This is a genomic window from Streptomyces sp. NPDC051677 (genome assembly GCF_044453465.1).
Taxonomy (GTDB): Bacteria; Actinomycetota; Actinomycetes; order Streptomycetales; family Streptomycetaceae; genus Streptomyces.
This window is the reverse complement of record NZ_JBITCT010000007.1, coordinates 224,592-279,393: the sequence shown is the minus strand read 5'-3', so window position 1 is coordinate 279,393 and position 54,802 is coordinate 224,592. Positions and strand designations below refer to the sequence as shown.

At 70.3% G+C, this 54,802-nt stretch carries 55 protein-coding genes and 1 pseudogene (2 of these 56 only partly in view); 31 read left to right on the top strand and 25 right to left on the bottom strand.

Annotated elements, in window-relative coordinates:
* Positions 1–863, top strand: partial view of an aminomethyl-transferring glycine dehydrogenase gene (gene gcvP, locus ACIBAF_RS11235; RefSeq protein WP_399462905.1) — the 3' portion only. It extends 2,023 nt beyond the left edge of the window; 863 of the gene's 2,886 nt are visible here — the last part of the coding sequence; the start codon falls outside the window, past its left edge; the stop codon is at positions 861–863.
* A gap of 376 nt (positions 864–1,239) precedes the next feature.
* On the opposite strand, the gene ACIBAF_RS11230 is transcribed toward gcvP, so the two are convergent.
* The 7 genes from ACIBAF_RS11230 to ACIBAF_RS11200 all read right to left on the bottom strand — a co-directional run bounded on the left by ACIBAF_RS11230 (position 1,240) and on the right by ACIBAF_RS11200 (position 7,735).
* Positions 1,240–1,659 (bottom strand): molybdopterin-binding protein, encoded by a 420-nt coding sequence (locus ACIBAF_RS11230; protein ID WP_399462904.1) that lies wholly within the window; start codon positions 1,657–1,659, stop codon positions 1,240–1,242.
* Between the two features lie 28 nt (positions 1,660–1,687).
* Entirely contained in the window at positions 1,688–2,788 is a 1,101-nt protein-coding gene (locus ACIBAF_RS11225) for an ABC transporter ATP-binding protein (RefSeq protein WP_399462932.1), read from the bottom strand.
* An 8-nt stretch (positions 2,789–2,796) separates the two neighbouring features.
* A complete protein-coding gene (gene modB, locus ACIBAF_RS11220) occupies positions 2,797–3,645 on the bottom strand; it encodes a molybdate ABC transporter permease subunit (RefSeq protein ID WP_399462903.1) in 849 nt (282 codons plus the stop codon).
* Positions 3,642–4,469, bottom strand: coding sequence for a molybdate ABC transporter substrate-binding protein (gene modA / locus ACIBAF_RS11215; protein WP_399462902.1), 828 nt, complete (start codon positions 4,467–4,469; stop codon positions 3,642–3,644). Before modA ends, modB begins: the two co-directional genes overlap by 4 nt.
* A 182-nt stretch (positions 4,470–4,651) precedes the next feature.
* Positions 4,652–5,047 carry a molybdopterin-binding protein gene (locus tag ACIBAF_RS11210; RefSeq protein WP_399462901.1) on the bottom strand — a complete coding sequence of 132 codons (396 nt, stop codon included), beginning with the start codon at positions 5,045–5,047 and terminating at the stop codon, positions 4,652–4,654.
* Positions 5,048–5,120: 73 nt separating this feature from the next.
* The gene (locus ACIBAF_RS11205) at positions 5,121–5,669 is read right to left on the bottom strand and encodes a hypothetical protein (protein ID WP_399462900.1); all 549 of its coding nucleotides are present in this window, start codon (positions 5,667–5,669) and stop codon (positions 5,121–5,123) included.
* Between the two features lie 107 nt (positions 5,670–5,776).
* Positions 5,777–7,735: an amino acid transporter gene (locus tag ACIBAF_RS11200; protein ID WP_399462899.1), complete on the bottom strand. Its 1,959-nt coding sequence runs from the start codon at positions 7,733–7,735 to the stop codon at positions 5,777–5,779.
* 397 nt (positions 7,736–8,132) lie between these two features.
* On the opposite strand from ACIBAF_RS11200, the gene ACIBAF_RS11195 reads away from it, so the two are divergent.
* The 4 genes from ACIBAF_RS11195 to ACIBAF_RS11180 all read left to right on the top strand — a co-directional run bounded on the left by ACIBAF_RS11195 (position 8,133) and on the right by ACIBAF_RS11180 (position 12,428).
* On the top strand, positions 8,133–9,425 hold the full coding sequence (locus ACIBAF_RS11195; RefSeq protein WP_399462931.1) for an extracellular solute-binding protein: 1,293 nt from the start codon (positions 8,133–8,135) through the stop codon (positions 9,423–9,425).
* A gap of 6 nt (positions 9,426–9,431) precedes the next feature.
* Entirely contained in the window at positions 9,432–10,430 is a 999-nt protein-coding gene (locus ACIBAF_RS11190; RefSeq protein ID WP_399462898.1) for a carbohydrate ABC transporter permease, read from the top strand.
* Between the two features lie 104 nt (positions 10,431–10,534).
* Positions 10,535–11,299: a carbohydrate ABC transporter permease gene (locus ACIBAF_RS11185; protein WP_399462930.1), complete on the top strand. Its 765-nt coding sequence runs from the start codon at positions 10,535–10,537 to the stop codon at positions 11,297–11,299.
* Positions 11,300–11,354: 55 nt separating this feature from the next.
* Positions 11,355–12,428: an endo-1,4-beta-xylanase gene (locus tag ACIBAF_RS11180; protein WP_399462897.1), complete on the top strand. Its 1,074-nt coding sequence runs from the start codon at positions 11,355–11,357 to the stop codon at positions 12,426–12,428.
* Here the strand turns inward: ACIBAF_RS11180 and ACIBAF_RS11175 are convergent.
* The 3 genes from ACIBAF_RS11175 to ACIBAF_RS11165 form a co-directional block, all read right to left on the bottom strand.
* A complete protein-coding gene (locus ACIBAF_RS11175; protein ID WP_399462896.1) occupies positions 12,421–13,473 on the bottom strand; it encodes a LacI family DNA-binding transcriptional regulator in 1,053 nt (350 codons plus the stop codon). The two genes, ACIBAF_RS11180 and ACIBAF_RS11175, sit on opposite strands and share 8 nt — an antisense overlap.
* A gap of 265 nt (positions 13,474–13,738) precedes the next feature.
* The gene (locus tag ACIBAF_RS11170; protein WP_055632223.1) at positions 13,739–13,927 is read right to left on the bottom strand and encodes a DUF5999 family protein; all 189 of its coding nucleotides are present in this window, start codon (positions 13,925–13,927) and stop codon (positions 13,739–13,741) included.
* 376 nt (positions 13,928–14,303) lie between these two features.
* Positions 14,304–14,894, bottom strand: coding sequence for a hypothetical protein (locus ACIBAF_RS11165; protein ID WP_399462895.1), 591 nt, complete (start codon positions 14,892–14,894; stop codon positions 14,304–14,306).
* A gap of 568 nt (positions 14,895–15,462) precedes the next feature.
* Between ACIBAF_RS11165 and ACIBAF_RS11160 the strand changes: the two genes are divergently transcribed.
* Positions 15,463–16,980: a glutamate--cysteine ligase gene (locus ACIBAF_RS11160; protein WP_399462894.1), complete on the top strand. Its 1,518-nt coding sequence runs from the start codon at positions 15,463–15,465 to the stop codon at positions 16,978–16,980.
* A gap of 436 nt (positions 16,981–17,416) precedes the next feature.
* The gene (locus ACIBAF_RS11155) at positions 17,417–18,157 is read left to right on the top strand and encodes a CPBP family intramembrane glutamic endopeptidase (protein WP_399462929.1); all 741 of its coding nucleotides are present in this window, start codon (positions 17,417–17,419) and stop codon (positions 18,155–18,157) included.
* A gap of 267 nt (positions 18,158–18,424) precedes the next feature.
* Here ACIBAF_RS11155 and ACIBAF_RS11150 read toward each other — a convergent pair whose 3' ends face one another.
* On the bottom strand, positions 18,425–19,234 hold the full coding sequence (locus tag ACIBAF_RS11150; RefSeq protein ID WP_399462893.1) for a PhzF family phenazine biosynthesis protein: 810 nt from the start codon (positions 19,232–19,234) through the stop codon (positions 18,425–18,427).
* 191 nt (positions 19,235–19,425) lie between these two features.
* Here ACIBAF_RS11150 and ACIBAF_RS11145 point away from each other — a divergent pair, with 191 nt between their 5' ends.
* The 6 genes from ACIBAF_RS11145 to ACIBAF_RS11120 all read left to right on the top strand — a co-directional run bounded on the left by ACIBAF_RS11145 (position 19,426) and on the right by ACIBAF_RS11120 (position 25,169).
* Entirely contained in the window at positions 19,426–22,227 is a 2,802-nt protein-coding gene (locus ACIBAF_RS11145; RefSeq protein ID WP_399462928.1) for a LuxR C-terminal-related transcriptional regulator, read from the top strand.
* A 158-nt stretch (positions 22,228–22,385) separates the two neighbouring features.
* Entirely contained in the window at positions 22,386–22,601 is a 216-nt protein-coding gene (locus ACIBAF_RS11140) for a hypothetical protein (protein WP_399462892.1), read from the top strand.
* Positions 22,598–23,230 (top strand): HdeD family acid-resistance protein, encoded by a 633-nt coding sequence (locus ACIBAF_RS11135; RefSeq protein ID WP_399462891.1) that lies wholly within the window; start codon positions 22,598–22,600, stop codon positions 23,228–23,230. The genes ACIBAF_RS11140 and ACIBAF_RS11135 overlap by 4 nt, the downstream gene beginning before the upstream one ends.
* A gap of 172 nt (positions 23,231–23,402) precedes the next feature.
* Positions 23,403–23,837 (top strand): SHOCT domain-containing protein, encoded by a 435-nt coding sequence (locus ACIBAF_RS11130; RefSeq protein ID WP_399462890.1) that lies wholly within the window; start codon positions 23,403–23,405, stop codon positions 23,835–23,837.
* 42 nt (positions 23,838–23,879) lie between these two features.
* Positions 23,880–24,314: a hypothetical protein gene (locus tag ACIBAF_RS11125; protein WP_399462889.1), complete on the top strand. Its 435-nt coding sequence runs from the start codon at positions 23,880–23,882 to the stop codon at positions 24,312–24,314.
* Between the two features lie 15 nt (positions 24,315–24,329).
* A complete protein-coding gene (locus tag ACIBAF_RS11120) occupies positions 24,330–25,169 on the top strand; it encodes a class II glutamine amidotransferase (RefSeq protein WP_399462888.1) in 840 nt (279 codons plus the stop codon).
* Positions 25,170–25,215: 46 nt separating this feature from the next.
* Here the strand turns inward: ACIBAF_RS11120 and ACIBAF_RS11115 are convergent, their stop codons facing one another.
* Positions 25,216–26,019, bottom strand: a complete 804-nt coding sequence (locus tag ACIBAF_RS11115) for an SDR family NAD(P)-dependent oxidoreductase (RefSeq protein ID WP_399462887.1) — start codon at positions 26,017–26,019, stop codon at positions 25,216–25,218.
* A gap of 114 nt (positions 26,020–26,133) precedes the next feature.
* Between ACIBAF_RS11115 and ACIBAF_RS11110 the strand changes: the two genes are divergently transcribed.
* A complete protein-coding gene (locus ACIBAF_RS11110; protein ID WP_399462886.1) occupies positions 26,134–26,751 on the top strand; it encodes a PadR family transcriptional regulator in 618 nt (205 codons plus the stop codon).
* Positions 26,752–26,809: 58 nt separating this feature from the next.
* Here ACIBAF_RS11110 and ACIBAF_RS11105 read toward each other — a convergent pair whose 3' ends face one another.
* Positions 26,810–27,238, bottom strand: a complete 429-nt coding sequence (locus ACIBAF_RS11105; protein WP_399462885.1) for an SRPBCC family protein — start codon at positions 27,236–27,238, stop codon at positions 26,810–26,812.
* A 296-nt stretch (positions 27,239–27,534) separates the two neighbouring features.
* Between ACIBAF_RS11105 and ACIBAF_RS11100 the strand changes: the two genes are divergently transcribed.
* The 3 genes and pseudogenes from ACIBAF_RS11100 to ACIBAF_RS11090 form a co-directional block, all read left to right on the top strand.
* Positions 27,535–28,119 carry a Clp protease N-terminal domain-containing protein gene (locus tag ACIBAF_RS11100; protein ID WP_399462884.1) on the top strand — a complete coding sequence of 195 codons (585 nt, stop codon included), beginning with the start codon at positions 27,535–27,537 and terminating at the stop codon, positions 28,117–28,119.
* A gap of 106 nt (positions 28,120–28,225) precedes the next feature.
* On the top strand, positions 28,226–29,230 hold the full coding sequence (locus tag ACIBAF_RS11095; RefSeq protein ID WP_399462883.1) for an EamA family transporter: 1,005 nt from the start codon (positions 28,226–28,228) through the stop codon (positions 29,228–29,230).
* Positions 29,231–29,514: 284 nt separating this feature from the next.
* Positions 29,515–29,807 (top strand): annotated as a pseudogene (locus ACIBAF_RS11090) (EamA family transporter); the annotation flags it as partial.
* An 84-nt stretch (positions 29,808–29,891) separates the two neighbouring features.
* Here the strand turns inward: ACIBAF_RS11090 and ACIBAF_RS11085 are convergent.
* Positions 29,892–30,524 (bottom strand): FMN-binding negative transcriptional regulator, encoded by a 633-nt coding sequence (locus ACIBAF_RS11085; RefSeq protein WP_399462882.1) that lies wholly within the window; start codon positions 30,522–30,524, stop codon positions 29,892–29,894.
* Positions 30,524–31,207, bottom strand: coding sequence for a pyridoxamine 5'-phosphate oxidase family protein (locus tag ACIBAF_RS11080; protein WP_399462881.1), 684 nt, complete (start codon positions 31,205–31,207; stop codon positions 30,524–30,526). The genes ACIBAF_RS11085 and ACIBAF_RS11080 overlap by 1 nt, the downstream gene beginning before the upstream one ends.
* Positions 31,208–31,242: 35 nt before the next feature.
* Here ACIBAF_RS11080 and ACIBAF_RS11075 point away from each other — a divergent pair, with 35 nt between their 5' ends.
* Entirely contained in the window at positions 31,243–32,574 is a 1,332-nt protein-coding gene (locus tag ACIBAF_RS11075) for an aminotransferase class I/II-fold pyridoxal phosphate-dependent enzyme (RefSeq protein ID WP_399462880.1), read from the top strand.
* A 100-nt stretch (positions 32,575–32,674) separates the two neighbouring features.
* On the opposite strand, the gene ACIBAF_RS11070 is transcribed toward ACIBAF_RS11075, so the two are convergent.
* A complete protein-coding gene (locus ACIBAF_RS11070) occupies positions 32,675–33,643 on the bottom strand; it encodes a DMT family transporter (RefSeq protein ID WP_399462879.1) in 969 nt (322 codons plus the stop codon).
* A gap of 73 nt (positions 33,644–33,716) precedes the next feature.
* Between ACIBAF_RS11070 and ACIBAF_RS11065 the strand changes: the two genes are divergently transcribed.
* Positions 33,717–34,619, top strand: a complete 903-nt coding sequence (locus ACIBAF_RS11065) for a LysR family transcriptional regulator (RefSeq protein ID WP_399462878.1) — start codon at positions 33,717–33,719, stop codon at positions 34,617–34,619.
* Between the two features lie 31 nt (positions 34,620–34,650).
* Here ACIBAF_RS11065 and ACIBAF_RS11060 read toward each other — a convergent pair whose 3' ends face one another.
* The gene (locus ACIBAF_RS11060) at positions 34,651–35,118 is read right to left on the bottom strand and encodes a pyridoxamine 5'-phosphate oxidase family protein (RefSeq protein ID WP_319672631.1); all 468 of its coding nucleotides are present in this window, start codon (positions 35,116–35,118) and stop codon (positions 34,651–34,653) included.
* Between the two features lie 121 nt (positions 35,119–35,239).
* On the opposite strand from ACIBAF_RS11060, the gene ACIBAF_RS11055 reads away from it, so the two are divergent.
* Positions 35,240–35,902: an isochorismatase family cysteine hydrolase gene (locus ACIBAF_RS11055; protein WP_399462877.1), complete on the top strand. Its 663-nt coding sequence runs from the start codon at positions 35,240–35,242 to the stop codon at positions 35,900–35,902.
* Here the strand turns inward: ACIBAF_RS11055 and ACIBAF_RS11050 are convergent.
* Positions 35,889–36,401: a Rieske (2Fe-2S) protein gene (locus ACIBAF_RS11050; protein ID WP_399462875.1), complete on the bottom strand. Its 513-nt coding sequence runs from the start codon at positions 36,399–36,401 to the stop codon at positions 35,889–35,891. The genes ACIBAF_RS11055 and ACIBAF_RS11050 overlap by 14 nt on opposite strands.
* A 192-nt stretch (positions 36,402–36,593) precedes the next feature.
* On the opposite strand from ACIBAF_RS11050, the gene ACIBAF_RS11045 reads away from it, so the two are divergent.
* The 7 genes from ACIBAF_RS11045 to ACIBAF_RS11015 all read left to right on the top strand — a co-directional run bounded on the left by ACIBAF_RS11045 (position 36,594) and on the right by ACIBAF_RS11015 (position 42,595).
* Complete coding sequence (locus ACIBAF_RS11045) at positions 36,594–37,349, top strand: HipA family kinase (RefSeq protein ID WP_399462874.1); 756 nt, start codon at positions 36,594–36,596, stop codon at positions 37,347–37,349.
* The gene (locus tag ACIBAF_RS11040; protein ID WP_399462873.1) at positions 37,346–37,762 is read left to right on the top strand and encodes a DUF3037 domain-containing protein; all 417 of its coding nucleotides are present in this window, start codon (positions 37,346–37,348) and stop codon (positions 37,760–37,762) included. Before ACIBAF_RS11045 ends, ACIBAF_RS11040 begins: the two co-directional genes overlap by 4 nt.
* Positions 37,763–37,915: 153 nt before the next feature.
* Positions 37,916–38,677 carry a 3-oxoacyl-ACP reductase FabG gene (gene fabG, locus ACIBAF_RS11035; RefSeq protein ID WP_399462872.1) on the top strand — a complete coding sequence of 254 codons (762 nt, stop codon included), beginning with the start codon at positions 37,916–37,918 and terminating at the stop codon, positions 38,675–38,677.
* 13 nt (positions 38,678–38,690) lie between these two features.
* On the top strand, positions 38,691–39,446 hold the full coding sequence (locus ACIBAF_RS11030) for an SDR family oxidoreductase (protein ID WP_399462871.1): 756 nt from the start codon (positions 38,691–38,693) through the stop codon (positions 39,444–39,446).
* A gap of 207 nt (positions 39,447–39,653) precedes the next feature.
* Entirely contained in the window at positions 39,654–41,243 is a 1,590-nt protein-coding gene (locus ACIBAF_RS11025; protein WP_399462870.1) for an ABC transporter substrate-binding protein, read from the top strand.
* 79 nt (positions 41,244–41,322) lie between these two features.
* Positions 41,323–42,006 carry a uracil-DNA glycosylase gene (ung, locus tag ACIBAF_RS11020; protein ID WP_399462869.1) on the top strand — a complete coding sequence of 228 codons (684 nt, stop codon included), beginning with the start codon at positions 41,323–41,325 and terminating at the stop codon, positions 42,004–42,006.
* A gap of 124 nt (positions 42,007–42,130) precedes the next feature.
* Entirely contained in the window at positions 42,131–42,595 is a 465-nt protein-coding gene (locus ACIBAF_RS11015) for a hypothetical protein (protein ID WP_399462868.1), read from the top strand.
* Here the strand turns inward: ACIBAF_RS11015 and ACIBAF_RS11010 are convergent.
* Complete coding sequence (locus tag ACIBAF_RS11010; protein ID WP_399462867.1) at positions 42,583–43,104, bottom strand: hypothetical protein; 522 nt, start codon at positions 43,102–43,104, stop codon at positions 42,583–42,585. The two genes, ACIBAF_RS11015 and ACIBAF_RS11010, sit on opposite strands and share 13 nt — an antisense overlap.
* A 119-nt stretch (positions 43,105–43,223) precedes the next feature.
* Positions 43,224–43,736, bottom strand: coding sequence for a DinB family protein (locus tag ACIBAF_RS11005; protein ID WP_399462866.1), 513 nt, complete (start codon positions 43,734–43,736; stop codon positions 43,224–43,226).
* Positions 43,737–43,966: 230 nt separating this feature from the next.
* Between ACIBAF_RS11005 and ACIBAF_RS11000 the strand changes: the two genes are divergently transcribed.
* A complete protein-coding gene (locus ACIBAF_RS11000; RefSeq protein ID WP_399462865.1) occupies positions 43,967–44,878 on the top strand; it encodes a Gfo/Idh/MocA family protein in 912 nt (303 codons plus the stop codon).
* Here ACIBAF_RS11000 and lnt read toward each other — a convergent pair.
* Together lnt and ACIBAF_RS10990 are read right to left on the bottom strand one after the other, a co-directional pair.
* Positions 44,796–46,409, bottom strand: a complete 1,614-nt coding sequence (gene lnt, locus ACIBAF_RS10995) for an apolipoprotein N-acyltransferase (protein ID WP_399462864.1) — start codon at positions 46,407–46,409, stop codon at positions 44,796–44,798. The genes ACIBAF_RS11000 and lnt overlap by 83 nt on opposite strands.
* A gap of 73 nt (positions 46,410–46,482) precedes the next feature.
* The gene (locus ACIBAF_RS10990; RefSeq protein ID WP_399462863.1) at positions 46,483–46,956 is read right to left on the bottom strand and encodes a nuclear transport factor 2 family protein; all 474 of its coding nucleotides are present in this window, start codon (positions 46,954–46,956) and stop codon (positions 46,483–46,485) included.
* A 164-nt stretch (positions 46,957–47,120) separates the two neighbouring features.
* Here ACIBAF_RS10990 and ACIBAF_RS10985 point away from each other — a divergent pair, with 164 nt between their 5' ends.
* A complete protein-coding gene (locus tag ACIBAF_RS10985) occupies positions 47,121–47,738 on the top strand; it encodes a DUF4291 domain-containing protein (RefSeq protein WP_399462927.1) in 618 nt (205 codons plus the stop codon).
* Between the two features lie 878 nt (positions 47,739–48,616).
* Here ACIBAF_RS10985 and ACIBAF_RS10980 read toward each other — a convergent pair.
* From ACIBAF_RS10980 to ACIBAF_RS10970, 3 genes are all read right to left on the bottom strand, one after another.
* A complete protein-coding gene (locus tag ACIBAF_RS10980) occupies positions 48,617–49,714 on the bottom strand; it encodes a DegT/DnrJ/EryC1/StrS family aminotransferase (RefSeq protein WP_399462862.1) in 1,098 nt (365 codons plus the stop codon).
* Positions 49,715–49,753: 39 nt separating this feature from the next.
* Entirely contained in the window at positions 49,754–50,929 is a 1,176-nt protein-coding gene (locus tag ACIBAF_RS10975; protein WP_399462861.1) for an NAD(P)/FAD-dependent oxidoreductase, read from the bottom strand.
* 450 nt (positions 50,930–51,379) lie between these two features.
* A complete protein-coding gene (locus tag ACIBAF_RS10970; protein WP_399462860.1) occupies positions 51,380–53,440 on the bottom strand; it encodes a restriction endonuclease in 2,061 nt (686 codons plus the stop codon).
* Between the two features lie 226 nt (positions 53,441–53,666).
* Between ACIBAF_RS10970 and ACIBAF_RS10965 the strand changes: the two genes are divergently transcribed.
* Both ACIBAF_RS10965 and ACIBAF_RS10960 read left to right on the top strand, forming a co-directional pair.
* Positions 53,667–54,161: a DUF4291 domain-containing protein gene (locus tag ACIBAF_RS10965; RefSeq protein WP_399462859.1), complete on the top strand. Its 495-nt coding sequence runs from the start codon at positions 53,667–53,669 to the stop codon at positions 54,159–54,161.
* Positions 54,162–54,276: 115 nt separating this feature from the next.
* Positions 54,277–54,802 carry the 5' end (the start) of an MFS transporter gene (locus ACIBAF_RS10960; RefSeq protein ID WP_399462858.1) on the top strand. 809 nt of this gene lie beyond the right edge of the window, so only the first 526 of its 1,335 coding nucleotides appear in the window; it begins with the start codon at positions 54,277–54,279; its stop codon lies beyond the right edge, outside the window.

Below are 54,802 nucleotides of genomic sequence, written 5' to 3'. Positions count from 1 at the left end.
CGGGCGGGCAGGTGTACGTCGACGGCGCCAACCTCAACGCGCTCGTCGGGCTCGCCAAGCCGGGGCACTTCGGCGGGGACGTCTCGCACCTGAACCTGCACAAGACGTTCTGCATCCCGCACGGCGGTGGCGGTCCGGGGGTCGGGCCGGTCGCCGTACGGTCGCATCTGGCGCCGTATCTGCCGAACCACCCGCTGCAGCCCGCCGCCGGGCCGGAGACCGGTGTGGGGCCGATCTCGGCGGCTCCCTGGGGCTCTGCCGGGATCCTGCCGATCTCCTGGGCCTATGTGCGGCTCATGGGCGGCGAGGGGCTCAAGCGGGCCACGCAGGTCGCGGTGCTCAGCGCCAACTACATCGCCAAGCGGCTGGAGCCGCACTACCCGGTGCTCTACACCGGCCCGGGCGGGCTGGTAGCGCACGAGTGCATCATCGACCTGCGGCCGCTGACCAAGGCGACCGGGGTGAGCGTCGACGACGTCGCCAAGCGGCTCATCGACTACGGGTTCCACGCGCCGACGATGTCGTTCCCGGTGGCCGGGACGCTGATGATCGAGCCGACCGAGTCCGAGGACCTCATCGAGCTGGACCGTTTCTGCGAGGCGATGATCGCCATCCGCGCGGAGATCGAGAAGGTCGGGGCCGGCGAGTGGCCGGCCGAGGACAACCCGCTCCGGGGCGCTCCGCACACCGCGGCCGCGCTCGGCGGGGACTGGGAGCACGCGTACACGCGTGAGGAGGCCGTCTTCCCGGCCGGGGTGTCCGCCGCCGACAAGTACTGGCCGCCGGTGCGCCGGATCGACCAGGCCTTCGGCGACCGGAACCTGGTCTGCTCGTGCCCCCCGCTGGACGCGTACGAGGACTGAGCGGGGCGCTCCGCTGAGCCTTCCCAGTCGAGTCGCCGTCCTTGCCGATGAGCGGGACGCCCTCCCAGTGATCGGACAGGGCGTCCCGGTCCGGGGCCGCTGCGGCGCGCTTGCTGGTCGTCATCGGCGTGGTGGTGAGCTGTGGGGTGCGTTGCCGGCTCCGCCGTTATGGCACGGACGGACGTCTTCTCGCGCAGCCGGTGGGCGGTGTGGATGCGGTCGGGACCCCGCAGACACCGGCACGGATCTTCGGGCGGGATGACGGCGAGGACGGGCGGCATGCCTTGTCCCTGGCGGGCGGGGGCCGGCCGTTGGGATCGAAGAGGGGGCGCCCCACCCTCGGAGGGGGACCCCATCTCGGTCGGCCGGGCAGGTTCTAGTCGGTGGTCAGGGACACCTCGGTCGCCTTGATCAGTGCGATGACGTCGGAGCCCACGAAGAGGCCGAGGTCGGTGGCCGCGTCCGTCGTGATCGCCGCGGTGAGTTCGCCGCCCGGCACGGTGATCTTCACGGCGGCCATGGCGCCGCCGATCGTGAGACCGGTGATCGTGCCGGGGAGCCGGTTGCGGATCGAGAGGCCGTCGACCGAGCCGGTGGCCAGGGAGACCTCCGTCGACTTCACCAGTGCGCGGACCGCGGTACCGGTGGTGAGGCCGAGGTGGGTCACGGCCTCCAGCGTGATGGCCGCCGTGAGGTCCTGGCCGCCGGTCAGACGGATGCCGACGGTGGCCATGACCTCGCCGGGGTGGACGGCGGTGACGGTGCCGGGGAGCTGATTGCGGATGCTCAGGGTCATGGGCACCAACGGTAGGGCCCCGAGCGTTTTATGCCGGGTATGCGTGGGTCTGCGTCGCCTTGACGGTGGCCCAGACCTCGGCGCCCGGGTGCAGGTCGAGCTCGGCGGCGGCGACCGTGGTGAGGTCGGCGGCCAGGGGGAGTTCGCCGGTGAGGTCGGCGCGGATCTGGTCGCCGTGGGTCTCCAGACCGGCGACCTCGCAGCGCCAGAGGTTGCGGGCGCTTGCGCCGGTGGGGCGGTCGCGGTGAAGGGTGACCGCGCTCGGCGGGAACGCGACGAAGGCGGGGCCGGACAGGACCTCCGTGGTGGTGATGGTCGGGCCGGTGTCCAGGTGGACGGTGTGGCCGTCGGCGCGGCCCTGGTAGAGGTTCAGGCCGACGAGACGCGCGATGTACTCCGTGCGCGGGTGGCGGGCGATGTCGGCCGGGGAGCCCTCCTGGACGACCCGTCCGTCCTCGACGACGACCAGCCGGTCTGCCAGCACCATGGCGTCCAGCGGGTCGTGCGTGACCAGGACGGCGACGGCCTCGAACTCGGCGAGATGGCGGCGGAGCTGGGCGCGCACCTCCAAGCGGGTGCGGGCGTCGAGTGCGGCGAGGGGCTCGTCGAGGAGCAGCAGCCGGGGCCGGGTGGCGAGCGCGCGGGCCAGGGCGACGCGCTGGGCCTGGCCGCCGGAGAGGCGGCGCGGCTTGGCGCCGGCATGGGCGGTCAGGCTCATGCGCTCCAGCCAGGCGGAGGCCTCGGCCCGTGCCTCCGCCTTGGTCGCGCCTTGGCAGCGCGGGCCGAACGCCACATTGTCGAGGGCGGTCAGGTGCGGGAAGAGCAGGTAGTCCTGGAAGACCACGCCGACCGGGCGGGACTCCGGCGGCGTCCGCTCCAACGCCGCGCCGTCCAGCCGGAGACGGCCGCCGGAGAGCGGGGTGAGACCGGCGAGGGCGCGCAGGGCGGTGGTCTTGCCGGCGCCGTTCGGGCCGAGCAGGGCGAGGACGTCGCCGGGCGCGGCCGTCAGGGTCACGTCGAGGCGGAAGGAGCCGTGGTCGACGACGAGGCGGGCGTCGAGGCCCTGGTCGGCCGTGCCCTCGGGGCGGGCGGCGTCGGCGATGTCGGTCACGTGGGCATCGTCGCGCATGGCGCTGCTCATGACGCGGTCATCCAGCGGTCCCGCAGCCCTGCCAGCACCGCGATGGACACGGCCAGCAGGACGAGGCTGAGGGCGATCGCTGCCTCCGGGTCGCTCTGCAGGGCCAGGTACACGGCCAGCGGCATGGTCTGGGTGCGGCCCGGGAAGTTGCCCGCGAAGGTGATCGTCGCGCCGAACTCGCCGAGAGCCCGGGCCCAGGCCAGGACCGCGCCCGCCGCGATGCCCGGTGCGATGAGCGGGAGGGTGACGCGGCGGAACGCGGTGAAGCGGGAGGCGCCGAGGGTGGCGGCGGCCTCCTCGTAGCGCGGGTCGGCGGCCCGGAGCGTGCCCTCGACGCTGATGACGAGGAAGGGCATCGCCACGAACGTCTCCGCGAGGACGACGCCGGTCGTGGTGAACGGCAGCGTGATCCCGAACCAGGAGTCCAGCCACTGCCCGACCACGCCGTTGCGCCCCAGGGCGAGCAGCAGGGCGACTCCGCCCACCACCGGCGGCAGGACCAGCGGGAGCGTCACCAGGGCGCGGACCAGACCGCGGCCGGGGAAGTCCGTACGGGCGAGGAGCCAGGCCAGCGGGACCCCGATCACCAGGCTCACCGCAGTCGCCGCCGTCGCGCAGACGAGGGAGAGGCGGAGCGCCTGCCACACTTCGGCGCTGGTCAGCTGCTCGGGCAGGCTGTGCCACGGGGCGCGGACGAGGAGGGCGACGAGCGGCAGGAGGAGGAAGGCCAGGCCGAGCAGGGCGGGGAGGAGCAGAGGGAGCGGGACGCCCGTGCGGACGCGGCCGGGCCGCGGGCCGCCCTCCAGGGCGTCCGCGGCGCGGGCGGTCTTCGTCGGAGCGGTCACGGCTGGAGGAACCCGGCCTCGGTCAGCACCTTCTGGCCCTCTGCGGACTGGACCAGGGCGATGAAAGCCTTGGCGGTCTCGGTGTTCTTCGAGTCCTTGAGCAGGGCGATCGGGTAGTCGTTGACGGCGTCGGCGGACTCGGGGAACTCCACGCCCTCCACCTTGTCACCGGCCGCGTGCACGTCGGTCTTGTACACGACCGCCGCGTCGGCCTCCTTGAGCTCGACCTTCGTCAGGGCGGCCTTGACGTCCTGTTCGTAGGAGACCGGGGTGAGCTTCAGCTTGCTCGCGTCCAGCGCCTTCTGGGCCGCGGCGCCGCACGGCACCGTCTTGTCGCACAGGACGACCTTCAGGCCGGACTTGGTGAGGTCCTTGAGGGAGGCGATCTTGTCGGGGTTGCCCGGAAGGGTGGCGATCTCCAGCTGGTTGCGGACGAAGGTGGCCGGCTCGGTGGCGTTGCCCTTCGCGTCGGTCACGATCTTCATCGTCTTGGGGCTGGCTGAGGCGAACACGTCGGCCGGGGCGCCGCCCGTGATGCTCGCGGCGAGGGAGTCGCTGCCGGCGAAGTTGAAGGTGACCTTCGTGCCGGGGTGCGCCTGCTCGAACTCCTTGCCGAGCGTGGTGAAGCTCTCCTTGAGGGAGGCGGCGGCGAAGACGGTCACCGTACCGGAGAGCTTCGGGGCGGACGAGGAGGACGAGGAGGCTGACGGGTCCGACGGGGTGGAGGCGTCTGCGGAGTCGTCCGAGGAGCAGGCGCTCAGGGCCAGCAGCGCGGCGACTCCCATGCCGGTCACCTGGAGGGTGCGGCGGGTGGAACGGGTCATCACGGTGTACTCCTCGGTTTCTGCGATCCCTCGAACGGTCCAGCGTGATGATGATGCCGCATATGCGAGGTGTAAGTCTCCTGTGGCTTCGCATAATCCGCAGTGATCGCCCTTGGAGGCCCGCATGTGCGTTGCGTGGAGAGGGTGCGTGGGGGAGAGAGAGGAGCGCCGTCCGCCGCCGTTCAGGTGCGGTCGATGTGTACGTTTGTCGACTTCACGCGGGCCGTGGCCTCCATGCCGACCTCCAGCCCCAGTTCCTCGACGGCCTCGCGAGTGAGCAGGGAGACCAGACGGTGCGGGCCGGCCTGGATCTCGACCTGGGCGGCGACGTCGCCGAGCTTGATCGCGGTGACGATGCCGGGGAAGGCGTTGCGGGCCGACGTGTACGGGGTGTCCTCGGCGGGGCCGTCGCCGCGGGCGAGTTCCACGGAGAAGGCGGCGAGGTCCTTGCCGTCGATGAGGCGTCGTCCGGCCTCGTCGCGGTGGGTCGCCATCCGGCCGGCGTCCGCCCAGCGGCGTGCGGTGTCGGGGCTCACGCCGAGCAGCCGTGCCGCCTGGCCGATTGTGTAGCTCTGCATGCCGGTCACCATAGGGCCGCAAGCGTTGCCCTCGCATACGCCAAGATCGAGAGTCAGGGGCGCTGAGCGCCCTTCAGGTCAGGCCCGAGGCCTTCAGGACCGCCTGCGCGATCGGGTCGTCGATCTCGTGACGCAGGCGCTCCAGCACCTCTGCGCCTTCCCGCAGGGTGCCGCGTTCCAGGGAGCGGCGGGCCCCTGTGTCGAGTTCGTGCCACAGCAGCGGGTCCCCGGAGAGCACCCGCGGGTCCAGTTCCAGCCGGTGCCCGTGGGCGTCGGACAGGACCAGGTGGGCGGAGGCCCCGGCGTACTGGCGTACGGCGACCAGCGCGTCGGTGTGCACCTGGCGCCGACGGACCGGGCCGCTGACGGCCAGCAGGCCGGGGCCCGCGGCGACCCTCGGGGGGAGGAGCACGGTGAGGACGCCGGCGGAGAGGGTCAGCCACAGCAGGGCGCGGGGGAGGGTGAGGGTCTCCGCGTCCCAGTCGACCAGGAACGTCAGAGCGCAGAAGCCGAGCGCGCAGCCCGTCGCGAGCCGGACGTCGGCGCGCCGGCGGCGGTCGACGGTCGGATACGCCGGTCCGCCGCCGCGGCCTTGCCCCTGCCCCGCTTGCGGCCCTTGCATGAGCCCGACCGTAGGCCGCCGCGAGGGGCGCGGGGAGGGTCGCTGACGGGGTTCTGACGTTGCGCGGTCGGATTCTTACGCGTTTCTGACGGTGCCGGGTCCCGGGATCAGCCGGTGTGGACGCGGGGACGGCGGGCGCGGTTCGGTTCCGCCTCGCGCAGCACCTCGCGGGTGACCGGGGCGACCTCGCCCTGGCCGAAGAGGAAGAAGCGCAGGAAGTTGGCGAAGGGGCTGCCCTCGGTCCACTCGAAGTAGATGTGCGGGATGCAGCCGGTGGAGTCGCGGGTGTGCAGGAGCAGTGCGGCCAGGGCGTTGGAGATGGAGGAGGACTCCAGGGTCAGGACGCGGTAGCGGTTGTGCAGGACCTCGCCGCGCACGGTGAGGCCGGACTCGAACTCGGACGGGTCGATGACCGTCACCTCGACGAAGACGAAGTCCTCGCCGGGAATGTCGTTGTCGGCCCGGATCTGCTCGATCTTGTCGCGGTACTCGGCCTTGTCCCGGCGGTCGGGCTCGTTGGCGATGAACCGTATCTTGCGGCTGGCCATGTCCCGGATGAAACGTTCCGCCATGTCGTCGAGCGTCACGCTGGTCACGCGCAGCTCGAAGGCGCGGGCCAGGCGGGAGAGGAGGGAGACGAGGATGATGCCGGCGATGAAGCAGGCGCCGATCTTCACGCCGTCGGGGCGCTCGATGACGTTCACGACGGTGACGTAGAGCAGGACCGCTGAGACGACGGCGAAGCCGATGGTCCAGCCGCGTTGCTGGGCGCGGCGGGCTGCGATGGTCACGGCGATGGCGGCGGAGGACATCAGGACCAGGACGCCGGTGGCGTAGGCGCCGCCCTGGGCGTCGACGTCGGCGTCGAAGATCCAGGTGACCAGGAAGGCGACCAGGGTGAAGACGATGACCATGGGGCGCACGGCGCGGGCCCAGTGCGGGGCCATGCCGTAGCGGGGCAGGTAGCGGGGCATCAGGTTGAGCAGCCCGGCCATGGCGGAGGCCCCGGCGAACCACAGGATGGCGATGGTCGAGACGTCGTAGACCGTGCCGAAGGCGTTGCCCAGGTACTCGTGGGCCAGATAGGCGAGGGCGCGGCCGTTGGCCTGGCCGCCGTCCTCGAACTCCTTCTCCGGGATCAGCACCGTGGTGATGAAGCTGGTGGCGATCAGGAAGACGCTCATGATCAGGGCGGCGGTCGTGAGCAGCTTCTTCGTGTCCCGGATGCGGCCCTTGGGGTTCTCCGGGGTGTCGTCCGGGTCGCCCTGGACGTGGGGCATGACCGCGACGCCGGTCTCGAAGCCGGACAGGCCCAGCGCCAGTTTGGGGAACACCAGCAGGGAGACGCCGATCATCGCGAAGACGTTGCCGTGCTCGGCGGTCAGGGCGCTGGTCCAGTCGGTGACCACATGGCCCTCGGTGAGCACGTGCCACAGGCCCACGGCCACCACGACCGCGTTCAGGCCGAGGTAGACGACCACCAGGGCGACCGCGACCCCGATCGCCTCCAGGAAGCCCTTGAGGAACACCGCGCCGAGCAGGGCCACGAGGATGAGCGTGATCACCATCTGCTGGTCGTGCAGGGTGCTGGTCAGGTGCGGGTTCTCGACCAGGTGGGTGGAGGCGTCGGCCGCGGACAGGGTGATGGTGATCAGGAAGTCGGTGGCGGCGAAGCCCAGCAGGGTCAGGACGAACAGCTTGCCCTTCCAGAAGGACAGCAGCCGTTCCAGCATGGCGATCGAGCCCTCGCCGTGCGGGCTCTCCTCCGCCACCCGGCGGTAGACCGGCAGGGCTCCGGCCAGGGTGACGACCACGAGTACGACGGTGGCGACGGGGGACAGGAGGCCGGCCGCGAGCGCGGCGATGCCCGGCTGGTAGCCGAGGGTGGAGAAGTAGTCGACGCCGGTCAGGCACATCACCCGGTACCAGCGCTGCCCCTTGTGTTGCTCGGGCTTCGCCTCGGCGTCCGGGGCCGTCTGTTGAGCGTGCCCCTTGCCCATGTCGGACAGCCCCTCCAGCATCCAGGTGCGCAGGCGACTGGAGGGAGGGTGCTCGGTGGTGGCCATCGGCGTGCTCCTGATGTGCGGCTCAGCGTGTGGTTTCGGCCATCACGCGGACGGCGGCATCAGCGTAAGCGGAGAGTGACGTCCGGGCCCACGGATCATGGGCCGGACGGCGTCAAGCTTGCGTTAAGACTGCTCGGCGACCGGACGCCCGGGGGCACGTGCGGACGGGTTCGTTTCAGGCCACCGCGCTCGCGCCATGCCGTGCTTCGTAAGGTTCGCCGCCGAACTCGAATGTTTCGGCGTCCTTGGTGACCCCGACAGGCCTTGTTTCTTGAGCGGGCCCCTGGATTCCCTGTGTTCAAGGGGTTGCCACCCGTCCGAGGGTGTCTCTAGGGTGCGGCAGCAGCGAAGCTTTCTGGATCTGGTTCGAAACTTTCGATCAATCAAGGAGCGCATGATGGGCGACCCGGCACTCTCCCGCCGCGGCTTCCTGGCGGCCTCCGCCGCGGCCGGTCTGAGCATGACGGCACTGAGCGCCTGCGGCGGCGACTCGGACGGGGGGTCGTCGGGGACGACCACGATCGAGTGGTGGAACATCTCCACCACTCAGCCGGCCAAGAACGTCTGGGCCGGTCTGGCCAAGCAGTTCGAGGCGCAGAACCCCAAGGTGAAGATCAAGATCGTCCAGTTGGAGAACGACGCCTACAAGTCGAAGATGACGGCGCTGACCGCGTCCGGGAAGCTCCCCGACATCTTCCACACCTGGGGCGGCGGTGTCCTGAAGCAGCAGGTCGACGCCGGGCTGGTCGAAGACCTCACGGACCGGACGAAGGAGTGGGGGGACGGCCTGCTGGCGGTCGCCCGCGAGCCCTACCTGCTGGACAAGAAGGTGTACGGCATCCCGTTCGACATCGGCATGATCGGGTTCTGGTACAACAAGGCGCTCTTCAAGCAGGCCGGCGTCACCGCCCCGCCCACCACCTGGAGCGGCTTCCTCGACGCCGTGCGCAAGCTGAAGGCCGCCAAGATCACCCCGCTCGCCCTGGCCGGCAAGGAGAAGTGGCCCGGCATGTACTACTGGGCGTACCTGGCGATGGGCACCGCCGGTGTCGAGGCCCTGCAGAAGGCCGGGGACGACAAGGACTTCACCGGGGACGGGTTCGTCCAGGCCGGGCAGCACCTGAAGGACCTCGTCGACCTCCAGCCGTTCCAGAAGGGCTTCCTCGGCGCCGCCTACAACAGCCCCACGGGTCAGGCCGCCGCCGTCGGCAACGGCAAGGCGGCGATGGAACTCATGGGCCAGTGGGCGCCCTCGGTGGAGGCCGACGCGGGCAAGGGGCTCGGCGCGAACCTCGGCTTCTTCCCGTTCCCGGCGGTCGAGGGCGGCAAGGGCGTGAGCACCGAGGTGTTCGGCGGGGGCGGCGGGCACGCCCTGCGCAAGGGCGCCCCGCAGGCGGCCGTCGACTTCCTGAAGTTCTTCGCCTCGGCCGCCACGGACACCGAACTGGTCAAGAAGACCGGGGTGCTGCCCGTCGTCCCGGCCGCCGACAGCGCCATCACCGACCCCAACGTCAAGGCCGTGCAGGCCCAGTTGAAGGCTGCCACCGGCTTCCAGCTCTACCTCGACCAGGCGTACGCGCCCGCCCTCGGCCAGGAGGTCAACGACAGCGTCGCCGCCCTCATCGCCGGCTCCAAGTCGCCCAAGCAGGTCACCGAGTCGATCACCAAGGTCGCGAAGGAAGAGCAGTAGCAGGCGATGACCTCCACCTTCCTCCCGGACAAGCGCAGCGGCCCGGACGTCGACCTGCCGCCCCCGGCCGCCGGCAGGAGCCGGGGCCGGGCCCGGCGGCGGGCGCTGCACTGGCTCACCGCCGTCGGCCTGCAGGCGCCCGCGCTGGTGCTGTTCGGCACGCTCGTGCTGCTGCCGATGCTGTTCGCGCTGTACGCCTCGTTCTTCCGCTGGGGCGGCTTCGGCATGCCCGAGGACTACATCGGCGGCGACAACTTCACCCGACTCTTCCAGGACCCGGTGTTCCTGGGCGACCTGTGGCGCTGCGTGCTCCTGGTCGGACTCTCGCTCGTCCTCCAGCTGCCCTTCGCGCTCGCCCTCGCGGTGGCGCTCAACCAGAAGATCCGCGGCCGGGCCGTGTACCGGATGCTGTTCTTCGCGCCGTACATCCTCTCCGAGGCGATCACCGGCGTTCTGTTCAGCATGATCTTCGCCCCGGACGACGGCCTCGCCGACCACGTCTTCGGCGCGATCGGGCTGGACGGGGTGGGCGGGCAGTGGTTCGCCGACCCCTCCACCGTCATGGCCACGCTCTTCCTGGTCATGACCTGGAAGTACTTCGGCTTCCACATGATGCTCTACCTGGCCGGACTTCAGTCCATCCCGGCCGAGTTGACCGAGGCGGCCCTGATCGACGGCGCCGGCCCCTGGCAGCGCTTCCGCAACATCACCCTGCCGCTGCTCGCGCCGACCCTGCGGATCAGCGTCTTCCTGTCGGTCATCGGCTCGATCCAGCTCTTCGACCTGGTGTGGGTCGTCACCGCGGGCGGTCCCGACCACCACTCCGAGACGATGGCCGTGACCATGTTCCAGTACGGCTTCAAGCGTTACCAGGTCGGCTACGCCAGCGCGATCAGCGTGGCCATGTTCGGCATCAGCCTCGTCTTCGCCCTCGCCTACCAGCGGTTCGTGCTGCGCCGCGACCTCCAGGGCGCCACCACGACCATGCGAGGAGGCGGCACGTGAGCGTCGTCAAGACCGGCCGGAGCGCCCGCAGGACCGGCCCGGGCGCCCGCCGGATCGGCCGGACCCTGCCGCTGCACCTCGTCCTCGGGATCGTCGGCGCGGTGATGGCCGTACCGCTCGTCTACGCCGTGCTGTCCGGCTTCAAGTCCACCGACCAGCTCTCCCGCAACCCCATCGGGCTGCCCGACCCCTGGGTCACCTCCAACTACACCGACATCCTCGGCTCCGGCTCGTTCTGGCGACTGGTCGGCAGCAGCACACTCATCGCGGCCGGGACGACCGTGGTGGTCGTCGGGGTGTCCGCGCTCGCCGCGTTCTCCTTCGCCCGGTTCGCCTTCCGCGGGCGGGAGGCGCTGTTCACCCTGTTCACGATGGGGCTGATGTTCCCCTTCGCGGTGGCGGCGCTGCCGCTGTTCCTGCTGCTGCGCTCCATGGACCTGCTGGACAACCCGCTCGGGGTGATCCTCCCGCAGGCGGCCTTCGGGCTGCCGATGACCATCGTCGTCCTGCGCGGGTTCTTCCGGGAGATCCCGGCCGAGCTGGAGGAGGCGGCCACCCTCGACGGCTGCGGGCCGCTCGGCTTCTTCTGGCGGATCCTGCTGCCCATGGCCCGGCCCGCTCTCGGCACGGTGTCCGTCCTCGCCGTCGTCGGCAGCTGGAACAACTTCCTCCTGCCGCTGCTGGTCTTCAACGAGCCCACCTGGTGGACCATCCCGATCGGCGTCCAGCAGTTCCAGGGCCAGTACTCCGCGGAGTACGCGCGCGTCTTCGCCTATCTCGTCCTCGCCATGGTTCCCGCCCTGGCCTTCTACTCCGTCGCCGAGCGCCAGCTCGTCGGCGGTCTCGCCGTCGGCGCCACGAAGGGATGACGCGCGCCGGCGGACCCGTACGGCTCACCCCCACCCCGACGTGAGGAGTCGCACCATGCCCAGCACCGCCGCCCGCACCCGGCTCAGACTCGCCGGAACCCTCGCCGCCGTCCTCGTCGCCGCCGGGGTCGTCACCGGACCGGCCGCCCAGGCGCACGAGAGTCCGGCGCACCCGAAGCCGCGGGCCACCCTCGCCGACCTCGCACAGCGCCACGGCCGCTACTTCGGCAGCGCCACCGACAACCCCGAACTCACCGACACCGCCTACACGAAGATCCTGGGCCGCGAGTTCGACATGATCACCCCCGGCAACGGCATGAAGTGGTACGCCACCGAGCCGCAGCAGGGCGTCTTCGACTGGACCAACGGCGACGAGATCGTGGACCTCGCCCGGGCGAACCACCAGAAGGTCCGCGCCCACACCCTCGTCTGGCACAGCCAGCTGCCCGGCTGGCTGACCGGCAAGGAGTGGACGGCCGACGAGCTGCGGGCCGTCCTGAAGAAGCACATCCAGACCGAGGTGCGCCACTACCGGGGCCAGGTCTACTCCTGGGACGTCGTCAACGAGGCGTTCAACGAGGACGGCACCTACCGCGAGACGATCTTCTACAAGACGCTCGGCCCCGGCTACATCGCCGACGCGCTGCGCTGGGCCCACCAGGCCGACCCGAAGGCGAAGCTGTACCTCAACGACTACAACATCGAGGCCGTCGGCCCGAAGAGCGACGCCTACTACCAGCTCGCCAAGGAGCTGAAGGCGCAGCGGGTCCCGCTCGACGGCATCGGCCTGCAGGCCCATCTCGCCCTGCAGTACGGCTATCCGACGACCCTTGAGGACAACCTCCGCCGCTTCTCACGGCTCGGCCTGGACACCGCGCTCACCGAGGTCGACGTACGGATGCTGCTGCCCGCGACCGACGAGAAACTGGCCCAACAGGCCGACTGGTACCGGGACATGACCGAGGCGTGTCTCGCGGTGCGGCGGTGCGTGGGCATCACCGTCTGGGACTACACCGACAAGTATTCGTGGATTCCGGCCTTCTTCCCCGGCCAGGGGGCTGCTCTGCCGTGGGACGAGCAGTTCGCGCCGAAGCCGGCGTACCACGCGATCCGGGACGCGCTCAGCTAGCGGCGGCGCCGGCGGTGCGGGGCGGGGCGGTGCTCGACCGCACCACCAGCTCCGTGCCCAGTTCCACCCGCGGCGAGTCGGGGCGCTCGCCGCGGGCCAGGCTCAGGATGGTGCGGACGGCGAGTTTGCCCATGTCGGCGAGGGGCTGGCGGACGGTGGTCAACGGCGGGGCCGACCAGCGGACTTCGGGGAGGTCGTCGAACCCGACCACGCTCATGTCCTCCGGGGCCCGCAGACCGCGTCGGCGCAGCGCCTCGATCGCGCCGAGGGCCATCTGGTCGCTGGCCGCGAACACGGCGGTCGGCGGCTTCGGCAGGTCCAGGAGGGCGGTGCAGCCGGCGAACCCCGACTCGGGGCGGAAGTCGCCGGGGACGACGAGGGTCTCGTCGACGGAGAGCCCGGCCGCCTCCAGGGCCGCCCGGTAGCCGTCGAAGCGGGCCCGGGAGCACAGCAGCCGGGGCGGGCCGGCGATCAGGCCGATCCGACGGTGGCCCAGCGACAGCAGGTGCTCGGTGGCCGCCAGACCGCCCGCCCAGTTCGCGGCGCCGATCGTCGGGGTGTCGGCGGCGGGAGAGCCCGTCGGGTCGACGACGACCAGCGGGACGCCCAGGATGCGCAACTGCTCGTGCAGGGTGGGCTCCAGGGCCGAAGTGACGAGGATGACGCCGTCGGAGGCACGGGAGCGCAGGTTGCGCATCCACTCCCGGGCGTCGCCCGAGCGGCCGTGGATCGCCGACACCACCGTGCCCGCCCCGGCCGCGTGGGCGACCTCCTCGACGCCTCGGATGATCTCCACCGCCCAGGGGCTGTCGAGGTCGTTGAAGACCAGGTCGAGCAGGGCGGCACGGGCGGGGGAGGCGGCGGGACGCTTGCGGTAGCCGTGCACCCGCAGCAGGTCCTCGACCCGGGCCCGGGTCTGCGGAGAGACGTCCGAACGCCCGTTGACCACCCGGGACACCGTCGGCACCGAGACGCCGGCCTGGCGGGCGATCTCCGTGATCGTGACCCTGCCCCGGGACGCCGACGCCGTATCGTCCGCTGTCACTTCGCCACCTCCGTCGCGTCGCTTCGGACGCTGCGCCGAAACTTCCAGGAGTCTTCCGGAAAGTGCGGGGCTGTGGGAAGAGATACAGAGACACATGGGAAGAGATACAGAGACACAAGGAAACGCACCGCGCGGAAACCGGAGGACTACGGGGAGTGAGCGGCCCCGGACACGCGTCGGGGCCGGTGCGCAGTCGGTGTCTGCGGCCGGCCCCTCATCTCTGCCGGACGGCGGTCCCGCGCCGTCCGGGTCGTGCGGGTGGTGCTCAGGCGGCGGTCACGACCCGGTGGGGGGCGATGACCTGGCCGTCCGGCAGGAGCTCACCGGTGTCCTCGAAGAGCAGGACGCCGTTGCACAGCAGGCTCCAGCCCTGTTCCGGGTGGTGCGCCACAAGGCGGGCGGACTCCCGGTCGGCTGAGGTCGCTGTCGGGCACGGTGGCTGGTGCTGGCACATGGATGGGAACTTCCGCTCTGGCGTGATGAGTGAGATGGCTGTCGTGTCTGACCCGCGGCTTGAAGCGTCGTTCATGGCCGCCCCCCGTTGTGATAAGTCGGTCGGAACCCAGTGTTGCCCTACGGAGGTCGATCCGCAGGGATTTCGCGGCACCGCTTCTCACAGGTTCATGACGCGTCACCCGCGCGGGCGGTTCATCTCAACCGCACTGTCACTTCGGATGGTTCCTGGTGGTCGGATGGGGCTAGTCCGGACGGGACGCGGAAGGGCCCGGCGGGCCACGGAGGGCGGTGCGGGCTCCGGACCGCGGGGACGGCGCCGTACCCCGCCACCGGGGCCGCGGTGACGGGGTACGGGGGCGGGCGAGCCGGCCGGGTCAGGCCGGTGAGCCGAGCAGCGGGGGCGGGGCCGGTGTCGCCCGCAAAGTCAGCACCGGGAGCAGTTCGGCGACGCGGTGCGGACTGTGGGCGGCGATTCCGGGCGGCGCCGGAGCCAGCGGCACCAGCAGGTCGGTCGGGGCGGGATGGCCGGTGGTGCCGTCCGAGGCGCTGTCGCCGTGCAGCCAGAGCGTGAGCATGTAGAGCCCGGGCACCGACAGCAGGCGCGCCTGGTACGGCTGGGTGGTCGACTCGGCCTGGCGCAGGGCGCGTTCCGTGGAGGCGATGTAGGGGCCCTCGAAGAAGTGCGAGAACGCCCAGCCGTCCGGCGTGAGTCGGGTCTCCGCCGCGGCCACCGCGCGGTCGTCGCAGCGGATCAGGAAGCGCCAGCCGGCCAGCCGGGTCGCGGCCACGCCTTCGGGGGTGATCCGCTCCAGGACGTGCAGCGGAAGCGGGAGTTCGGGAGTGGCCTCGCCCTGAGCGGCGCGCAGGGAGGGCGTACGAGCCTCGCGGACCGCGGTGGGGGAACCGAGTGCCGTGAGGACGGAGCGAAGGGCGGGCGCGGGAGCCGGGGGGACATGCAAAGGCATGGTGGGTCGCCTCTCATTCGACAGGCACGGTGGCGCGAGGGCGTGGGCGGACGGCGCTGTCAGCTAGCTCTCGACAGGTCGGAGAGGCGGGGGCCGGGTCTGGGGTTGCCGGGGTGCGCGAGCGGCCTGCCGTCACCTCGACGACAGGCTCCTTCGACCGGGGGCGCCAACCTTCTCTGCCTTGTTCGCGGAGTTTATACGACACGTGTTGAGACTGTGTTTCGTCTACTCGATTCCGGGACACTCGGCAAGGGTTCATTCGGTCGGTGATACGTGTGAATCATCCCGATTCAGAGCGGGTCGTGACGCGATGACCTCGGGTTATGAGGACGGAGCGGTCGGCCCATTGTCGTCGGCGTTTTTCACGAGTTCCGAGTTCAGGAAAGGGCGACCGGCCGCATGCCCGGTGAATGTGCCACCGGTCACCGCCGGTGGCTTTCGGTCAGCGTAGCGTGTGCGTGCGCGGCGGGGGACGTTATCGATCGGCTCGGCTGGGCATCATCCCCCCTGACCCGGGACATCCGGCGGCCGGGATCGCCGGCCCGCCCATGCGAGGAGGGACGCTTCGATGGGGGAGAAGGTCGTGGCAGGCGCGTTCGACCTGTCCGATCGTCAGCACTACCGGGACAAGCTGCGGCGGTGTCTGACGGGGCTTGAGCGGCTCCTGGCCCAGAAGCGCTTCGACCGCCCCAAGAACCTCATGGGGCTCGAGATCGAACTGAATCTCGCGGGCGCCGACGGTCTGCCGAAAATGCTGAATGGGCAAGTGTTGGAGAGGATCGCGAGCCGAGACTTCCAAACAGAACTCGCCATGTTCAACCTGGAAGTGAACATAGCCCCACATCGATTGGGCGGTCGGGTATTCGACAGGCTCGCGGAGGAACTCCGTACGTCACTGGCATATGCCCATCGAAAGGCGAGCGAGGTTGATGCGGGAATCGTGATGATCGGTATTCTGCCGACTCTCGACCGGGACGACCTGGTCTCGTCCAACCTTTCCGACGTCGACCGCTACACGCTCCTCAACGACCAGATCGTGGCTGCCCGAGGAGAGGACTTCGCGCTCGAGATCGACGGAGTGGAGCGGCTGTCGTGCACCTCGAAGTCGATCGTGCCCGAGGCGGCCTGCACCTCCGTGCAGCTGCACCTGCAGGTCACGCCGGGCCGTTTCGCCGCGGTGTGGAACGCGGCGCAGGCCGTCACCGCCGCGCAGATCGCCGTCGGCGCCAACTCGCCGTTCCTGTTCGGTCACGAGCTGTGGCGGGAGTCGCGGCCCCCGCTGTTCCAGCAGGCCACCGACACCCGGCCGCCGGAACTCCAGGCGCAGGGCGTGCGGCCGCGGACGTGGTTCGGGGAGCGGTGGATCAGCTCGGCGTACGAGCTGTTCGAAGAGAACCTGCGCTTCTTCCCGCCGCTGCTGCCCATCTGCGACGAGGAGGACCCGCTGGAGGTCCTGGCGGCGGGCGGGGTGCCCTCGCTCGCCGAGCTCGTCCTGCACAACGGCACGATCTACCGCTGGAACCGGCCCGTCTACGGCATCGCCGACGGCGTACCGCACCTGCGGGTGGAGAACCGGGTGCTGCCCGCCGGGCCGACGGTGACGGACGTGGTGGCCAACGCGGCCTTCTACTACGGCGTCGTCCGGGCCCTGGCCGAGGAGTCCCGGCCGGTCTGGTCCCGGCTGCCGTTCGAGGCGGCCGCGGCCAACTTCGACGCGGCCTGCCGGTACGGGATCGACGCGCGGCTGCAGTGGCCGCGGCGGGGGCGGCTGGGGGGTGTGGTCGAGGTGGACGCGGTGAGTCTCGTCCGCGACGAGCTGCTGCCGCTGGCCGAGGCGGGGCTGAACGGGTGGGGGGTCGAGCCGGCCGATCGTGATCTGTATCTGGGGGTCATCGAGGAGAGGTGCCGGCGGCGGGCCAACGGGGCGACGTGGCAGGTGGCGACGTTTCACCGGGCGGTGGAGGCGGGGTTGTCGCGGGATGCGGCGCTCGCCGTGACGACGCGGAGGTATGCGGAGCTGATGCATCGTGGGGAGCCTGTGCACACCTGGCCTGTCGGGGCGCCTGAGGTCGTTCCCCTCGGGTGAGGCCTGAGGCCTGAGGCCTGAGGCCTGAGGTCTGAGGCCTGAGGCCTGAGGTCTGAGGGCTTTGCGTGGTTCGCCGTCTGCTAGCGCGTGGGGGCTGGGCGTGGCGGGAGGGGCCGAAGGGCGGCAGGCCGCTCCGCGCCGCGGCCGCGGTGTCCCGGCGGCGGTGAGGACGAGGGCGGTGGCGACGGCCCCGATGCGTCCGCGCGTCCGAGGGCGGGGGTCGCTGCCGCCCGCCCCGCGCTGATCGGGCAAGCTGTGACGTCCCATGACGGTGGCGACCCTCCCTGCCGGCCTGTCGTCCCCCGTGGCGCAATCGCTCCGCACGACATGCGGCAGGGGCGGGGATGCGGCCAGTTCACGCAACTGGAGGCACGTGTGCAGGTGGAGGCAGGGGTAGGTGGCTGATTCTCTTCCGCAGGAGCGGCTCTCGCGACGGATGCTCCGGGACGAGACGCTGCTCGTTCTGGGGCTTTCGCTCGGTGCGAGCGGTGTGTCCGCCCTGATCAGTTTTGTTGGATCGGTCACCAAACCGGGAGGCCTGAAGGACCAGGCGGCGACCCTCAACGCGTCGGCCGCGCCGGGCCGTCCGTGGCTCGATCTCGCCTGGCAGCTGTTCGGGATCGCCTCGGCGCTCGTCCCGGTCGCCCTCGTGGCGCATCTCCTGCTGCGCGAGGGACAGGGGCTGCGGACGCTGGGCTTCGACCGCACCCGGCCCTGGTCGGACCTCGGCCGCGGGGCGGCGATAGCGGCGGTGATCGGCAGCACCGGCATCGCCTTCTATCTGGCGGCCCGCGGTCTCGGCTTCAACCTCACGGTGGTGCCGGAGGCGCTGCCGGACGTGTGGTGGAAGTACCCGGTGCTGGTGATGTCCGCGCTGCAGAACGCGATCCTCGAAGAGGTCATCGTCGTCGGCTATCTGCTGCGCCGGCTCGGCCAGTTGGGCTGGACGCCGGGCACCGCGCTCGTCGCCAGCTCCGTGCTGCGCGGCTCGTACCACCTCTACCAGGGCATCGGCGGGTTCATCGGCAACATGGTGATGGGCGTGGTGTTCGTCTACCTCTACCGGCGCTGGGGGCGGGTGGGGCCCCTGGTCGTGGCGCACTCCCTGCTCGACATCGGGGCCTTCGTGGGATATGCGCTGCTGGCGGGGAAGGTGGGGTGGCTGCCCACGGCGTGAGCCACCCCACCCCGGGCGACTCGGTGTCTACGGGACAGCCCTCAGGGCCTGTCCGGCGGATCATGCCGGAGACGCGGGGCTTGGCACGCCTGCCTGCGGCGTTGTCGTCGGTTGCCGACTCCCCCACTCTCGGCTTCGCTCGAGCGGGAGGGACCCCCATCGCGTCGACGCCCTCCTCCGCCTTGCATTCAGACGCACCAAGCCCCGCTCACGTGCGCTGATGAAGCGCGCCGCTGCTTTCCTCCGACTCGATCCGCCGGACAGGCCCTAGGCGAGCAGCTCGCCCTCGATGACCGTGACCGCGCGGCCGGTCAGCAGGGTGCGGTCGCCGCGTACGTCGGTGCGGACGCGGCCGGAGCGCGGTGAGGCCTGCAGGCCGGTCAGCGGGGTGCGGCCGAGGCGCTCGGACCAGTAGGGGGCCAGGGCGGTGTGGGCGCTGCCCGTCACCGGGTCCTCGTCGATGCCGAAGTTCGGGAAGAAGCAGCGGGAGACGAAGTCGTACCCCAGCTCCGGGTTCTCGGCTCGGGCGGTGGCGATGATGCCGCGGCGGGAGTAGGCGGCCAGGGCCTTGTGGTCCGGCCGCAGGGCATGGACGGTCGTCTCGTCGGCGAGCTCGACCAGCAGGTCGCCGACGTGCGGGCCGGTGTCGTGGCAGTCGAGCGGCTGGGCGCCCAGGGCTTCGGCGACCCCGGCCGGGACCTCGACCCTCGTCAGCGGGGCGGTCGGGAAGTCCAGGGTGATCGAGCCGTCCCCGGCGGGCGTCGCGACGAGGACGCCGCTGCGGGTGGCGAAGCGCACCGGCCCCTGGTGGGCGCCCGTGGTGTGCAGGACGTGGGCCGTGGCGAGCGTGGCGTGGCCGCACATGTCGACCTCGGCGACGGGGGTGAACCAGCGCAGGGCCCAGTCCGCCTCGCCGCCCTCGGGGAGCGGGTGGGCGAACGCCGTCTCGGCGTGGTTGACCTCCAGGGCGATGCTCTGGAGCCGGTTGTCGTCCGGGAAGGCGTCCAGGACGAGGACCCCGGCCGGGTTGCCGGCGAAGGGGCGGTCGGTGAAGGCGTCGACGATTCGAATCCGCATGCCGGTGACGGTAGGGGGTCGGCCGAGCCGTCGGCCAAGGCCAATCCGCGAGTCCTGGCCCGATTCCGCCGACCCCCGGTGAGCAGGCCGCACCGTGGGCTGCTGGCCCCCCGAAGCGCATCCGGGGCGCAACCCTGGGATCCTGGGAGCGAGCGCTACCCATGATCTGACGACCACGGGCGGTGAGCACCATGGCCGGCGTCGAGGAGGTCGGTCCGCAGCCGACGGCTGCGGACGCGGATCCCCAGGGGGATCCGTTTCTGCGCACCCGGTTCGTCGTACCGGCCCGGCCGGTGACGTTCCTGCGGCGTGAACGCCTGGTCAAGCACCTCGACGAGGCGCTGCGGACACCCCTGACCATGGTCAACGGCGCGGCGGGCGCGGGCAAGACGCTCCTGGTCGCCGACTGGGCCGCAGCACGCGAGGCGCCCGTCGCCTGGCTCACCACCGACGAGGCGGAGCAGGGCCCCGGCATGCTCTGGGCGTACCTGCTCCAGGCCCTGCGCGCCGCGGGCGTCCCCCTGCCCGCGGAGATCGGCTGCCCCGCGGACGCGAGCCGCGTACCCCCGACGCTGTTGGCGCGGCTCGCCGCCGAGCTGTGCGCCCGGGACCGGCCGGTGACCGTGGTGCTCGACGAGTACGACCGGGTCACCGACCCGCAGATCGCGGAACAGCTGGAGTTCGTACTGCACCACGCCGGCGACGGTCTGCGCCTGATCCTCGTCAGCCGCACCGAACCGCTGCTCCCGCTGCACCGGTACCGGGCGGCCGGCCGGCTCACGGAGATCCGGGCCGCGGAACTGGCCTTCACCTGCGAGGAAGCGGCCGAGCTGCTGGACCTGCACGGTCTGCGGCTGCCGGCGCGCGCCACACAGGGGCTCGTCGAACGCACCCGGGGCTGGGCCGCGGGACTGCGGCTGTGCGCCCTCGCCGCGCGGGAGAGCCCGGATCCGGAGAGGTATCTGAAGGAGTTCGAGGCCGACCGCACCACGGTCGCCGACTTCCTGCTGGCGGAGGTGCTCAGGCGGCAGACCCCCGAGACGCAGGACGTCCTGCTGCGGGTCAGCGTCCTCGACCGTTTCTGCCCAGGGCTGGTGAACGCGCTGACCGAGCGCACCGACGCCGGGCCCATTCTGGCCGGTCTGTGCCGCGACAACGCGTTCGTCGAGCACCTCGCGCAGGACTGGTACCGGCTCCACCCGCTGTTCGGGGAGATCCTCCGGGCCCATCTGCGGATGCGGTCGCCGGGCCTGGAACCCGAACTGCACCGGCGGGCCGCGCGGTGGCTGCGGGGCTCGGGATCCCTCGCGGAGACACTCGGGCACGGCGCGGCCGCGGGCGACTGGGAGTTCACCGCCGGCGCCCTCGTCGACGACCTCGCCATCGGCTGGCTCTTCACCGGCCTGCGCTCCGACGAACTCGCCGAACTGTTCTCCCGGATGGGGCCGGAGGCCAGGAGCCCTGCCTCGGATCTGGTCCGTGCGGCCCGTGAACTGTCCCGCCGGGAGCTCGGCCGCGGCCTGACCCACCTGCGCCGCGCGGAGGAGAGCCTCGCCGCCGAACTGGGCCTGACCGAAGCCGAGTTGGGCCTGGCGCAGGATCCGGGGGAGCTCGTGGGGCCGGGGGAGCCGGGGGAAGGCGGCTCGGCGGGGGGACATGACGGCCTCGCGGCCGAAGGCGCGTTGACGGCGGCCGGGTGGAGTCCGGCGGGCGAGGCGTCCGGCCTCGTGGCGGTCCGGTTGAGCTGTGCGCTGCTGGAGGCGCTGGCCGCCCGGCTGACCGGGGCGCCCGGCCGGGCGGAGCTGGCCGCAGCGGCGGCCGAGACCCTGCGCGACCAGGTCCCCGCTCAGCTGCTGGAGAGACATCCCGAACTCACCGCCCTGCTGCTGGCCCACCTGGGCTCGGCGCGCCTGTGGGCCGGGCGGTTCGACGATGCGCGTGCCGCCCTGTCGAGGGTGGCCGGGGCCTCGGCAGGCGCGTCCACGGCGCTCGCCCGGGAGGACTCGCTCGGCCGGCTGGCTCTGATCGACTACCTGAACGGCTGGCCCGGCAGGGCGGAACGCACGGCGCGGGCCGCGCTGACGGAGACGGAGCGTTACGGCCTGCCCCAGCCGTCCGGTTCCGGCATGGGACGGCTGGTCCTGGCCGCCGTCGCCGTGGACCGCGACGAGCTGCGCCGGGCCCGGGCACTCCTCGACGAAGCGGCCAGGTCGCACCCCGCGCTGAGGGACCCGGTCCTGGAGGCGGGCCGGGCCATCGCCACCGCCCGCCTGCACCTGGCCCGTGGCGACCTGCGCGCCGCGCGTGCGGCCGCGGAAAGGGCCGTGCCCGCGGCCGTGGTCTCCCCCTGGGCGCAGGGGCAGACGGCGCTCGTGGTCTCCGCCGCGCACCTGGCCGAGGGCCGCCCGGAGACGGCCTTCGAGGTGCTGCGGGCGATGCCCGGCGAACAGCCGGCGTGCGCGGTGGGGGCCGCGCGGGCCCAGCTCGCCGCGGGTCGGCCCGGCGCGGCGGCCGACCTGCTCGACGGCGTCCGCGCCGAGGGCCGTGCCGGCCCGGCCGTGACCGTCCGCGCCGCGCTGGTGCTGGCGCAGGCGGCGCACGAGTCGGGCGACGTGGTCGACGCGCGCAGGCTCGTCGCCCAGGCGCTGCGCGAGGCACGACGTGAAGGGCTGCGACGTCCCTTTCTCGAAGCCGGACCGTGGATCCGCCCTTTCCTGGCCGCTGCCTCGTCGAGGGGACCGGCCGCGGACTGGCTCACCCCCGGCGTGCCGCCGTCCGACGGTCCGCCGCCCCCGGTCGTCGAGGAGCTGAGCGGGCGCGAGCGCGACGTGATGCGCAGGCTGGCCCTGATGATGTCGACGGAGGAGATCGCCGCCGATCTGTATGTCTCGGTGAACACGGTCAAGACGCACCTCAAGAGCGCCTACCGGAAGCTGGCGGTCAACCGCCGAGGCGACGCGGTACGCCGCGCCCGCGAGCTGAACCTGCTGTGACCCGGTTCCTGACGGCCCTGGGCACGTCATGGTCCTGGGCACGTCCGGCCGTCCTGCCGTCTATCACCTCCACCGGGTGAAGCCGTCCGTCCTCCCGGCACGGAGGATCGTGGGGAAAGGCGCAGTCCGCCTGTCCCAGGCCGTCCCGGGAGCAGCTCATGCGCTACGAGATCCGCGTCGACGGACAGATGTCGGAGGCACTGACCAGGGCCTTTCCGGAGCTGGACCATGTGGTCATGTCCGGTCAGACCGTCCTGTTCGGATACGTCGTCGACGAGGCGCACCTGTACGGGCTGCTGGCCCGCTGCCAGTCCCTGGGGCTGCGGGTCCTGGAGATGCGCCAACTGCCTGCCGGGCGCGAGGAGGAGTCATGAGCGTGTCGCCTGGTCCCGCACCGCACAACGGGCCGGCGGGGAACGATCCCGCCGAGGCCCTGGCCGTGCTCGGCCGCTCCTGGACGTGGATCCTCGGCTCGGCGGTCGCCACCTTCGTACCGGGCGTCCTGATCCTGGTCTGGCCGGACGAGACCCTGCACGTCCTGGCGGTCCTCATCGGCCTGTACCTGCTGGTGACCGCGGTGTTCCGGTTCGTCGCGGCCTTCGCCCGGGAGGACCACGGCGAACGGCTGACCGGCCTCCTCCTGGCGATGCTGTACCTGGTGGCCGGGGTGCTCTGTCTGAGACACCCGCTGCAGACGATCGCGGCGCTCTCACTGATCGTCGGCGTCCTGTGGCTGGTGTCCGGCATGCTCACCCTCTACACGGCCCTCGCGACCAAGGACCTCCCGCACCGGGGCGTCGTCCTCGGCGCGGCGGTGTTCGCCATCGTGGCGGGGATCGTGGTGCTGGCGCTGCCCGCCGAGTCGGCCCGCGCGCTCACGCGGCTGCTCGGCCTGTGGCTCGTCCTGCTCGCTCTGGTCGAGGCGGCGGTCGCCTTCGCGTGGCGGGCCGCGCTCCGCAGGGCGCGCACCGCGGGGCCGGGGGCTCCCGCCGGAACGGTCTGAACAGGGCTGCTCCGGCTGAACAGGACTGCTCCGGCCCCCCGGCGCAGACTCTCACCCGTCTCGGGTGAGGCCGCGGGCCGCTTGCCGTGGGCACGCTGACAACGGCACGCGACGGCATGTCGGGTCACCGGATGCCGGGATGGCGGGCGAACGCCCGGAACGGAGGAGAGACATGAGTGGGGACACGTACCTCGCGTACGACTATCCGCTGCTGAGCGCCTTCTGGACCATGCTGGTCTTCTTCCTGTGGATCATGTGGTTCGTCCTGCTGTTCCGGATCGTCGTCGACGTCATCCGCGACGACGATCTCGGCGGCTGGGCCAAGGCCGGCTGGCTGGTGTTCTGCATCGTCCTGCCCTTCCTGGGCGTGTTCGTCTATGTGATCGCCCGGGGCAAGAACATGGGGCGCAGGGAGATCGCGCAGGCGCGTGAGCAGCAGAAGGCCTACGAGAGCTACATCCGCGAGACGGCCAGGGGCGCCGACACCAGCCCCACCAGCAGCGTCGACGAACTCGCCCGGCTCTCCGAGATCCGCGCCCGCGGCGACATCACGGACGAGGAGTTCGCCAAGGCCAAGCAACTGGTCCTGAACGGCTCCCGTCACTGAACGCCCCCAACGAGCCGAACGACACCGAATCGAGGCATCGGGATGACGACACACTCCTCTCACGCGCCGTCGGTCGAGCGGCACACGGCCAAACAGCACTGGGCCGAGGGCCTGACGATCTTCGCGGCCGTCACGCTCATGCTCTCCGGAGTGCTCGACGTCTTCCGCGGCATCATGGGAATCGCCGAGGACGACATCCTCATCACGACCCGCAACTACGTCTTCCAGTACGACGTCACCGGCTGGGGCTGGGTCCATCTCGCGCTGGGCGCGGTCGCCGTGATCGTCAGCCTGGGACTGTTCCAGGCGTCGATGTGGGCGCGGGTCGCGGGCGTGGCCATCGCCGGGCTGATCGTCATCGCCAACTTCCTGTCGCTGCCGCAGTACCCGGTCTGGTCCGTCGTGATGATCGCCTTCTCCGTGTTCGTCATCTGGGCTTTGTGCGTGGTGAAGCCGGACAGGTTCGAAGACCGCTGACCGAAGGGCTGGACGATGTGCCGTTGGCTCGCCTACTCGGGCACCCCCGTGCTGCTTGAAACGATTCTCTATCGACCGGCGCACTCGCTGATCGATCAGAGCCTGCATTCCAAGATGGGCGTCGAGACGACGAACGGCGACGGCTTCGGCGTCGGTTGGTACGCGACCGACGGGGAGAACGGGACCCCTGCCGTCGTCCGGGAGATCGGCCCTGCCTGGAGCAACCGCAATCTGCGGGAGATCGCCGGTCATGTCCGCTCACCGCTGTTCTTCGCCCACATCCGGGCCTCGACCGGCTCGGCGGTGCAGCAGACCAACTCCCACCCGTTCCGGCACGGCCGCTGGATGTGGATGCACAACGGCGCCATCGCCGACTTCCACCGGATCCGCCGGGACCTCGCCCTCACCGTCGACCCGGAGCTCTTCCTCGACATCGAGGGGTCGACGGACTCCGAGATGATGTTCTTCCTGGCGCTCACCTTCGGCCTGGAGGAGGATCCGCCCGGCGCCGTCGCCCGGATGGCGGGCCTGGTGGAACGCGTTGGCCACGAGCACGGGGTGGAGTTCCCGCTCCAGATGACGGTCGCCGTGACCGACGGGGAACGGCTGTGGGCCTTCCGCTACTCGAGCCAGGGCACCTCACGCTCGCTCTTCTACAGCACCCGCGTGGAGACACTGCGGGCGCTGCACCCCGACATGGCGTTCCTGCGCGGGGTCTCCGACGAGACCCGCCTCATCGTCTCCGAGCCCCTGGGCGACCTGCCCGGCGCGTGGAACGAGGTCCCCGAGAGCACCTACGGCGTCGTCCAGCCAGGAGGCGACGACATGGTCCACTTCGCCCCGCAGGCCGCGTAGGGCGCGCTGGTGCACAGGCTCGTGGCGCACCCCCGCTGCGCGCGGCTCAGTGCACCGAGAACCCGCCGTCGACGAAGATCGCCTGTCCGGTGACGTAGCCGGAGCCGCGGCCGGCCAGGAACACGGCGGCTCCGGCGAAGTCCTCGGCCAGGCCGTTGCGCCCGACCATCGTGCGTGCGGCGAGCGCCGCCACCCGGTCCGGGTCGGACGACAGCCGCGCGTTGAGCGGCGTCATGACGAAGCCGGGCACCAGCGTGTTGCAGGTGACGCCGTGCGGCGACCACGCCTCGGCCTGTGAGCGGGCCAGCGACTCCAGCGCCCCCTTGGACACCCCGTAGGCGCCGCTCTGGACGAACGCCCGGTGTGCCTGCTGGGAGCTGATGTGGATGATCCGTCCGAAGCCCCGCTCGGCCATGCCGGGTCCGAACCGTCGGCCCAGCAGGTAGGGCGCCTCCAGGTTCACCGCCATGGTGGCGTCCCAGACCTCCTCGTCCAGCTCGCCCATCGGCGGCCGCAGGTTGATCCCGGCGCTGTTGACGAGGATGTCGGGCTCACCGAACGCGTCGACCGCCTGTTCCGCCGCCGCGCGCACCCCGTCGCGGGTGCTCAGATCGGCGCTCACCCAGGCCGCCCGGCAGCCCTCGGCCGTCAGCTCGTCGACCGTGGCGGCGAGTTCCGCCTCCTTGCGCGCCACGACCACCACGCTCGCCCCCGCCCGGGCGAGAGCCCCGGCGACGGCCCGGCCGATGCCGGAACTGCCGCCGGTCACCACGGCGACCCGGCCGTCCAGTGAGAACAGGTGAGAGAGGTAGCCGTTCGAGGCGGTGTGCGAAGTGCCGTCCGATGCCATGTCCGCACTCTAAAGGGCAGAGCCTTGCCAAGCGAACTGTTCCGATATATCGTTGACGCATCGCGACAGATCAGCGATGGAATGAACAGAGATGGCAGAAACGGAGTGATGGCAATGCGCGACCACGGATTCGACGGTGGACATCGGCGGCGCGGCGAGGGACGGCGTGCGGCTTTCGGGCCCTTCGGTCCGGGTGGTCCGGGGTTCGGTCCCGGCGGCCCGGGCGGTCCTGGTTTCGGTGGCTTCGGTCCCGGCCCCTGGGGCGGGCGAGGGCGCGGCGGACCCAGGGGGAGGGCGCGGCGCGGTGACGTACGAGCCTCGATCCTGGCCCTGCTCAAGGACCGGCCCATGCACGGTTACGAGATGATCCAGGAGATCGCCGAGCGTAGCGGCGGGGCGTGGAAGCCCAGCCCGGGCTCGGTGTACCCGACCCTCCAGCTCCTGGAGGACGAGGGCCTTATCGCCAGTGCGAGCGAAGGCGGCAAGAAGCTGTTCTCGCTCACCGAGGAGGGTCGCACGGCGTCCGAGGAGGGCACGGAGGCCCCCTGGGAGGAGGCCACGCGCGGGGTCGACTGGGAGGCTCTCGGCGAGATCCGCCAGGCCGGCTTCGGTCTGATGGAGGCCTTCGGACAGGTCTGGAAGACCGGCAGCAAGGAACAGCGCGAGAAGGCGCTCACGGTCATCAACGACGCCCGCAAGAAGCTGTACCTGATCCTCGCCGACGAGGACTGACCGCCGTCGTACGACGAGGGCGAGGCGCCCCGTGGAGTCTCCACGGGGCGCCTTCGCGTCAGGCGACCAGGCCGCCCAGTTTGCGCAGGGACTCGTTCAGCGCGGCCGTCCCCGAGTCCTTCAGCTTGCCCGCCATCAGTGACACGGCCGCGCCCGTGAACTCGCCGTCGATGCGGACCTTCGTCGCGTCGCCGTCGGGGGTGAGGGTGTAGCGCGTGGCGACGGACACCGCCATCGGGCCCTTGCCGCGGATGACCAGCACCCGGGCCGGTTCAAGCTCCGCGACCGTCCACTCGACCTCCGCCGGGAAGCCCATCAGCTTCATGTTCTCCTGGAAGGTCGCGCCCACCTCGAGGGTCTCGGGGCCGCCCCCGGGGAAGTTGGTGTGGGTCGCGTTCCACGCCCCGTACGCCGGCCAGTCGGTGAGCTGGGCCCACACCTTCTCGGCCGGCGCCTGGATGCGTGCCTCCGCGCTGACTTCGGCCATGCGTCCACCTCTTCGTATCGCTCTGTGTCGGGCTCTGCATCGGGCAACTCGGGCTGCGGTGTCGCGGAACGTAGCTCCACCGACTCGAACATTCAATACTGACGGACCGTCAGGAAGTGCCGGAAGACGGTTGAGTGAGGGGTGTGCGGCAAGGCGGCGCGCGCCCCTGAGGGGGAATCGGCCCGATCTCATCCGTAGGGAGGAGATTACGACGTCCACGGTCCGCTCTGCGTGGGACCCCAAGATGCTCCCTTCCGGGGATGACGGCGCCCTGCCGGGACTGATGGGGTGGGGATGTGCAACCCCGCATTCCCCGGCAGACGCCCCGCGAACAGGCGGCGCACGCCATGGACGACGATCCCCGGTTCGGCGCCGAGTCCGCGGCGGCGCTCGCCGCCGCCCGCAGGCGGGCGGTCCGGGACGGGGACCGGCAGATCGACACCGCCCACGTCCTGCACTCGCTCCTGGAGCATGACCCCCAGGCCCGCGCGGCCTTCGGCGGCGGACCCCAGCTCGCCCGGCTGCTCGGCTACCTCGTCCAGCGCAGCATCGGCTACGGCCTGAGCTGGCAGAGCGGCGTCGAGGACTCCGGAGCACTGCCCGTCGTGACCGTCGTCGAGGGCTTCTCGCCGCTGGTCGCGGCCGCGCTGGAGCACGCGTGCGCACGGGCCGACCGGCGCGACGGCGCGCCGGCCCGGGGCGTCGACCTGCTCGCGGCGATCGTCGCGGACCCGCAGGCGCGGGCCGTCGAGGTCCTCACCCACGCCGGCGTCGACGTGTACGAGCTGCGCGCACGCATCGAGGACGGCCTGGAAGAGCCCGACGAGGACGGCCTGGACGGCCGCGAGGCGTACGTCGGAGGCGGCGGCCCCGCCTACTGAGCACCCTTATCTCGCTCCGAGGGCGACCCTTCCGGCCTTTGCGACCCGTCCAGCCGATGAGACAGGTGTCAACGGGGATGACGCTCATGTCGTCGCCTGTCATCATGTGGCCGTGCATACGTCTGTGAGCAGTCAGGGCAACCGCGGGAAGGGCATCGGACTCGGTCTGGCGGTCGGGTCGGCCATCGCCTTCGGCGGATCCGGGGTCGCGGCCAAGCCGCTGATCGAGGCGGGCCTGGACCCGCTGCACGTGGTGTGGCTGCGGGTGACCGGCGCGGCCCTGGTGATGCTGCCGCTCGCGGTGCGTCATCGCGCGCTGCTGCGCACCCGGCCCGCGCTGCTCGCCGGGTTCGGTCTGCTCGGCGTGGCCGGAGTGCAGGCGTTCTACTTCGCGTCGATATCCCGGATCCCGGTCGGCGTCGCGCTGCTCGTCGAATACCTCGCGCCCGCCCTCGTGCTGGGCTGGGTGCGGTTCGTGCAGCGGCGGCCGGTGACGCGGGCCGCCGCGCTCGGCGTGGTCCTCGCGGTGGGCGGGCTGGCCTGTGTCGTCGAGGTCTGGTCGGGGCTGAGCTTCGACGCCGTCGGACTGCTGCTCGCGCTGGCCGCGGCCTGCTGTCAGGTCGGCTACTTCGTCCTGTCCGACCAGGGCAGCGCCTTGGGCGACGACGCCCCCGATCCGCTCGGCGTCATCGCGTACGGCCTCCTCGTGGGCGCCGTCGTGCTGACCGTCGTCGCCCGCCCCTGGGGCATGGACTGGGCCGTGCTCGCGCACACCGCGGCGATGAACGGCGCCGACGTCCCCGCCTGGCTGCTGCTCGCCTGGATCGTGCTGATCGCGACGGTCGTCGCGTACGTCACCGGCGTGGTCTCCGTGCGTCGGCTCTCCCCGCAGGTGGCGGGCGTGGTGGCCTGTCTGGAGGCGGTCATCGCGACCGTCCTCGCCTGGGTGCTGCTGGGGGAGCATCTCTCGGCGCCGCAGATCGTCGGCGGCGCGGTGGTGCTGCTCGGCGCGTTCATCGCGCAGTCGTCCGCTCCCGCCAAGAGCTCCCCGGAGCCGGTGGCCGCCGGTGGTCCCGAAAGGGAGTTGTCGGCCCGCGGCACGGCCGCCTAGGTCGTGTCCGCAAAGTAGCGCCGGCTGCCCGGAGGTCAGGGCTCGCGGCGTCCGGTGCGTGCGATCGCAAGGCGGAGGGTCGCCCTCGTACCGGGTGTACGTGGGCGATCCCGACAACGCGGCGAGCGGGCGTGCCGGGCGTCGCGAGCCAGGCGGGACTTTGCGGACACGACCTAGGGCGCCGATCATGTCTTCGAACGCACTCGTTCCACCGCCTCCGGCCGCCTGAGGCGGGCTCTCCCGAGCCCGCCCGGCAGACGCTGCCGGGCGGAACGGTGGTCTCCCTGTCCGTGCGGCGGGCCCTGCTCTACCTGATCGCGCGGGCGCCGCCTGGGGTACGGCCGGCGCCGTCGCCCTGTCGTTCTGGCGCTGCGCGGCCGGGCTGGTCGTGCTGCTGGCCGCCCGTCCCCTGCTGCGGCCGCGCGCCGCAACCTCCACGTCGCCCGTGCCGACGCCCGAGCTGCTGCGCCGCAGGGCACGCCGGACCACGATCACCGGCCTGGGGCTCGCGGTCTTCCAGACGGCGTACTTCGCAGCGGTGTCCGCCGCCGGGTACAGCGCGATGACCCTCCTCACCCGGCGCTGGGGCCGGGACGGCGGCTCTACGGCAAGCAGGGCTGAGGGCGGTGCTCAAGGCGACCGCCCGCCCGCCCCCGGGCCGTCAGGCCCGGCGACGTCGCAGGAGGTGGGCGAGGGCCGCCGCGTCTCCCGGGCCGCCGCGGGCGGTCAGGCCCGTGGCGATGCGGTCCTGGGTTTCGGGCGGTCGGTGGGCCGCGTACTTGAACTTCGCTCGCACGGCGGTCACTTCGAGCCGGATGCCTCGGATGCCGGAGAGCATGCGGCCGTACGGCTCCTCGCCGACCGTGGGCCGGGCCGAGCCGCCTTCCGGCTGGAAGTGGCCCAACTGGCGATGGAGCAGCTCGGCCTTGGCGGCCGGGTCGTCCACGATGTGCGCCGTGCAGCGGAGTTGGACCGCCGTGTAGAAGCTCGTCGGGGTGCCGTGCTCGGCGGGGGCGCCCGGCGGCGCCTGCCACGGGCCGGGGACGAAGACGTAATCGTCGACGACGCTCAGCGTCACCGTCGGATGTGCCTCCAGGGCGGACCACAGCGGGTTGGGCCGGGCCAGGTGGGTGACGGCGTCGCCCCCGTCGGGGTCGTAGGCGAAGTGCAGGGGCTGGACGAACGGGGGCTCGCCCGACGGTCCGTTGACGGCGAGCTGGCCGAAGTCATGGGCGGACAGCCACTGTTGCCACTCGGCGTCCTCGCGAGGCGCGTCCCAGGGATGGATGAGCATCACAACACCGCGAGGTAGTCGGGGAGTTCGGTGCCGGGGGCGAGGTCGGCCTCCGGGAGGGGAGCGCCGTAGCCCTTGCGCAGCGGGAGCACGCCGGCCCAGTGGGGGAGGGCGAGGTCCTCCGGCTCGTCGTTCACGCCGCCCGTGCGGGACTTGGCCGAGACCTCGTTCAGGTCGAGGCGGATCACCGCGGTCGCCGCCAGTTCCTTCTTGTTGGCGGGGCGCGAGTCGGCGGCCCGGCCCGGGACGACGTGGTCGACGAGGGCGTCGAGCGCCGTCCGCTTCTCCTGCGGGTCCGTGACGTCGTGGGCGATGCCGTGCACCACGACCGAGCGGTAGTTGATCGAGTGGTGGAACGCCGAGCGGGCCAGGACCAGACCGTCCACATGCGTGACCGTCAGACACACGGCCAGCCCCGGGTCCGCCTGTCCCGTCATCCGCAGCGGGCGCGAGCCCGTCGAGCCGTGCACGTAGAGCGTCTCGCCGACCCGGGCGTACAGCGTCGGCAGCACCACCGGCGCGCCGTCGCGGACGAAGCCGAGGTGGCAGACGTAGCCCTCGTCGAGTATGGCGTGCACCAGATCCTTGTCGTACGAGGCCCGCTCCGAGCTCCGCGTGGGGATCGTGCGGCCGGTCGGGAGGTAGGCGGCGGCCTGTGTCGTCGTCTCGGGGGACCCCTGCATGGCGCTCTCCATTGCACTAGTGCATAATAGACTTTGTGCTAGGAGAGTATCCGATCAAAGGTCGGCGCGCAGCAGACATTTCCGCGAGCATCGAGGCGGCGGTGGGTGCGGGTGAACTGAGTCCGGGGCAACTGCTGCCTCCCATGAGGGAGTTGGCGACCGCGCTGGAGGTGAACCCGAACACCGTCGCGGCCGCGTATCGCACCCTGCGGGAGCGCGGGGTGATCGAGACCGACGGCCGCCGGGGCAGCCGGGTGCGGTCGAAGCCCGCCACGACCGGGCGCGAGTTCATTCGGGTGGAGGTGCCGGAGGGCGTGCGGGACGCCGCGGCCGGCAACCCGGACACGGCTCTGCTGCCGCCGTTGGCGCCGGCGTTCGCATGGGCCGCCGCGCAGGGCGACCGGGAGCCGGTTCTGTACGGGCATGCGCCGGTGGAACCCGAGCTCGCCCGCCTGGCCCGGGCCGAGCTGGACGCGGACGGCGTGCCGGCCGGACCGGTGGCCGTCGCCTCCGGCTCCCTGGACGCGATCGAGCGCGTCCTCGCCGCGCATCTGAGGCCGGGCGACACCGTGGCCGTCGAGGATCCCGGGTGGGGCTCGCTGCTCGACCTCGTGCCGGCGCTTGGGCTGCGCACCGTGCCGGTCGGCCTCGACGACGAGGGACCGCTGCCCGACGACGTGCGCCGGGCCCTGGAGGCCGGGGCCCGCGGCCTGATCGTCACCGACCGGGCCCAGAACCCCACCGGTGCGGCGGTGAGCGCCGCCCGCGCGCGTGCCCTGCGCGCCGTGCTGCGGGCACACCCGGGGACCCTGCTCGTCGAGGACGACCACGGGCATCGGATCGTCGACCTCCCCCTGCACCCCCTCGCGGGCGTCACCCGGCACTGGGCCTTCGTGCGCTCGGCCGCCAAGGCGTACGGTCCCGACCTGCGGTTCGCCGTCCTCACCGGGGACGACGTCACGCTCGACCGGGTGCGTGGGCGGCAGCGGCTGGGTCCCGGCTGGGTCAGCCGGATCATCCAGCGGGCGGTGCTGCGGCTGATGGCCGACGGGGCGGTCGACGCACGGGCGGTGGCGGCGGCGTACGGCGACCGGCGGAACGCGCTGATCGCTGCGCTCGCCCGGCGGGGGGTCCAGGCGCGGGGGCGCAGTGGGATGAACGTCTGGGTTCCCGTGCCGGACGAGACGGGGGCTGTCGCCCGGTTGCTGCATGCGGGCTGGGCGGTCGCCCCCGGGGCGCGGTTCCGGATGGCCTCTCCGCCGGGGATTCGGATCACCGTGTCGACGTTGGCGGAGGAGGAGATCGAGGCTCTGGCCGGTGTGATCGCTTCCGCGGTGGGGCCGTCACCATTGCGGAATCATGCCTAAGGGCTGTCCCGTAGAGGCGGGGCTTGTTCTGCGACTGCGACTGCGCTGTGGCTTGTCGCGCGGTTCCCCGCGGCCCCTGGGCGCGGCGCCTCGCCCGGGCTCACGACCTGCCCCTCGCCTGGGTCAATGCCGCTCCCGCCAGGACGACGGCTGCTCCCACCGGCGTCGACCAGCTCAGGTGTTCGCCCAGCAGGGCGACTCCCGCCGCCGTTGCTATGACCGGGATGAAGTACGTGACCATCTGGGCCGTCGTCGGGCCGACCTCCGCGACCAGGCCGTACTGGACGAGCAGGGCGAGGCCCGTGCCGAGCGCGCCCAGAGCGGCCGTCGCGAGCAGGGGAGCGACGGGGAAGTGGGTCGGGAAGGCGGTGAACAGCGGGGTGACCACGGCCAGTTGCACGGTGGCCAGGAACAGTTGCGCGCCGGTCATCGACAGGGCCGAGGAGCCGGTGTGGGCCAGGGTGCGGCGCAGGTAGATCCAGCCGATCGGGTAGCTGAGCGAGGCCAGCAGGGCCAGGGTCGTGCCCCGGGCGTCCAGGCCGTGGAAGCCCTGCCAGGCGCCCAGCACCGTGAGGACGCCGAGGAAGCCGAGGCCCAGGCCCGCGACGCGCAGCCGGGTCGGCCGGTCCTCCGACAGGGCCACCAGGGACAGGGCCATGCCCCACAGCGGTGAGGTCGCGTTGCAGATGCCGGCGAGGGTGGACGGGATCGTCAGCTCCGCGTACGCGAAGAGGGAGAAGGGCAGGGCGTTGAGGAGGAACGCGGACACGGTCAGATGCGCCCAGGTGCGCGCCCCGCGCGGGAGCCGCTCCCGCTTCACCGCCATCGCGGCCGCCAGCACCGTCGTGCCGAACAGCAGCCGGCCCAGCGTGACCTGGAAGGGGGCGTAGCCCTCGGTGCCCACCTTGATCAGCAGGAAGCTGAAACCCCAGATCAGCGACAGCGCGCCGAAGCGCAGGCGCCAGTCGAGAGTGCGCCGGGGGTGGGCGGGGGCTCCCGCCCGGACAGGGGTTTCGCAGGCTTCGAGGGAGGACGAGCCGGGGGCGGCCGGCGGCGTGGCGATGGGCATGGGTCAAGGGTGCCGAGACTTACCGCGTAGCACAATCGAGAATTTTCAAGCGATACCTCGTAGCATTGCTTACATGTTGAACCTGGAGCGCCTGCGCACCCTCGACGCCCTCGCCCGGCACGGATCGGTCAGCGGGGCCGCCATGGGCCTGCACATCACCACGTCGGCCGTCTCGCAGCAGCTGTCCAAGCTGGAGCGGGAGGTCGGGCAGCAGCTGCTCGCCAAGCACGGGCGGGGAGTGCGGTTGACGGACGCGGGGCGGCTGCTCGCCGAGCACGCGGGCCGGATCCTGTCGCAGGTCGAGCTCGCACAGTCCGATCTGGAGGCCCAACGCGGCCAGGTGGTGGGGGAGTTGAGGCTGTCCGCGTTCCCGACGGCGGCACGCGGGCTGTTTCCCGTCGCGCTCGCCGAGCTGCGCAAGGCGCACCCGGGGCTGCGGCTGCGCTCGTGCGAGCTGGAGCCGGAGCACGGCGTCGCCGGCGTCGTGCGCGGCGACCTCGACCTGGCCGTCGTCCTGGACTGGTACAACAAGCCGATGCCGGTTCCGGACGGGCTGGTCAAGGCGCCCATCCTCGACGACCCGGCCGAGGTCGCGATACCGGCCGGGCATCCGCTCGCCGGGCGGGACGAGGTGGACCTCGGGGAGTTCGCCGACGACGAGTGGATCACCTGGGGTGAGGGCGAGTTCTGCCACGAGTGGCTGATGTTCACCCTGCGCTCGCGGGGCATCGAGCCGATCGTCGGCCATCGGGCGGCCGAGACGCACACCCAACTCGGGCTGGTGGCAGCGGGGTTGGGGGTGTGCATCATCCCCCTGCTCGGACGTCACCCGGTGCCCGAGGGGGTTGTGACGGTGCCGTTGCGGCAGCGGGTGCGCCGGCACGTGTACGTGGTCTGGCGGGCGGACGCCGACCGCCGCCCGTCGATCCGGGCGGCGGTCGAGGCGCTCAAGACGGCGGGGGAGTCCGTGAGTTGAGCCGAGCCGATCGGTGCTGCGCGCCGCGCGACTACGCGCCGCCCAGCTTGCGGAAGTCCCAGGACACGATCTTCTCCGGCTTCAGCCGCACCCACGCGTGCCGCCCGTCGTGAGGCATCGCGTCCAGGCCGAAGTTCTTGCGCGCGAACAGCGTCTCCACGGCGTCGAGTTCGGCGCACAGCTGCCCGGTGCGCGGGATCTCGCCCACGAACTCCACGGCGCCGGACAGCTCGACGCCCCGCAGCGCGTCGTACTCCTCGCCCGTGTCGATCACGATCGCGACCCGGGGGTCGCGGCGCAGGTCCGTCCAGCGCTTGCTGCGCACGACCGAGTACAGCCACAGGGCGGTGCCGTCCCAGAGGAACCACAGGGCGCTGACGTGCGGGGCGCCGTCGGTGGACACGGTTGCGACGCGGCAGGTGCGGTGGACGGTGAGGAACGCGTCCAGCTCGCCCGGCGTCATCATGATCTTCCGGCCCCGGCGCTGAGTGACGGTCATCCGGCCCCCATTTCTTGTCCTGTCTTGAAATTTGACGTTGCGTCAGAAAAGGATGGGTCTTCTTCCCTCTTCACGCAACGGTGACTAGTGTCGCCCGCCCGCAGCGACTTCAGGAGGAGCCGTGTCCTCGTACGACGTGCTCAGCGAGCTCCTCGATCCCGCGAGCACCGTCCTGCTCACGGTGGAGTGCCAGCAGGGAGTCGTGGGACCTGACGCCGCGCTGCCCGAACTCGCCCGCGAGGCACGGGAGTCGGGCGTCCTCGACCGGGTCGCCCGGCTGGTCGACGCCGCGCACGAGAGCGGCGTCCAGGTGATCCACGCCGTCGCCGAACGCCGTCCCGACGGCCGGGGCGCCAACCGCAACGCCCGCCTGTTCCGCGCCGCCGAACGGCTCCCCGTCCAGCAGCTCACCGACACCGCCGCCGTCCGCGTCGCGCCGCCGATCAAGGTCGCCGAGGGCGATCTCGTCGTACGGCGGCTGCACGGACTGTCCCCGATCCAGGGCACCGACGTGGACCCTCTGCTGCGCAACATGGGCTGCCGCACGCTCGTCGTCACCGGGGTCTCGGCCAACGTGGCGATCCCCAACACCGTCTTCGACGCCGTCAACCGGGGCTACACGGCCGTCGTGCCGTCGGACGCCGTCGCGGGGGTGCCGGCCGACTACACCCCCGCGATGATCCGCCACACCCTCGCCTTGGTCGCCACGGTCGCGACCACTCACGAGGTGCTGGCCCGCCTCCGGGGAACCGCCCGAAGCGGACCGGGACTCAGGCCAGGGTGATCGAGTCGCCGCTGACGTTGATCTTGACCTCGGGCAGCGGCTTCTGCGCGGGACCGCTCTTCACGCTGCCGTCCGTGATCGAGAAGTTGCTGTTGTGGCAGGGGCAGTTGATCACGCCGTCGGAGATGGACTTCACCGCGCAGCCCTGGTGGGTGCACACGGCGGAGAACGCCTTGTACGTGCCCGCCGTCGGCTGGACGACGACCACCTTCTCGGAGGCGAAGACCTTGCCGCCGCCCTCGGGTATGTCGGCCGTCTTGGTGAGCGCGGCGCCGGCCCCGGCGCTGTCCCCGCCGCCCGTGCCGCCGGTGCTCGCGGCCTCGGTGGAGCCGGTGGAGCCGGTGGAACCCGAGGCGCCGGCCGACGACGACGAACTCGACGAGTCGTCGTCGGAGCCTCCGCAGGCGGTCAGCGCGACGGAGAGCCCCGCGGCTCCGGCTGCTGCCACGACGGCACGGCGGGCAGGCCCCGACGCGGACTTGATCGATGCGCTGGTCATGCTGGGGGTTCCCTTCCAGGGGGGTCGCGTGGATCTGCCGAGAGGTACGAGCCGCGGGCACCGCTTGTTCAGCGCCCGCGCCAAGTCCGGACAGTGTCGAGATCTTGACCCGTTCGGCATGAGCGCGGCGTAAGCCAGAGCTGTCGCCAAGCTGTCGGCCGTGCATCGCCCCAGGCCCAGTAACCTGGGGCGATGCTCAAGGAAGTCACCGCGACCCGCTATGTCACCCCCCTGCGCGAGGGCGGCTCCTTGCCGGGACTCGTCGAGGCCGACGACTTCGGTATGTACGTCATGAAGTTCACCGGCGCCGGACAGGGCCGTAAGACGCTCGTCGCCGAGGTCGTCTGCGGTGAGCTCGCCCGCAGGCTCGGCTTCCGGGTGCCCCGGCTGGTGACGGTCGAGCTCGACGTCCTGCTGGGCCTCGGCGAACCCGACCAGCAGGTGCAGGAGTTGCTGAAGTCCAGCGGCGGATCCAACCTCGGCATGGACTTCCTCTCCGGCGCCCTCGGATTCGACCCGCTCGCCTTCCCGGTGAGCCCCGAGGAGGCCGGCCGGATCGTCTGGTTCGACGCGCTGGTGAACAACGTCGACCGGTCCTGGCGCAACCCCAACCTCCTGGTGCACCGTGGTGAGCTGGTCCTCATCGACCACGGCGCCACCATGATCTGGCAGCACAACTGGCCCACCGCCGAGACCTCCGCGGCCCGCCCCTACGACGCCTCTGACCACGCCCTCGCTCCCTTCGGGCCGGACGTCGAGGCCGCGGCGGCACAGCTGGCCCCGCGGGTCACCGCCGACCTCCTCGCCGAGGTCACCGCCGAGATCCCCGACGTCTGGCTGACGGACGAACCCGGCTTCGACACCCCGGACGCGCTCCGGCGCGCCTACGCGGCGCCGCTCCTCACGCGCGCCGCCGTCATCCACGACCGCATCGAGGGGACCAAGTGACCGAGCGCCACATCATCAGGCCGGGCCAGGGCGGGGGCCGGGACGTCTTCGAGTACGCCCTGCTGCGCGTCGTCCCGCGGGTCGAGCGCGGCGAGTGCATCAACGCGGGGGTGCTGGTCTACTGCCGCGGCCAGGACTACGTCGGCGCCCGCACCCACCTCGACGAGGCGAGGCTGCTGGCGCTGGACCCGGCGGCGGACGTGGCCGGGGTGCGGGCCGCCCTGCGGGCGGTCGAGGGCGTGTGCGCGGGCGGCGCGTCGGCCGGACAGGCGGCGCGCGACGACGCCGGACGCCGCTTCCGCTGGCTGATCGCGCCACGCTCGACGATCGTGCAGCCGGGCCCCGTGCACACGGGGCTGACCGCCGATCCGGCCGCCGAGACGGAGCGGCTGCTGGACCTGCTGGTGAGGTAATGGATCACAGCGGCGACGTGTGGCGTTGACACCGGGTGCCAGGGCTTCTAGCGTCACGTCTGCCGAAGGTACTAAGCGGTCGCTCACCAGTCGGGCGCATCCCGCGCCCACCCCGGGCGCAACAGGCTTTCTCAAGGGCGAGGAGAACCAGCAATGTCCACCACTGAGCAGCGGGTCGCCGTGGTCACGGGCGCGGCCCGCGGCATCGGAGCCGCCACCGCCGTGCGACTGGCCGCGGAGGGTCGCGCGGTCGCGGTCGTCGACCTCGACGAGGCCGCCTGCAAGGACACCGTCGAGAAGATCACCGCGGCGGGCGGCCGGGCGATCGCGGTCGGCGCGGACGTCTCCGACGAGACCCAGGTCGAGGCGGCGATCGCCCGTGTCGTCGCGGAGCTCGGCGCCCCGACGATCCTCGTCAACAACGCGGGCGTGCTCCGCGACAACCTGCTGTTCAAGATGAGCGCCTCGGACTGGGACACGGTCCTGAACGTGCACCTGCGCGGCTCGTTCCTGATGACCAAGGCCGTCCAGAAGCACATGGTCGACGCCGGCTTCGGCCGTGTCGTCAACCTGTCCTCCTCCTCGGCGCTCGGCAACCGCGGCCAGGCCAACTACTCCGCCGCCAAGGCCGGTCTGCAGGGCTTCACCAAGACCCTCGCCATCGAGCTCGGCAAGTTCGGCATCACCGCCAACGCCGTCGCCCCCGGCTTCATCGCCACCGACATGACCGCCGCGACCGCCGCCCGGGTCGGCATGGGCTTCGAGGAGTTCAAGGCCGCGGCCGCCACCCAGATCCCCGTCGCGCGCGTCGGTGAGCCAGAGGACATCGCCAACGCGATCGCCTTCTTCACCAACGAGGCCGCCGGCTTCGTCTCCGGCCAGGTGCTGTACGTGGCCGGCGGACCGCTCGACTAGGGAACCGGGAAACATGACTGTGGAACTCTCCGGCAAGGTCGCCCTCGTCACGGGCGCCAGCCGCGGCATCGGTTACGGCGTCGCCGAGGCCCTCGTCGCCCGTGGCGACCGGGTCTGCATCACCGGCCGCAACGAGGAGGCCCTCAAGGAGGCCGTCGAACAGCTCGGCGCCGACCGGGTGATCGGCGTCGCCGGCAAGGCGCACGACCTGGCGCACCAGGCCGCCGCCGTCGAGCGCACCATGGACGCCTTCGGCCGCGTCGACTTCCTGGTCAACAACGCCGGTACGAACCCGGTGTTCGGGCCGATCGCCGACCTCGACCTGGAGGTGGCCCGCAAGGTCTTCGAGACCAACGTGGTCTCCGCGCTCGGCTTCGCGCAGAAGACCTGGCACGCCTGGCAGAAGGACAACGGCGGCGCGATCGTCAACATCTCCTCCGTCGCGGGGCTCTCGGCCTCGCCCTTCATCGGCGCGTACGGCATCAGCAAGGCCGCGATGATCAACCTGACCCAGCAGCTGGCGCACGAGTTCGCGCCGCGCGTGCGGGTCAACGCGATCGCCCCGGCCGTGGTGAAGACCAAGTTCGCCCAGGCGCTGTACGAGGGCCGCGAGGAGGAGGCGGCCGCCGCCTACCCGCTGGCCCGGCTCGGCGTGCCCTCCGACATCGGCGGCACCGCTGCGTTCCTCACCTCGGAACAGTCGGACTGGATCACCGGCCAGACCCTCGTCGTCGACGGCGGCATCTTCCTGAACGCCGGCGTGGCGTAAACCCCACCCCCTCCACGCGAGCACGGGCGTCGTTTCCCTGACGGAAACGGCGCCCGTGTCGTCGTAAAAGAGGACATGTGCGCGTCGTGCACGGGGATGACAACGTCGTCATACCCAGAGTGATCAAGAACGCTCCACAGGCGCTGATTCACGCCATCTGTCGCTGCGGTATGGTCTGCCAACCCTTGGCATGGCAGATCGAGGAGCGTGCGCGTGTTCAACCGGAACCGATCCTTGCAGCAGATGGCGGCGATCGTGTCCATATCCCTGGTGGCCGGGTGCAGCCTCCTGGGGGAGGAGAGCTCCGACGACGCCGGGCCGATCGTCGTGGGCACCACCAGCGCTCCCAGCACGCTGGACCCGGCCGCCGCCTGGGACGGCTCCTGGGAGCTGTTCCGCAACATCTACCAGACCCTGCTGAGCTACCCGAACGGTGCGACGGACCCCCAGCCGGACGCCGCCAAGTCCTGCGTGTTCACGGACAGCTCGAACCGCACCTACAAGTGCGAACTGCGCGACGGCCTGAAGTTCTCCAACGGGGACAAGCTGGACGCCAAGGCCGTGAAGTACTCGATCGACCGGATCAGGACGATCAACGCCGTCACCGGCCCCAACGGACTGCTGGGCAGCCTCGCCGGCGTCGAGACGAACGGCGAGCGCGAGGTGATCTTCCGGCTCAACAAGGCCGACGCCACCTTCCCGTTCGTCCTCGCCACCCCCGGCATGTCCCTGGTCGACCCCGACGACTACCCCGCGAGGTCCCTGCGCAAGGACGACGGCATCGTCGGCTCCGGGCCGTACCGGCTGCAGTCCTACGACGAGGGCAAGCAGGCCGTCCTCGTGCGCAACGACAACTACAAGGGCTTCGCCGACCGCAAGAACGACGCGGTGACCATCCGCTACTTCCAGGACTCCGGCGCGATGGTCAAGGCCCTGCGCGCCAAGGACATCGACATCACCTACCAGGGGCTCGCCGCCGACGACATCGTCGACCTGGAAAGCAAGGGCACCGCCAACGAGGGCCTGCAGCTCATCGAGGCCGCCGGCAGCAACATCAACTACCTGGTGTTCAACCCCAAGGACCCGGTGTCGAACAAGCTCGCGGTGCGCCGCGCCGTCGCCCAGGTCGTCGACCGCGCCGCGATCGCCCACAAGATCTACAAGGACACCGTCGACCCGCTGTACTCCATGGTGCCGACCGGGCTGACCGGCCACACCACCGGCTTCTTCGACGCCTTCGGCGACCCCGACACCAAGAAGGCCCGCGCGATCCTCAGCGACGCCGACATCAACACGCCCGTCCCGCTCACCCTCTGGTACACCACCGACCGCTACGGCTCCGACACCGGCCTGGAGTTCAAGGAGCTCAAGAGCCAGCTGGACGCCTCGGGCCTGTTCTCCGTCACCCTCAAGAGCCGCCCCTGGAACGCCTACGTCAAGGGCTACCAGAACGGCGAGTACCCGGTGTTCGGACGCGGCTGGGCCCCCGACTTCCCGGACGCCGACAACTTCATCGCCCCCTTCGTCGGCGAGCAGAACGCCCTCGGCACGCCGTACCCGGAGAAGCGGATCACCCAGGTTCTGCTGCCGCGCTCCCGTCAGCAGAGCGACCGCGCCAACGTGGCCAAGGACTTCGAGGAGGCCCAGCGGATCCTCGTCGACGACGCCCGGCTGCTGCCGCTGTGGCAGGGCAAGCAGTACATCGCCTCCTCCGAGGACGTCTCGGGCGGCGAACGCTCCCTGGACCCGTCGACGATCATGATGGTGTGGGAGCTGTCCCGTAAGACGAGCTGGTGAGCGGACGGCCGCGGTGATTGTCAGTGGTCGCCTGTAGGTTCTGTGGTCGGGAAGTGACCGCACAACGGAGGACGTTGACGTGACCGACATCGCCATGCTGCCCGAGTCCTGGCGCGGGGTTCTGGGCGACGAACTGCACCAGCCCTACTTCAAGGAGCTGACGGAGTTCGTCGAGGAGGAGCGGGCGAAGGGCCCCGTCTACCCTCCGCGCGAGGAGGTGTTCGCCGCACTCGACGCGACGCCGTACGACCGGGTGAAGGTGCTCGTCCTCGGCCAGGACCCGTACCACGGCGAGGGCCAGGGGCACGGCCTGTGCTTCTCGGTGCGGCCCGGGGTGAAGATCCCGCCCTCCCTGCGCAACATCTACAAGGAGATGCACGAGGAGCTGGGCACGCCGATCCCGGACAACGGCTACCTCATGCCGTGGGCGCAGCAGGGCGTCCTGCTGCTCAACGCGGTCCTCACGGTCCGCTCCGGGGAGGCGAACTCGCACAAGGGCAAGGGCTGGGAGAAGTTCACGGACGCGGTGATCCGCGCCGTGGCCGACCGGCCCGACCCGGCCGTGTTCGTCCTGTGGGGCAACTACGCGCAGAAGAAGCTCCCGCTCATCGACGAGAGCAGGCACATCGTGGTCAAGGGCGCGCACCCCTCCCCGCTGTCGGCGAAGAAGTTCTTCGGCTCCCGCCCGTTCACGCAGATCGACGCGGCCGTCGCGCAGCAGGGCCACGAGCCGATCGACTGGACGATCCCGAACCTCGTCTGAGACCGCTGCCGCCGGGCCGGTCCCTCCGCGGGCCGGTCCGGTGCCGCCTGACCGGGATTGCCGGCCCCTGCCGTTAGCGTCGTCCCGAGGACGCGGCGTCGTCCCGGGACGCAAGGAGGACGCGGTGGCGGAGCGACAGGGGCAGACGACACCGGACGCCCTGCTGACGCGCATCGGGCAGGTCGTGATGCTGCACCACGGGGGAGACCGTGAGGAGGCCCGGCACCGCCTCCTCGACCTGTGGACGGAGCTCGGCGAGGAGGGCGACCCGCTGCACCGCTGCACCCTCGCCCACTACCTGGCCGACACCCACGACGACCCCTCGGACGAGCTGGCGTGGGACCTGCGGGCGCTGACTGCGGCGGAGGAGCACGAGGGGTCGGTCGAGGCGCGGGCGCTCTATCCGTCGCTCCACCTCAACCTGGCCGCGGACTATGTGAAACTCGGCCGCGCCGAGGCCGCCCGCACTCATGTGCGTCGGGCCCGCACGGCGGCCGTGGCACTGCGCGACGACAGCTACGGCGACGGCGTGCGGGCGGCGATCAGCAGGCTGGAGCTACAGCTGGGGGAAGGGCCTCACCGCCCGTAGGCCTGCTTGCAGATCACCGCTTCGGGGCTGTTCCCCTGCCAGCCGCCGTACTTCCTGCCGAGCGCGCACACATCGCTGTTCCCGCGCGCCTCCTTCGCCACGTCCGGGATGTCCACGCGCGGCCGTGCGTGCCGCCGGGGCTCGGTGTGGGTCGGCCGGGGGTGGTGCGGACGGGACCGGGCCGGGAGCGACTGCTCGGCCGGCGCCGGCGCCTGGGCGGTCGCCGACCGTCGGCGCTGCGCCGGCGCCGTCGGTCGCGGCTTCGGGGACGGTCCGACCAGGGCCAGCGCCTCCCGGGCCGGCGCCTGCACGACCTGCGCCTGGGGCTGCCCCTCCGGCCGCGGCACGGACGGCGAGGACGGCGGGGATGGCTGGGACGGCGGGGATGGCTGGGACGGCGCCACGGCCGGTCCGGGCGCGGGCGGACGCTGGATCGTCACGCATCCGGCGAGCGTCGAGAAGGCCATGGTGACCAGGAGCGTTGCGGTGGTCGTCGTCGTTCGATGCACCCGCGCCACTCTGGTCGTTACGGCCGCCCGAGCGACGGCGGATGAGGGGAGGTTGCCCCGCACGGGTGATCTCGTCCCCCGTACGAGTGGACGGGGTAGGTCGGGTTGACGCGAGGGTGCTAGTCGCCGGTCGTGCCGTCGAGGCGCTCGCGGATCAGGTCGGCGTGGCCGTTGTGCCGGGCATACTCCTCGATCATGTGGGTGTAGATCCAGCGCAGGCTGAACGGCTCGTCGGTGAACTTGCTCTGGCCGCACGAGAGTTCGTCCAGAGAGAAGTCGGCGGCGTGCCGTCGGGCGACCTCGATCTCGGCCTGCCAGGTGGCGTGGGCCTGCGCCCAGGTGTCCTGCTCGGTGAGATGGAACTCGCCGTCCGGGTCCTCGTCGCTGTAGTAGATCGGCGCCGCGCCGTCCCCGACCAGCACCCTGCGGAACCAACTGCGCTCCACCTCCGCCATGTGCCGCACCAGGCCCATCAGGGACAGCTTGGACGGCGGCACCGAGGCGGTGCGCAACTGGACGTCGGTGAGGCCCTCGCACTTCCGTGCCAAGGTCTCCCGGTGGTAGTCCAGCCACCCTTCCACCATGGTGCGTTCGTCGGCGTTCTGGGCGGGCCCGGTGCGCTGTGTGGTCATGCCCGCATGGTCACCCCGGACGGCCCGCCGCCACCAGCGATTTTCCGCTGCCGGGCCCGTCCCGGCCTGCCGCGGCGGCGAGGAGGGGCCGTATGCTGCCGTGCAGAAACGCGCACGCGCAGACGGGCGCAGGCACGCACGGCACGCGCAGGTGAGACAGGCAGTGGCAGGCAGTGGCAGGCGGGGCAGGGCAGGCCGTGGCCTGTGGGGCAGGCAGTGAGGGAGCGCTCGTGAAGGTCGGCTGCATCGGGCTCGGTGACATCGCGCAGAAGGCGTATCTGCCGGTGCTCGGCGCGCTGTCCGGGATCGAGCTCCACCTGCAGACCCGCACCCCGGCCACCCTCGACCGCGTCGCCGACACCCTGCGCCTGCCCCGCGAACAGCGCCACCGCGACCTCGACGCGCTCCTCGCCGCCGGCCTGGACGCTGCCTTCGTGCACGCGCCCACCGCCGCCCACCCCGGGATCGTCACCCGGCTGCTGGAGGCGGGCGTCCCCACCTACGTCGACAAGCCCCTCGCCTACGAACTCGCCGACTCCGAGCGGCTCGTGAGGCTCGCGGAGGCACGCGACATCTCCCTCGCGGTCGGCTTCAACCGTCGGCTCGCGCCCGGCTACGCGCAGTGCGCCGACCATCCGCGTGAGCTGATCCTTCTGCAGAAGAACCGGATCGGGCTGCCCGAGGAACCCCGCACGATGATCCTCGACGACTTCATCCACGTCGTCGACACCCTGCGCTTCCTCGTGCCCGGCCCGGTCGACGACGTGACCGTGCGCGCCCGCGTCGAGGACGGACTGCTGCACCACGTCGTCCTCCAGCTCGCCGGAGACGGCTTCACCGCGCTCGGCGTGATGAACCGGCTCAGCGGTTCGAACGAGGAGATCCTGGAGGTGTCCGGGCAGGACACCAAGCGCCAGGTCGTCAACCTCGCCGAGGTGATCGACCACAAGGGGCAGCCGACCGTGCGGCGGCGTGGCGACTGGGTGCCGGTGGCCCGGCAGCGCGGCATCGAGCAGGCCGTCCTCGCCTTCCTGGACGCCGTCCGTGCGGGAAAGGTGCTCAGCGCCCGGGACGCGCTGGCGACTCATGAACTGTGCGAGCGGGTGGTCCGAGCGGTGCGGGACCGCTCCGCCGCAGCCTGACCGCCCGCGCCCCCTCCGTGCCCCCCAGGGCCACGAGCACCAGCAGGGCCAGGTACACCGGCCAGTCGCCGTAGCGGACGTACGGGGTGACGCCGTCGGCGAGCGGGACGTCGTACACGGCCGTCGTGCTCGCCTCCGTGCCCAGCCACGAGCCGAGGCGCCGGCCGCTCGCGTCGTACACGGCGGAGACGCCGGTGAGGGTCGCGTGCACGAACGGCCGCCCGGTCTCCGCCGCGCGCAGCGCGCCCAGCGACGCGTGCTGCTCGGGCGCCCAGCTCTGCTGGAAGGTGGAGGTCGAGGACTGCGCGACCAGCAGGTCCACGCCGTCGTCGGCGAGGTGGCGGCTCATGTCGGGGAAGGCCGTCTCGAAGCACACCATCGGCCCGATGCGCAGGCCGGGCCCGGCGTTCATCACGACCTGCTCGCTGCCGCGCCGCCGGTCCTCACCGGCCGCCTTGCCGACGGAGGTCGCCCAGCCGAGCAGGGAACGGGCCGGTATGTACTCACCGAACGGCACCAGCCGCATCTTGTCGTACCGGTCGCCGGTCGGGCCGTCCGGGCCGACGAGGATCGAGCTCTTGTAGATCCCCGGCCGGTCGGAACGGCGGGCGTCGACGTTGACGAGAATGTCGGCTCCGGTGGACCGGGACAGCGCCGCAATCCGTTTGGCCAGATCCGGCCGCTCGGCGAGGTCGTACCCGACGCTGCTCTCGCCCCAGACGATCAGATCGACGTCCTGCCCGACCAGCCGGCGGGTCAACTGCTCCTCGCGGTCGAAACGCCGGTCGGGGCCGTCGATCACACCCGGCTGCACGACGGCGATCCGGGCCCGCCCGTCGACGTCGGGGCGCGGCGCCCACATCCACGCGGCCGAGACCGTGGCCGCGGTGGCGACGAGACCGGCGACGGCCTGCGCCCGGGACGCCGGAACGGAGACGAGCACGGCGACCGCGACGTTCACCGCCACCAGCAGGAAGCTGAGCAGCCACACCCCGCCGACGGAGGCGAGCCGCAACGCCGGCTCCACCTGCCACTGACTCGCGCCGAGCATGCCCCACGGCCCGCCGAGCCCCTGCCAGGAACGGACGAGTTCCACGGCCAGCCACGCCGAGGGCAGCACGAGAAGCGCGGCGAACAGCCGCCTGCGGGACGGGGCAGGGGCCGCGTCCCCGGCGTCCCCGGCTTGCTCGGCGAGGAACCGGCGGACCAGCCACGCCCACGGCGCCCACAGTGCGCCCAGAAGCACGGCGAGGACGAGCGTGAACACGTGCAGGCTCGGCAGCAGCCAGTGATGCATGGCGAGCATGAAGCCGAACCCGCCGCTCCAGCCGTCGTACGCCGCCCGCCTCGCCGTGGGCGCACGGCGGGCCAGCAGGATCCAGGGGACCAGCGCGACGTAGGCCCACCACCACAGCGCCGGCGCCGGGAACGCGAGCACGGGCAGCGCGCCCGCGAGAGCCGCGACGGCCGAACGCCGCCAGGGGGAGGTGAGCCAGTGGCCGAGCGTCCTCCGGCTCTCCCGGATCTCCATGAGGCGCCTCCCTGCCCGGTGGGTGCCTCCAGTGTGCGCGCCGCGGACGATCTACGACAGGGCGCGTTTCGGCTCACCCCGGCATCCGCCGCCATTTCTCCCGTACGACCACGTCACGCACCCGCCAGCCGTCGTACGTGCGCAGCAGCCCGAAGGCGTACCGGCCGCCGCATACGAAGTCGGGCGCCCCGGCCGTCGAGCTGCCGCCGTCGCCGTTCGTGGCCAGCCGCATCGGGTTGACGTAGTCGGCCTGCACCCGGGCCGTGTCGCCCGTGTCCTGCTCCAGGATCCCGAAGCGCACCCGGCGGTTGACGATGAGGTGCTGCCGCATCGCGAACACCTGCATGCTCTCGGCCAGCCATGAGGCGACGTTCCCCGCATCCCCCTCGATGCCGCCGGCCGAACGGTAGTCCGCCCGCCCGTCCGACGTGAACAGTTCCCGATAGGCGGTCCAGTCGCCGTCGTCGACCGCCACCGCGTAGTCGGTGATCAACCCGTCGACGGCCAGCCGGTCCAGCACGGTAGCGAGTTCCACACGCTGCGTCATGGCCCGAGTGTTGGGCATGGCGGCTGCTCAGCCAAGGTCTGTGCGGCATCGGTCGGCGATCGATACGTAATCGGGTGGCCCGATACCGCACGATCGGCCAGGCTGCTGCCGTGAACGACCTGAACGACCTGAACAACGTGAACAACGTGAACAACCCGAACAGCGTGAACGACCGACCCGCCGAGCCGGAACCCGAACCGAGGTTCCGCATCCGTGCCCGCCACACCGAGTCCACGCTCACCGTTTACCAGGCGTACCGCCCGGAGATCGGCGACGCGGCGGCCCGCACCGGCCGCTTCCCGTCGACGTGGAGCCGGGAGCGCATGACCTGGATCAAGCCCAGTTTCCTGTGGATGATGTACCGATGCGGGTGGGGCTTGAAGGAGGGTCAGGAGACCGTTCTGGCCGTGGAGATCAGCCGGGAGGGCTTCGAGTGGGCGCTGCGTCGTGCATGCCTCTCGCACCATGTGCCCGAGTTGCACGGTGACCGGGCCGACTGGAAGTGGCAGTTGAAGCGGGCGCCGACGCGGGTCCAGTGGGATCCCGAGCGCGATCTGCAGCTCCAGCCTCTGCCGTACCGGTCACTGCAGCTCGGGCTCTCCGGGGAAGCCGTACGGCGCTACGCGGACGAGTGGATCGTTGCAGTCACGGACGTCACTCCACTCGCCCACGAGATCCACGCACTCGTCCGTGACGGCGACCTGGACTCTGCGGCACGGCTACTGCCCGAGGAGCGGCCCTACGCCGCAGGGGATGATGTGCTGGCCCACCTGGGTGTGTGACCGGGGGACTCGCCGAATCGTGGTGACGATCCCCTGAGGACAGCAACCCAGGTGGTGTGCGCCCGGACCGCGCCGTACGCGCGTGTGGGATCTGCTGTCCCGCTTGCCCCTCACTCTGCTGCGACTCGCTGAGTGTTGCGTCGAGTGCTGCCGATGAGTCTCCGCTCCCCAGCTCGACGCCACTGCGGTGGACGTGTGGCGGGCGTGGACGTACCGCCCTGAGATCGGCAACGCGGCTGACCGCACCGGGCGCACCGGGTATGACGAGTTCAACGGGAGGAAAACCTGACGTTCGAAAATCTCACGACGTCCATGTCCGACTCAAGCAGGCGAATATTCAGCGTAACCCCTGGACGAGATGGAAAGCCGATAACAGAAGGGTACTTACCTTTGCGCTGCTGCTTCTTCCAGGTACTCATGAGACGTAGGGTCAGATATCGCATGGGGAGCTGAAACTGCGGACCGCGTGTCGTCGTTTGAGCATTACAATATGGAGCTACCTGATAGATACTCCTCAGGGTCACATCCCCATACATGTGCAGATAAGCAACTGGATCTATACGCCCAGTCCGCACAAGGGTTCCGACCAGGTCCAAAAATCCGATCCAGGCGTCTACCGCCTCGCAGGTCGGTCCGTCCCAGGACGCGTGGTCGAGTCGTTCGAGCCGGTACACGACCGTTCTGTATTCTCGGAACTTCTTCGTCTCCAGAGTCGCGCTGACGCGCATCATCGAGTCGCTCAGGGCAGTGTGCCCTTGACGCTTCGCCGCCATCCAAGCTATAGCGGCAGATGCAGCCGACACACACGCAGAAACGACAGCCGCCGTCGCCGTCAGAGAGAAAATACTCACGCCGCCCGTTTCCCCTCTTCAGAACCGTCATGAATTCAAGGAGGCGCGCACTGCTCTTGCGACGCTCCGCACATCAGCGTCTGTCATGTGTCTCCAGTTGGGGAGACAAATATGATGCCGGGTGAAGTATTCCGCCCGCTCGAGCGGAGTCCCGTCTGCATACCTCTCAAAAACGGGATGGTTATAAAGAGGAGCCCCATAGACCTCCTTCTCGATCTCGACTCCTCGCGTAGCCAGGGATTTCTTCAGCGCCACCCTGTCCGTACGCCCGTCCAAAATGGCAACCGTTTTATAGCCGCTTAAAATCTGTTCAGCGACAGGTTCGGGGAAGCAAATTCCCTCGACGGCTCCAAGCTCGCAGCGATACATGGCAGAAATTGCATTTCTGCGTTGCAGGTCAATAGAAAATCGTTTGAGTTGCACCAGGCCGATCGCGGCTCCTAATTCAGTCATCCGCCAACTACCTCCGATGCGTTCGCTGACCTCCGATCCAAGCCGCTTACCGTGATTTCGAAGCTGGCGGGCAACAATACTCAACTGCTCGTCCGACGTCACCACCATCCCGCCCTCCCCGGTCGTCACCACTTTGCTCGGGAACAGGGAGAACGCTGCTGCATCACCAATACCGCCTGCTGCCACGCCGTCCAACGCCGCGCCAAATGCGTGCGCGGCGTCCTCTATCAAGGGAATTCCCCGAGCTTTGCAGATGTCCCTGATAGCCCACACGTCAGGGGAGATGTATCCCGCGACATGTACCACCACTATTGCCGCAGTGCTGCCCGTCAGGCGGCTTTTGATGCTTTCAATGCTGGGGTAGAGGCCACTGTCGTAAAACGTCACAGTCGCGCCGGCGGCCAGCACCGAAGCCGCTGTGGCGTAATTTGTATTCGCGGGAACCAGCACCTCCTTTCCAGCGGTGTCATAGTAGCGGAGGATTATCTCCAGTGCGGAGAAGCCACTGTTCGCGGAAACGGTGTATGGAACACCGATGAGTTCGGCAAAGGCTCGCTCCAATTGGTTGGCGTACGGACCGAGGGAAAGCTGCCCCGAGGATAGGGCGATACGAACCTTGTCCAGGATCTCATCGATTTCATCGGAATAAAAGTGAAGTCGGAATCCAGTCATGGTTCACCCTCCCGATCAAGAATTTGAGGAAACGATCAGTCAGGGCACCGTCCAGGGCGAAACAGCCACCATCGAGTGAGCCTTTGCGAATATCTTTGCATCTCCTACAGGGACTGATGTGCGGGGCGCTATCCCTATATCGCTTCCGCACATCCTCTGCACTAGGTCTCGAGCGGCATGCAAGGCGAGAGTCAGCTTGCCAGGAATTACCGACCACAGTCCAGACACGTCGTCGAACCGGCGGGAATCAAGGATCGCATACCCCGGCTCCACTCCCCATTCATCGGCAGCCCCAGCCGAGTATTCGGTCTTTGAGCAGACCCATGCCGAACCGCTATTCACATCGATTACCCCATGAGCTAGCGTCCGACTTACGTCTCGACGCAGCTCCGTCAGTTCTTCAATCGGAACCGGGATCCGCTCTCTTTCTCCGACCCACCTCACCGGAGCCCCGTAACGTACCGCTAGCGAAGTGGTGTCATCGACGGGTGACAAGCACGGTCCGCCGTACTCCAAGCTCATGATCGCGCCGTCCATTCCTCGCGACTCAAAAGACGCCACCAGAGACATCCTCGTTTTGATACGCCTGCTCAATCTCGACCCTACGGAGTCAAGCAATGAGGAGATGCCGGACCCCGCACAAAGAACGACGTTCGATGCGTGAAACACCTGCCCACTCGCCGACAAGACACCAGAAACCCTGCCACGAGATACCACTACCCTCGTCACGGTAGTGCCTGTATAGAACTCCACGCCAGCAGCCGTGCAACGAGTGCACATATCCAAGAGCAGACTCCGAGGGGAAACTACGAAATCATCCACGGATACACAGTGCAAGGCCTCTGAATTTAAGAGGTATTCACCGGCCGCCTCCTCCTGCACATGTCCATATCGGATCCCCTGCTCGGCCCACAGTGTGCTGTGCTTCGCAACCAAATCCGGCGACCCGACGTACCATGCTGACCTTCTGGATACTATGCTGCTCTCGAATAGTCCGCGGTAAACAGGATGAGCCTCGCTGCAGAGCGCACTCACCTGCGGGTGCAGAAGTGAGTAGAGCGCTCCCGAGTGAATGATTCCTTGATTGGTCAGGCTGGCGCCGGATCCGACCTTGAGCTTGTCAATGAGGGCGGTGCTCAGCCCCGCCTCTGCCAAACGCAGGGCTACGGCAAGGCCCGCAATGCCGCCGCCAACGACCACGCAGTCATAGTGCATGCCGCCCCGCTTCACCGCTCATAGCAGACGACTCCCCCCGAGGTCATGCAGACTGCGTAGAGAACCCCTCTGAAGAGTATGGGGGAGTGTGATTACAAAGAACAAGATTGAGGCACCGTTCAGCACACGTGCGCTTCCGTACTCTGCTGACCTCGATTCGGCGGGGAGTCCTTTCAAACCTCCCGCACCGACTGCCCAGTTGACCTGACAGATGGATGAATCCCCTGGTGAATGGGTTTTCGACCAAGGGAACCGTCTCCATCAGAGGCTTCGGTTGCTCGTCCACCCGCTCGGCGTCGACGTCGGTGTCGCCCGGGCAGACAAGCGATGCCGGGAGCAGTCGCCACGGTCTGTTGCCGTACCGCGGCTGACGGACGGTCCTTCCACCGGCCCGGGTAAAGGCTGGGCCGGCGCGCCTGTCGAGGACGGCGGTTCTGGTCCCCGATGCAATCACTCCACCTCGATGCCGAAATCCCGAACAAGTTCCTCCAGACCACCCGTGTAGCCCTTGCCGCCCAGGACGAAGTCCCAGTCCCCGTTCGTCCTTCGGCGGAAGGAGCCGAGCACCAAGGCGGTTTCGCGTGGCCGGCCGTCGGAGACTTCAAGTTGGCCCAGCTCGGCGAGCCCTGGGTCGAGCAGTCGGATGCAGGCGTTTGCAAATCCGGAGAGGTCGGCGTCCGGGTTGACCTCTGGGTCGATGGCTGCCACGAGTACGAACCGGTCGGCCTCATCGGGCAACCCGTCGAACGAGACACAGATCGCAGCCTTGTCAGGTGCGGTGGCGGGAAGGGCACGCACTGAGCCGTCCGGCGTCTGCGGGTTGTTGAAGAAGACGAAGTGATCGTCACTGAGGACCTGGTTGCCACGGCAGACCAGAGCACACACGTCCAAGGCGACGCTTCCGGTCCACGACATACCCAGGACGTTGTAATCGTCGGGCAGCCGAGTGTCCGGCCTCGAGGGCGCCGCCTGTGCCGGGACTGGCCGGCCTCCCTCACCCAGCCGCCCACGCAGTCCATGCCGATGCAGCAGGTCTACGAGTTCGGGGCCCGAGATGAGTTCCAGCGGCTTGCCGTTGGCGAAGGTGTGTGAGCCAGGGCCGAACCCCGACGTCGTCACAAGGACTCCCTTGTTGGCGCCGGCGTCCTGCACGGTTCCGTACAGGTCACGAACAGCGGTGGGCGGCACCGTGTTGCGGTAGCGCTTCACCTGCACGACGATCTTGCCGCCTCGGATCGGAGTCGGATCCAGAGCGTCGACGTCCACGCCGCCGTCGTTGGAGCGTTGGGTGGTCACTGCCTGCATCCCCATGGCGCGGAAGAGATCGGCAACGAGATTCTCGAAGGCGATCGGGTCCATGGAGAACAGGTCCGGTTCCTCTTCGCCGCCGTGGGCGACCACGCGATTGCCGACCTCTTGCGGTCGTCTGCTCGGCCGAACTGGTGTGAGTTGGTCCGGTCGAGCCGAGAGCTGCCCGCGTAGTGCGTCAGCCAGGCAACTGCTTGCGTCGACCTGCGCCAAGTGCAAGTCACGGAATGAAGAACGCGAGGCCATGACGGTTGCGAGGAACATATGGCCCGGTCGGCCGGTCGTAGGGTCATGCCCATCGACGAACCCGTTCAAGGCCACTGACTCAAGCGCACCCAGCTCATCTGCGCCGAACAGCTCGTGCAGAACAAGCAGCATGCACTGAGCCAGAACCTCCCTGTACACAGCACGGCGCTGACCTACTGGGCGGGGAGTCTCCTTGTCCTGGTCGACCCCGGACATGTACCGAACGGCCTTGACCTCCGGCACGATGCCGTAAGCGGGCAACTCCCAATCGAGCACCAATTGCCGTGCTGCCGGGTCATAGGCAGCTGCCACCTGACGTGGGAATCCCTCCGGCCATGCCGTCGAGGCGTAGAGGGCGGCGGAGAAGTACTCGATCACGGAGTCGGGGTCCTGCCGCCTTACGCCTTCGGTTAACGCGCTGATGCCGGCGTTGTGCCGCCGTACATCTGCGAGCTGGGCGTCAACCCATTGCTGGTACTCCCGCTGATACGCGGCCAGTTGTTGCTGTCGCTGCGTCTCCGCGGCTTGGGCAGCCTGCCAGTCACGCTCGAAGCGCGCTCGTGCTTCGGCCTGCGCCTGGGCCCTGCGACTCGCAGTCCAGCCGCTCTGCGTCTGGTAGTGATTGAAATCCGGCATGGGCACCGGCTGCGCCAATGGGCCTGGAGCAAAGGGCTGGACATCCTCAGGTCGCATGAGAGAGGCAGCCCTGAAGGCCGCAGTCTGGCAGCCTGAGGCAAGAAGGCCCTGCAACGACGCAACCTGCGCGTCCAGTTCTTCCGTGCGCCGTAGAGCTTCTGCCTGCCGGTACTCTCGGTGGCTCTGGGCAGCTCGCCGCTGGTAAGCCCGCGCTTGCTGTTCTTGCTGTCTCCGCCGTCTGGCTTCGGCTTCCAGCTGGCGCTGTTGCTGCCGTTGCATCTCAGCCCAGACGCCGACAGAACCAGTAGAGCGACGACTCATGTGCTGCAGGCCCTCCCCAGGACGGGGGCAGCCGAAAGGCACTTTGGTTGTCCCCGCAACCAGTTGTAACGAGACGACTCTATCCAGCAATCGCCGCCTCGCATATCCACTCGTCAAACGTAGCCCGCTCGAGCCATCCCCGCAGGTCAACGTGACTGGAGAGTAACAACTACCGTGCTGGGGCGCAGTACTCAAACTGTCGCATTCCGTCGGCGTCGGTACCGCTGTGTGCGCCAGTGACAGAAAGGTCTGTGGACGCGGCTTGACATGGATCAAGCCCAGTTTCCTGTGGATGATGTACCGGGGCGGCTGGGGCGCGAAGGAGGGGCAGGGGACCGTCCTGGCCGTCGAGATCAGCCGCGACGGCTTCGAGTGGGCGCTGCGCAACGCGTGCCTCTCGCACCACGTCCCGGACCTGCACGGGGAACAGGCCGACTGGAAGCGGCAGTTGAAGCGATCTCCCGCGCGGGTCCAGTGGGACCCGGAACGGGACCTGCGCCTGCGGCCCCTGCCGTACCGTTCCCTGCAACTCGGCCTCTCCGGTGAGGCCGCCCGGCGCTACGCGGACGAATGGACGGTCGCCGTCCGCGACGTCACCCCGCTCGCCCATGAGATCCACACCCTCGTCAGCAGCGGTGACCTGGACTCCGCCGTGCGACTGCTGCCTCCGGAACGCCCGTACCCCATTGGAGAGGAACTCCTCGCCCACCTACGCGGATGACGGGCGCCCGGCTCACCTGGCGGCCGCCTGCGCGGACCGCGGCATCAATCGTGTTTCCTGCTTGGCCGTCGAGGGTTAGCGTTCGGGTTCGGCGTCGGCAGTCAAGGGGATCCTCATGCCGTCCGCATCTTCCGCATCTTCCGCGTCCTCCGCCGTATCCGATTCCGGTCGAGCTGTTCCGTCGAGTCTGTGGCGGGACGTCGAGTTCCGCAGGCTCTGGATGGGGCAGACTGCTTCCCAGCTCGGGGAACACGCGGGTCTGGTGGTTCTGCCGCTCTTCGCCGTGCTGACGCTCGGCGCCAGTGCAGGCCAGCTGGGCGTTCTTCGTGCGGTGGGGCAGACGCCGATCCTGTTGCTCGCGCTTTTCGTCGGCGCGTGGGTGGACAGGCGGCGGACCCGCACGGTGATGGTGCTGACGGACGTCGGCCGAACCCTGGCACTGGGCTCCGCCGCCTTGGCCGGTCTCCTCGGTTGGCTCGGCCTGCCCGCGCTGTTCGTGATCGCCTTCGCCGTCGGGGTCCTGTCCGTGTGCTTCGACGTTGCCTACCAGGCGTCTCTCGTGCGGCTGGTGAGACGTGATCAGCTGGTGCGGGGCAACAGCGGGCTCGAAGGCAGCCGGTCCGCTGCGCAGATCGGAGGTC

What these genes read in the sequence shown, in the direction of transcription:
- ACIBAF_RS11185 (WP_399462930.1), top strand. Translation starts at nt 10,535, where the DNA reads ATGGCCGTACCGCTCGTCTACGCCGTGCTGTCCGGCTTCAAGTCCACC.
- ACIBAF_RS11005 (WP_399462866.1), bottom strand. Translation starts at nt 43,736, where the DNA reads ATGACCACACAGCGCACCGGGCCCGCCCAGAACGCCGACGAACGCACC.
- ACIBAF_RS11165 (WP_399462895.1), bottom strand. Translation starts at nt 14,894, where the DNA reads ATGCCTTTGCATGTCCCCCCGGCTCCCGCGCCCGCCCTTCGCTCCGTC.
- ACIBAF_RS11155 (WP_399462929.1), top strand. Translation starts at nt 17,417, where the DNA reads ATGCTCCGGGACGAGACGCTGCTCGTTCTGGGGCTTTCGCTCGGTGCG.
- ACIBAF_RS11230 (WP_399462904.1), bottom strand. Translation starts at nt 1,659, where the DNA reads ATGACCCTGAGCATCCGCAATCAGCTCCCCGGCACCGTCACCGCCGTC.
- ACIBAF_RS11195 (WP_399462931.1), top strand. Translation starts at nt 8,133, where the DNA reads ATGGGCGACCCGGCACTCTCCCGCCGCGGCTTCCTGGCGGCCTCCGCC.
- ACIBAF_RS11180 (WP_399462897.1), top strand. Translation starts at nt 11,355, where the DNA reads ATGCCCAGCACCGCCGCCCGCACCCGGCTCAGACTCGCCGGAACCCTC.
- ACIBAF_RS11210 (WP_399462901.1), bottom strand. Translation starts at nt 5,047, where the DNA reads ATGCAGAGCTACACAATCGGCCAGGCGGCACGGCTGCTCGGCGTGAGC.
- ACIBAF_RS11170 (WP_055632223.1), bottom strand. Translation starts at nt 13,927, where the DNA reads ATGTGCCAGCACCAGCCACCGTGCCCGACAGCGACCTCAGCCGACCGG.
- ACIBAF_RS11200 (WP_399462899.1), bottom strand. Translation starts at nt 7,735, where the DNA reads ATGGCCACCACCGAGCACCCTCCCTCCAGTCGCCTGCGCACCTGGATG.
- ACIBAF_RS11045 (WP_399462874.1), top strand. Translation starts at nt 36,594, where the DNA reads ATGCTCAAGGAAGTCACCGCGACCCGCTATGTCACCCCCCTGCGCGAG.
- ACIBAF_RS11205 (WP_399462900.1), bottom strand. Translation starts at nt 5,669, where the DNA reads ATGCAAGGGCCGCAAGCGGGGCAGGGGCAAGGCCGCGGCGGCGGACCG.
- ACIBAF_RS11225 (WP_399462932.1), bottom strand. Translation starts at nt 2,788, where the DNA reads ATGCGCGACGATGCCCACGTGACCGACATCGCCGACGCCGCCCGCCCC.
- ACIBAF_RS11070 (WP_399462879.1), bottom strand. Translation starts at nt 33,643, where the DNA reads ATGCCCATCGCCACGCCGCCGGCCGCCCCCGGCTCGTCCTCCCTCGAA.
- ACIBAF_RS11190 (WP_399462898.1), top strand. Translation starts at nt 9,432, where the DNA reads ATGACCTCCACCTTCCTCCCGGACAAGCGCAGCGGCCCGGACGTCGAC.
- ACIBAF_RS10970 (WP_399462860.1), bottom strand. Translation starts at nt 53,440, where the DNA reads ATGAGTCGTCGCTCTACTGGTTCTGTCGGCGTCTGGGCTGAGATGCAA.
- ACIBAF_RS11050 (WP_399462875.1), bottom strand. Translation starts at nt 36,401, where the DNA reads ATGACCAGCGCATCGATCAAGTCCGCGTCGGGGCCTGCCCGCCGTGCC.
- fabG (WP_399462872.1), top strand. Translation starts at nt 37,916, where the DNA reads ATGTCCACCACTGAGCAGCGGGTCGCCGTGGTCACGGGCGCGGCCCGC.
- ACIBAF_RS11125 (WP_399462889.1), top strand. Translation starts at nt 23,880, where the DNA reads ATGACGACACACTCCTCTCACGCGCCGTCGGTCGAGCGGCACACGGCC.
- ACIBAF_RS11130 (WP_399462890.1), top strand. Translation starts at nt 23,403, where the DNA reads ATGAGTGGGGACACGTACCTCGCGTACGACTATCCGCTGCTGAGCGCC.
- ACIBAF_RS11085 (WP_399462882.1), bottom strand. Translation starts at nt 30,524, where the DNA reads ATGCTCATCCATCCCTGGGACGCGCCTCGCGAGGACGCCGAGTGGCAA.
- ACIBAF_RS10990 (WP_399462863.1), bottom strand. Translation starts at nt 46,956, where the DNA reads ATGACGCAGCGTGTGGAACTCGCTACCGTGCTGGACCGGCTGGCCGTC.
- ACIBAF_RS11105 (WP_399462885.1), bottom strand. Translation starts at nt 27,238, where the DNA reads ATGGCCGAAGTCAGCGCGGAGGCACGCATCCAGGCGCCGGCCGAGAAG.
- ACIBAF_RS10980 (WP_399462862.1), bottom strand. Translation starts at nt 49,714, where the DNA reads ATGACTGGATTCCGACTTCACTTTTATTCCGATGAAATCGATGAGATC.
- ACIBAF_RS11110 (WP_399462886.1), top strand. Translation starts at nt 26,134, where the DNA reads ATGCGCGACCACGGATTCGACGGTGGACATCGGCGGCGCGGCGAGGGA.
- ACIBAF_RS11060 (WP_319672631.1), bottom strand. Translation starts at nt 35,118, where the DNA reads ATGACCGTCACTCAGCGCCGGGGCCGGAAGATCATGATGACGCCGGGC.
- lnt (WP_399462864.1), bottom strand. Translation starts at nt 46,409, where the DNA reads ATGGAGATCCGGGAGAGCCGGAGGACGCTCGGCCACTGGCTCACCTCC.
- ACIBAF_RS11135 (WP_399462891.1), top strand. Translation starts at nt 22,598, where the DNA reads ATGAGCGTGTCGCCTGGTCCCGCACCGCACAACGGGCCGGCGGGGAAC.
- ACIBAF_RS11140 (WP_399462892.1), top strand. Translation starts at nt 22,386, where the DNA reads ATGCGCTACGAGATCCGCGTCGACGGACAGATGTCGGAGGCACTGACC.
- ACIBAF_RS11065 (WP_399462878.1), top strand. Translation starts at nt 33,717, where the DNA reads ATGTTGAACCTGGAGCGCCTGCGCACCCTCGACGCCCTCGCCCGGCAC.
- ACIBAF_RS11120 (WP_399462888.1), top strand. Translation starts at nt 24,330, where the DNA reads ATGTGCCGTTGGCTCGCCTACTCGGGCACCCCCGTGCTGCTTGAAACG.
- ACIBAF_RS10975 (WP_399462861.1), bottom strand. Translation starts at nt 50,929, where the DNA reads ATGCACTATGACTGCGTGGTCGTTGGCGGCGGCATTGCGGGCCTTGCC.
- ACIBAF_RS11160 (WP_399462894.1), top strand. Translation starts at nt 15,463, where the DNA reads ATGGGGGAGAAGGTCGTGGCAGGCGCGTTCGACCTGTCCGATCGTCAG.
- ACIBAF_RS11115 (WP_399462887.1), bottom strand. Translation starts at nt 26,019, where the DNA reads ATGGCATCGGACGGCACTTCGCACACCGCCTCGAACGGCTACCTCTCT.
- modA (WP_399462902.1), bottom strand. Translation starts at nt 4,469, where the DNA reads ATGACCCGTTCCACCCGCCGCACCCTCCAGGTGACCGGCATGGGAGTC.
- ACIBAF_RS11145 (WP_399462928.1), top strand. Translation starts at nt 19,426, where the DNA reads ATGGCCGGCGTCGAGGAGGTCGGTCCGCAGCCGACGGCTGCGGACGCG.
- ACIBAF_RS11030 (WP_399462871.1), top strand. Translation starts at nt 38,691, where the DNA reads ATGACTGTGGAACTCTCCGGCAAGGTCGCCCTCGTCACGGGCGCCAGC.
- ACIBAF_RS11150 (WP_399462893.1), bottom strand. Translation starts at nt 19,234, where the DNA reads ATGCGGATTCGAATCGTCGACGCCTTCACCGACCGCCCCTTCGCCGGC.
- ACIBAF_RS11080 (WP_399462881.1), bottom strand. Translation starts at nt 31,207, where the DNA reads ATGCAGGGGTCCCCCGAGACGACGACACAGGCCGCCGCCTACCTCCCG.